Raw genomic sequence first — 57671 nt, 5'->3', positions numbered from 1 at the left:
CACTGTTCGCGTCCGGTTTCCCTGTACTTAGCCGCCGGGCGGCCGCGAGCGCCGAGGCGACCACTCTCAGCTGACACGATTCAAGGAAGCGGCACGCGGAGTGAATGCGGAAACGACATTCACCGGTAATCCCGGCACCCCGCGCCGCTCGAAGGGGCCGCCCCACTCAGGCCCCGAAACGCCGAAAGCAGCGTGCGCGCACCCCTGCGCGGGTGCGCCATGTCGCGCTGCGCCCGGCCTCTCCTTGCACATCGGAAAGTCTGAAATCCCATGAATAATCTGGTCGCCACGTTATTGATCGTGGCGGCGGCCCAGTTGGCCGCCATCGTCACGCTCGCGCGACATCCGCACCCCACAGCGCGGGAACTGCGTTTCCCGACAACAGTTCACGCCCTGTGCTTCGGCACGGCCCTGCTGGTGAGCGTGGCCTTCGGGGGCTCCCTGAAGTGGGGCCTGCTCACCGCGCTCTCCATGATGGCGCTCAGTTTCCTGGCACTCCGGAGGCTGACCGCCTTCCGGCCTGTCGGCAGCCTGTTCGTCGTGACCTGCGTGTTCCTGAGTGTCCTGCCGGTGGTGTGGCTGGTGCCGTTCGCCGCGAAGGCGATCGACTCGGGCGTGAGCACGGTGACCCTCGTGTTCGTCACGATCAGCTCCGTACTGACCATCATCTGCCTCCCCTCCGACCTGCTCGACGAGGTCACGGGCTCCGAAGTGCTCCTGCGCTCCCGGTGGCGCAGGGCCGGCGCGACCGCGCGTCCTCGTCCGTCCGGCTTCGCGCCGATGGTCTCCGTGCAGCTCCCGATCCACGCCGAGCCGCCCGGGGTGGTCATCGAGACGCTCGACGCGCTGAGCCTGCTCGACTACCCCGACTACGAAGTGCTCGTCATCGACAACAACACCACGGACGAAAGCCTTTGGCGGCCCGTGGAGGAGCACTGCGCCCGGCTGGGACCGCGTTTCCGGTTCCTGCACGTGGAGGGGATCACCGGCGCGAAGGCCGGTGCGCTGAACTGGGCGCGGCCCCACATCGATTCTCGCGCGGAAGTGGTGGGCGTGGTCGACGCCGACTACATCGTCGAACCGAACTGGCTGGCGGACACCGTGGGGTACTTCGAGGATCCCGAGACGGGCTTCGTGCAGTGCCCGCACGCCTACCGCGACTACGAGTCGTCGGCGTTCACGAGGATCGCCAACGCCGAGTACGCCCTCTTCTTCGCCGCCCACATGGTCGCGCTCGACGAGAACGGGGCGGGCCTCACCGTCGGCACGATGTCCACCATCCGGCTGGCCGCCCTCGACAAGGCCGGCGGCTGGGCGGAATGGTGCCTGACCGAGGACTCCGAGCTCGCCATCCGCATCCACGCGAGCGGGTACAACTCGGTCTACCTCAAGCGCCCGTACGGCCGGGGGCTCGTCCCGGAGACCTGGAACGGCTACCGGAAGCAGCGGTTCCGCTGGACCTACGGCCCGGTGCAGGAGATCCGCGCCCACGCGCACATGTTCCGCCCCGGTGCCGGGCGTAGCGCCTCGCACCTGAATGTCGTACAGCGGATCCACCACGCCAACCACGGGCTGATCAACGCCCTGCGTGGCGTCAGGTTCGCCGGGGTGGCGGTGCCGCCGGCCATGCTGCTGTCGATGGTCGCGAACGGTGACGTGTGGCCGGTGCCGGTGACCTGGTACGTGCCGTTCCTCTTCGTGATGGCGGGCAGGCGGCTGCTGCAGTGGACGGTGTACCGCAAGGTCATGGGCTTCACCGCGCGTGAGTTCGCCGGAGCCGTCCTGGCCCAGCGCGCTCTCTTCTATGTGATCGGGAAGGCGGCGCTGCTCGCGATGCTGAACCGGCCCGCGATCTGGAACCGGACCGACAAGTTCCGCCGACTGCAGTCAAGGATCCAGGTGTTCAACAGCGCCGGTGAGGAGACCGTGCTCGCCGTGGTCTTCCTCCTCTTCGCCGTCCTGTCGGTCACCGCGCTGCCCTTCGGTGTCGTCTCGGTGGCGATGACGCTCACGCTCCTCTACCAGGCGGTGAGCTTCAGCGCGGCACCGGCGCTGTCGTATCTGGCGGAGCGCGAGATACGCAGGGACCGGGCGTCCGCACACGTCCCCGAGTTGGTGTGATCTGACGCGACGGACGAGCCCCCGGATGCAGGACGGTCCGGGGGCTCGCGCCGTGCCGTGTCAGAGGGCGTCGGTGAGTACGGCGGTGACGAGTTCGGTGCGGGAGCGTTTTCCCGTGCGGGCGAACAGCCGGGACAGGCGCCGGGCGGTCGCGTCCTCGGTGAGTCCCAGGACGGTGGCCGTCTGGCGGGTGGTCAGCCGCTCGGCGAGCAGCGTGGCGAGCAGCTGGTCGTTCTCGGCGGTGGCCTGCTTGCGGCCGGGGACGGTGAGTCCGGCCTCGCGCAGCGCGGTCCTGGTGTGGAAGCGCCACAGGGTGGCGCCGGTCGTGCCGAACAGCTCGTAGGCCTCGTGCAGCAGCGCGCTCGGGACCGCGCCCGTGGTGGCGGCGGCCACCAGGGTGGTCGCCGTCTCGAAAGGCAGCCCGCGGGTGCGAGCGAGATCGACGGCCTCGCTCAGGTTGTGGCGTGCCGTGTCGGGTGCTTCCTGCCGCAGGACGCGGGCCGAGGCGAGCAGATGCCGAAGACGGGACCGGTCGGTGCCCGTCCGTACGGCGATGCCTTCCAGGTGCCGCAGGCAGACCGCCGCCTCGGCGGTGTGCCCGGTCTCGGCCGTCACCTCTGCCAGCAGGGCCCACAGCTCGTCCGTGCCGTGGACCTGGTCGTGCGCCTGTGCCGTGGTCAGCGCGCCGCGCAGGGCCCTTTCGGCGCTGCCCAGGTCGCCGAGGGCCATGAGCACCTCTGCTTCCGAAGCGTGCAGCGCGCACTGCGGCGGGCTCCCTTCGGGACCGCGCACGACCTCGATGAGCTGGAGCGCGCTGGTGATGCGCCCCCGGGCGAGGAGGACGGCCGCCGTCCGTGCGGGAAGCGGTGAGCTGTCGGCCACCGGGATCGACTGGACCTCGTCGTGGGCCAGCAGCCGGCGGGCCGATTCCAGTGCCTGGTCCCACCGGCCCGTGAGGTGATCGAAGAGAAACCGGCCGAGCGGCGGCAGCATGGGCACGGTCAGGCCGGCGGTCTCCAGCAGGGCTTCGGCCGCGTTGAGGTCGTAGCCGGTGAGCAGGGTGTCGAACATGCCGCCGGCCAGCGAGTACACCTTGCCGAGGGGCAGGTCCGGGGCGTCGTGCAGGGCCAGTTCGCGCCGGTAGGGCTCCGGGCGGCCCATGGCCAGCTCGGCCATGGCGCGGAACCGGCCGGGCGCCGCACGCGCGCGTGGGCCGGTGTTCCACACCGACCGGGTCCGGTCGAGCAGTTCCGCTGTCTCCTGCCAGCGCGAGAGGTGACACAGGGCCAGGGCCTGTCCGGTCACCTTGGCGAGGGCGGGTACGGGCAGTCCGTCCCACCAGTGGGCGGTCGCGAGCCGGGACATCGTGGGCCAGTCGCGCTGGTTGGCCGTGACCGCGACGACCAGGCAGGCGGCCTCTTGCAGGTCGAGGTCGCTCAGCGTCGGTCCCGGATCGCGCAGCAGGGATTCGCCGGCGGCCCGTGCGGTGGGGTAGTCGCAGGCCAGGTAGGCGGCTGTGCCGTACCGCTGGAGGAGGAGATCGCGGGCGTCGGCGTGTTCGGTGAGGTCACGGGCGGCCCGCAGCCACCGCAGGACCCGCCCGTCATCCGTGCCGGGCCGTATCCGCTGGGCGGCGGCGGTCAGTTCGGCCACCGCGCGTTCCCGGTCGACCAGGCTGCCCGCGTCCGCGATCCGGTCCGCGCGGTAGGTCAGGGCGTTCGTCTCGCCGGGGAGAACCGGCGCCGGGGGGATCGCCGCTTCCGCGTGCCGCGCGTCCGCGTATCCCCAGAGGACCTCGACCGCGGTGGCGGACAGCCGGCTGCGTTCCACCGGGCTCAGCCGCTCTCGGACGGTGTGCTCGGTCAGGGGCAGGCGGAAGGTCCAGCCTCGCGGTGTGGTCCGGTACGGGCCGGGTGGTTCGTCGATGACGCCCGCCTCGACCAGGCGGTGGGCACCGTCGATGACGGCGTCGGTGGACAGGCCCGTCCAGTCCGCGGTCAGTTGAAGGGCCGGCGGGCCGAGTGGTCCCAGGACGCTCAGTGCGGCGGCCACCGCGCGCGCGGGCTCGCCGAGTCGGTCCAGGGCCAGGACGAACCGGTCGTCGTCGGGCAGCACCGGGGCCGTCGCCCGCGCGGGTATGAAGGCATGGCGGTCGACGATCCGGATCACGCCTCGGCGCGTCCAGCCGGTGAGCAGGGCCTCGACCGCTCCCGGGACACCGCGCGTCAACTCGCCCACCCGGCGCGCCAGATCGGCGTCCGCTTCGGCCCGCAGCCACCGCGCGACCAGAGCGGTGGTGTCCCGCGTTCCGAGCGGGAGCAGGACGACTGCGCGCGACCCCTTGCCGTCGGCCGGCTCTTCGTCCATCCGGGGAACACCCGCACGGCCCGCGCCTTCACGGCCTGCGGACCGGGGCCCTTCGGGCGCAGGGGTGGCTGTTCTCGTACCGCCCGTACCGCCCGTACCGCCCGTACCGCCCATGCTCGGTGCGGTGTGCCGGGCGACCGACACCACCAGCCGGACACCAGGGGCATCGATCCGCCCGAGGGCGGTCAGGGAGTCGGGATCGGCGTGCTGGGCATCGTCGACCAGGACCGTCACCGGTGCGCGGCGGGTGAGAGCGGCGCGCAGCAGTGTCTCCATCGCGGCCCGGTCGTGCCGGTCCGCGGCCGACAGCGCCCGGGCGACCGGCCCTGTGGCCGACCGGGGACCTTCCGGGCCGGACGGGCGCTCCTCCAGTGCCATGACCAGTCGCAGCGCCAGCAGCAGCGGCCGGTCACCGTCGCCGGGGACACAGTCCATGACGTGCACGGCGATTCCCTGTGTCCGCAGCCGTTCGCCGGTGGCGTGCAGGAACGCGGTGCGGCCCACGCCGTGTTCACCTCGCACGAAGACGAGGCGCGGGCCGTCGGGGTCGCCCAGCAGACCGTCGATCCGCCGCGACTCCCGCTCGCGGCCGAGCAGGCGGTCGTCGGTGCGGTCCATGCCGGCGGGCCTGCCCCAGCGGTCCGGTTCGTCGGTTCCCGGCCTCACAGTCACCGTCCAGTTTCCGAGGTGTGCCCTGGCGGGTGATGAACACGGCCGAGGCCGGCCGCGTACCCGTGTCCAGAAAGGCGTCAGTGCACTGACCATATGGGCCGCGCCGTCATGCCCCGCACCGCCGTCGGTCGCGGAGAACGAACGAGGTGGCACCGTGCGGGAACAGCGTGGAGCGGTCGTCGGCAGAGCCGACGACGTCCACGCACTGGCCGACGCCCTGCGCGCCACCGGTGAGAGGGCGCGCGTCCTGCTGGTCAGCGCGGGGGCGGGGATGGGCAAGACGACCGTCCTGGAGCGGGCGCGGCGTGCGGCGACCCAGGACGGCACCGCGGTGCTGCGGCTCGGCTGGGAGGGCGAAACCGACGACCCCCGGGACAGAGTCGGCACGGCCGACCCCCGAGACACGGTCGACCCGGCCGACCCGGTCCACCCCCGACGCACGGTCGACACGGCCCACGCGGTCCACCCCCAACGCACGGCCGACACGGTCCACCCCCGACGAACGGTCGACCCGGCCGACCCCCGACGCACGGTCGACCCGGCCAACGCGGTCCTCGCCCAACGCACGGCCGACCCGGCCAACGCGGTCCTCGCCCAACGCACGGCCCACACGGCCGACGCGGTCGCCGTCTCCGCCGGGTCCGGCCTGGTTCTCACCGACCCCGGCAACTGCCTGGCGGCGCTGCCCGGTGCCGAGAGGTCGCGGCTACGGAGGGCGGCGCGGGCCGGCGGGGCGGAGGGGCTGGCCGCGTTCTCCGAGGCGCTGGCGGCGGGGGCCCGCAGGATGTCGCTCGCCCTGGTCGTCGACGGTATCGACCGTATGCCGCGACCGGCCGCCGACACGTTGGGGCTGCTGTTACGGGTCTTCCGCCCGCGCGGTGTACCCGTGGTGATGGCCGGCCGCCCCGGACCCGCCGGGGATCACTCTCGCGCCCAGTTGGCGGCCGCCGCCGACGACGTCCTCGAACTGCCCCCTCTGCACCCGGCCGACGTCGCCAAGCTCGTCGACCTCCACCTCACCCGGCGGTTCGGCCACCCGGCCGACCCCGCGGTGGCGGCCACGGTGTCACGGGCCCTGGGCACGCTGGCGGGCAACCCGCGCGCCGTGCTGGCGCTCCTCGACGCCCTGGACGGACGGGACCTGCTGGAACTCGACGACCGGATGTGCCTCACCCGTGCGGAGAACCAGCTGAGGCTGAGCACCGAGGAAGCCTTCCTCCTCGGGTTCGGCCGGCCCCACACGCCCCCGTACCCCGGGATCGTCGAGACGGCGATCGTCACCGCCCGCGTTCTCGACCATGCCGATGTGCACGTCGACGACGCGTTCAGGATGGCGCCGTCCGCCGGCGCCCGAGCCCTCGAACGCGCGCTGGACCGTCTGATCACGGACGGGGTCCTGACCGCTGACCCGCGAGGCCGACTGTCGTTCGCCGTCCCGGCGCTCGCGGCGACGCTGCGGGCCCTGCCCAGCCGGCGCGACGTCCAGGGCAACTCCGCGCGGTACGTCACGAAGCTGACGGAGAAGCTCGGTGCCGAGGCCACCGGCCGCGGCTACCCGAGGCTGGCCGACCGCGTCGCGGCCTCCGGCCCGCGTCTGGCCGACTCCCTCGCGGTGCCGCTGCTGCTGGCGGCGGCCCGCGAGGAGGCCAGGAGCAACTGGCCCCGCTCGGCCCGCGCCTACGCGGCCGCGCTCCACCGGCTCGCACCCCAGGACCGGCGCACGCGTGGTGTGCTGCACGAGGCGAGCAGCCTGAGTCTGCGATACGGCGACCACGGCGGCCTCCTGGCACTGGGCAAGCCACTGCTCGCTCTGCTGGAGACACCGCACACCGAGCACACGGACCCCACCAGTCACACCGAACGTGCTGAACCCACTGAACGCCCCGAACGCCCCGCCGACGTCGGGGAACCAGCCGGCCTGTCGGACGTTGCCGCCGCGTGGGCGTGGGCGGCGCTGCACGAACACCGCGCCCCTTGCGCCGATGACCTGCGCCCCCGCTGCGCCGAGACGGCTGACCGGTTTCCCGCCGCGGCCGGGCTGGCGGCACTCGGCGGCCTGTACGGCATCGGCCCGCTCACACCCCCGGCGGCATCGACGGCCCGCCACACCCCGCACACTGGTCCCGGGCACCGCCGCACGCCCTTGCCCTCACCCGCCGAACAGCGTCTGGTGGCCGCCGCGACGGGCAGCCACCCGGAACTGAGCCGAGCACGGCGCGACCTGCCCCCCGACGCCCTCGACGACCGGGCCATGGACCGGCTGCGCCACGCCGCCGCCCACGCGGACCTGGCCGGCGCGTTCGCCGCCGTCCTCGGCGACCGGTACGTGGCGGCTCCCGACGGCATCGCCGTCCAGTACCGGGGCATGGTCCGCGACTACCTGGCGGGGAACTGGGACGCCGCGCTGACAGCCGCCCGCGGCATCGAAGTACGCGGCCGGACCCATCCTGCGGCAGGCGTCCCGCACCTGCCGCGGGCGCTGGCCGCGGAGATCCACTGCACCCGCGGAGACGTCGCACACGCCCGCGCATGGCTCGACCTGGTCCCCGACACCGTCACCCATCCCCTGGCGGCACGTGCCCGCCTGGCCGTCCGGTACTGGTCCGGCCGGCAGGAGGAGGCGCTGGAGGAAGCCTGGTGCGACGCGCGGCAGGCACGCAAGAACGGCCAACTCGCGGGCGTCGAACGGCTACTGCTGCGCATCCTGTCCCTCGCCGCCCTGCACGGCCTGGCGCAGAGGGTCCGACCGGCCCTGGAGGAACTGGAAACCCTGCACGAGGAAGCGGCCACGGCCATGACCCACGAGGCCCTGCTCATCGCGCGGGGCATCGCCCATCACGACGCGGACAGCGCGCTGACCGCCCACCGCTCGATCGGACGCCGGGGCGACGTCCACCTGAGCGTCATCGCCGGCATGTGTCTGACGTCCATCGCCGACGACCCCCGGCACTGGCTGACCGAGGCCATACGCGAGGCCCGCCCCCTCGGCCTGGGCCGCCCCTTCCGCACCGCCGTCACCCGTGCCGCACAACAGCGCGGCATCCCCGTACCGAGACTCCGCCAAGCACAACACCAGCTCACCGAGCCCGACATCACGCTCGTACGCATGGTCAGCGACGGCGCGACCAACCAGCAGATCGCCGCGGAACTCAACTGCAGCACCAAAACGGTGGAACAACGCCTGACCCGCCTGTTCCAGCGCACCGGCACCCGCTCCCGCGCGGAACTCACCGCCACCTGGCTGAACGGAAGCCTCACCGGGTAGGGGCCGACGGCCGCCACTCCCGCCTGAGCAGGCCGAACACCCATGAGTCGGACACCTCGCCGTTCACGACGCAGTCCTCCCGCAGGGTCCCCTCGCGCACGAAACCGACCTTCTCCAGCACCCGGGCGGATGCCAGGTTGCGCGTATCGGTCTCGGCCTGGACCCGGTTCAGGTCCAGTGTGTCGAAGGCCCACGTCAGCACGGCGTGCGCGGTTTCCGTCGCGTAGCCCTGGCCCCACGCCGCTTCCGCGAAGCAGTAACCCATCGACGCGCTGCGGAAGTCCGGGTTCCATCCGGTCAACCCGCACCAGCCGACGAAGGCCCCGTCGGAGACCCGGTCGATGGCCACCCGTACGCCGGTGCCCTCGTCCTCCATCTTCCGGCACGCCTCGAGGAAGCGGTCGGCCCGAGCCCGTTCGGTCCACGGCGCGGAGTCCCAGTAGCGCAGCACGTGGGCGCTGCTGTGCAGGGCGAAGAGGGGATCCGCGTCGGCGTCGGTGAAGGGGCGCAGCCGCAGGCGCGCGGTGTGCAGTACGGGGGTGGCCAGTGTCATGCGCACCATCCTGCGTCCCGAGGTCGCGGGCGGGACACCGATTAATCGGTCCCGGCTCCACCTGACCCTTGCCCCACATATCGACTTTCGATAGATTCCCATCGCGATTCGATGGAAGGGTGGGTCATGGGACAGCTGACCGTGCGTGCGCTGCGCGCCGTGCTCGTGGTGGTGCTCGCCGGCACCGTGTTCGTACAGGCAGGGATGGTGTGGGTGCTGGTCAGCGGGAACGACCCGGAGGACGGGTCGCTGCCGCTGACCGCGCTGCGCGTCATCACGATCCTGGGCATGGTGGCGGCCCAGGTCGCCCTGGTCTGCGTATGGCGGCTGGTGACGATGGTGCGACGCGAAACCGTGTTCTCCCACGCCGCCTTCCGGTACGTGGACGGCGTGATCGGAGCGATCGTGGCGGCCGCCCTCCTCTGGTTCACGGTCACGGCCGTCAACGCGCCGGGGCAACGGGACGACCCGGGAGTCACCGTCATCATGGCCGGGGTCGGTCTGGCCATCCTGGGGGTCGCGCTCATCGTGCTCGTGCTGCGGATGCTGCTCGCCCAGGCCGTCGCGCGCGATGTCGAAGCGTCCCGGATGCAGGCCGAGTTGGACGAGGTGATCTGATGCCGATCGCCGTCGACATCGACGTGATGCTGGCCAGGCGGAAGATGTCCGTGGGCGAGCTCGCGGACCGTGTGGGGATCACTCCGGCCAACCTGGCGGTACTCAAGAACGGCCGCGCCAGGGCGGTGCGCTTCGCGACGCTCGCCGCGCTCTGCGAGGTGCTCGAGTGCCAGCCGGGCGACCTGCTGCGCTGGGAGGCCGAGACGCCGGCAGAGGCGAATGACGTACCCGTCCAGGAGCGTGGAGTTCTCGACGCCCAGTGATCCGGTCAGGATCTCCGGTGCGTGAGACCGGGTGTCATACTGGCGCCCTGGCGCCTGGCAGGCGACACGGGGACTGGGTACGCGCGGAAGGGATCTCGGGTGGACGGGGCTGCTGGGCGTACGAACACCCGGAGCATCGCCCGGGCCGCCGTACGCGCGGAACTGGCCCAGGTGGCCTTCGACCTGTTCCTCCGTGACGGGTTCGAGAAGGTCACCTTGGACGACCTGGCCTCCGCGGCCGGGGTCTCCCGCAGCACGTTCCTGCGGTACTTCGGCAGCAAGGAGGACGCGGCCCTCAGCGTCTTCGAGTCGCACGGCGAGCAGGTGGCCGACGCCGTACGTGCCCGCCCCTCCGACGAGGACGACTGGACGGCACTGCGGCGCGGGCTGGACGCCGCGATAGAGCACTACCGCCGGGATCCGGTCAGGGCCCTGCGGACGACCCGGTTCGTCCTCGAGACCCCCGCGCTGTGCGCCCGGCAACTGGAGAAGCAGCGCGGGTGGTGGCCCACCCTGACCCAGGCCCTCGCCGAGCGCACCGATCCCCCGCAGCCCGTGACGCTGGCCGTCTCCGTGAAGGCCGCGGCAGCGCTGGACTGCCTCAACATCGCGCTCGACCATTGGACCGCTTCCGACGGTCACCTGGACCTCGTCGACCTGCTGGACGAGGCCTTCAGCGCGCTGACGCCTCGCTGAGCGCGGGCCGACCGCTCCCCGCCCGAAGGCATTCCTGTTACGCCTGCAGATGCCTGCGCAGGAACGTCACCGTGCGCTCAGCGATCGGTTCGATGTCGATACCGAGGAAGCAGTGGTCGGCCCGGGAGACCACCTGCAGCTCCGCGAACGCTCCCGCAGCGGCGTAGGCCGCGGCCATCGTTTCGCTGTGCTCGATGGACACGAGCGAGTCGGCGGTGCCGTGCACGAGCAACACGGGCGGCGAGTCCGGGTGTACCCAGGTCACCGGACTTGCCGCCCGTGCCAGGTCGGGCAGCTCCTCGACCCGGCCACCGAGCAGGCGCGTTTCGGGCAGCGCGGCCGCCGATTGCGGATCCAGGTCCGGCGGACGACGGAAGAGCGAAAGGTCGGTCGGCGGGTACCAGGCCGCGACGGCGGCGAGATCGGACGGCACACCGGTCACACCGACGTGTCCTTCCAACTCCGCCGGTGTCCGCTGCGCCGCCAGCAGGGCGAGATGCGCGCCCGCGGAATCCCCGAAGGCGCCGATCCGGCCGGGATCCAGGCCGAGTTGGCCGCCGTGGGCGCGGAGCCAGCGAACGGCGGCCTTGACGTCGTGCAGACAGGTGGGGAACGGTGCCTCCGAGGCGAGGCGGTAACTGACGCTTGCCACCGCCATCCCGGCGCGATTGAGCTGGTGCCAGATCGTCGGGAAGTCCACGAAGTCGTGGTGCAGCGGTTTGCGGGATCCGCCGAGCCATGCGCCTCCGTGTATGTAGAGCACGACGGGGACGGCCCGCTCGGCGTCGGGAACGTAGAGGTCGAGCCGGAGCGGGCGGAAGCCCTCCACATGGCCGTACATGATGTCCGGATAGATCGTCCGGTCCGGTCCCCGGTGTGGTGCGACAGCCTCGGGAGGCTCATAGGCGACCGGGACGAAGGGCTGCGGAAACGGTTGGACGGCCTCGGCGAGACCACTCATGGCTGTGTCCGTTCGTTGGCGTCGGCGAGGCGGATCCGGGCGGTGAGATGGATGCGCTCGGTCAGGCTGTGCACCCAGCGCAGGCGGACACGGTCGACGAGTTCGTAGTCCTGCGACGCGAGTTGAAGTGCCTCGAGACCGCGCCACTGCGCCATCGCCTCGTACGCGAGCAGCTCGGCCTCCTTCATGTCCACGCCCTCCGCGGCGATCGCGTCGGTGAGCGGCTGGATCCAGAGGCGCTTGGTCGCCTCGAGGAACGAGGCGTAACGCTCGCGGTCGTACGCCGCGATGCCGAGTACGCCGAAGAACAGCCGCATGTAGTCGTGCCGGGCCGGCTCCGCGAGCAGCTGCCACAGCTGCTCCAGGCGGGCTGTCAGGGGCGTCGTGCGGTCGGCGAGCAGCTCGGTGGGGTCGGTCGGCGTCGGGAAGCGGTTCCAGGACTCGTCCAGTGCCGTCGTCAGGAGCTGTTCGAACCCGCCGAAGTAGTAGATGAGCATCCGGTTGTTGGAGCCCACGGCCTGCGCGAGTCCGCGCAGCGTGAGGTTGGCGACCCCGCGCTCCAGGACGTGATCGATAATGCGGTCGAGCAGTTCACGGCGTCGCTCCTCACCCGCGGCGTTGCGTCGCGCGGGGGCCTTCTCACTCATTGCGGCCTTTCGTAGGTGATGCCGGGCACCCACTGCTCGGGTGCCCGGCATCAATGATCATCCCGTGGCTTCGGTCAGCGGACCGAGGTCGAGCAGGCCCGGGACATCGGCCTTGTCGGGCAGGCCCTTGACGCCCGCGGCGACCTGTCCCTCGTACATGGGTCCGCCGAGTGTCGCAGAGTCGATCCAGAGCAGGCCGTGCTTCTGGGTGTCGGCGCTCTTGAGGTACGGCACCTGCAGCTGCGCGGTGCGTTGCTGCTGTGCGAGGTCGAGGCCGAGGTCGGCGCCGTACTTGTCGACGGTGACCTTCGCGGCCGCGGCCGGGTCGTCGAGGTAGTCGGCCCAGCCCTTCGACGTGGCGCGGAGGAACTTGACGACAGCCGCGTGGTTGCCGTCCACGAAGGACTTCTGGGCGAACAGCAGGTCGGCGTACTGCTCGACCCCGAGCTTGGAGAACGGAGTGACCACGTAGTCCGACGCCTTGAGCTTGAACTGGGTCTCCAGTGTGACCGGTTGGTTGCTGGCGAAGCCGTTGTAGGCGTCGCACTGGCCCTTGACCAGCGGGGCGATGTCGTAGCCGACGCTGACCGCCTTGTAGTCGGGCTTCTTGCCGTCCTTGGTGAACAGGGAGTCGATGAGCGGCTGTACGCCGTCCTGCAGACAGATCCGCTTGCCCGCGAGATCGGTGACCGACTTGACGGGGTCCTTCGCCAGCGAGATGAGCGCGGCCGGGGAGTCCTGGAAGGCCGCACCCAGCATGACGATCTTGTCGCCGTGGCCCGCCGACGTCAGCACTTCGGTGAGTGTGGAGGAGATTCCGACATCGGCGGTCTTTCCCGCCACGGCGGCGGTCGGGAGCGGAGCGTTGGGACCACCGGGCTGGAACTCGACATCGAGGCACTGGTCGGCGTAGTAGCCGGCGTGGTCGGCCATCCAGTAGCCGCCGAACTCGACGCTCGGGATCCAGCCGAGCGCCACTCTGATCTTGGTGGACTTCGTGCATCCGGTCGGCTTCGCGGCCGAGGCGCCGGCGTCGTCGGCACCGCAGGCGGCGAGCGCCGACATCGCGACGACCGTGGCGACGGCCGCACCGAGCGCTCGCCGCGCTCGTCCGGGCAAGGGGGTAGTGATCAAGGAGGGTTCCTTCGGTCGGCCCGGGCTCCGCCGGGAGTTCATCCGCCCGGGCTGCTGCCGGGAGTTCATCCGCCCGGGCTGCTGCCGGGAGATCCGTGGTCCGGGCGTTCGCCCGGCGGTCAGTGGAAGCGCGCCAGCACGGCGTGCTCGACTCGTCGGGACACCGCGAACGCGGCGACGGCGAGTGCCGTCCCGAGGAGCGCCGTACCCCAGGTCTGCTCGACCTGGTTGTAGCTGCGGAGGTCGACGAAGAGCCGGCCCAGCCCATGCGTTCCCACGAGCATCTCGGCCAGCAGCGCGCCCCCGACGGCGATGGGCGTGCTCAGCCGCAGGGCGACGGCCACGCTGGGCAGGGCGGACGGGAGGTCGAGAAGCCGCAGCCTGGTCAGGCGGCCGGCGCCGAGGACGCTCAGCACGTCGCGTTGCGGGACGGGGACGGAACCGAGGCCGCTGAGCGTGAACGCGAACGCCGGGAAGAAACAGACGATGACCGTCGCGATGGTGGCGGCGCCGTTGCCGTAGCCGACGACGGCGGCGACGATCGGGATCAGGGCCGTCAGCGGCACCGACCGCAGCAGCAGTGCGACGGGCGTGACCAGGCCTGCCGTGGAGCGCCACAGGTGCACGAGGAAGGCCGCGGCCAGACCGGCGAGGATGCCCCCGGCAAGCCCCACGACCGCGTCGAGGGCCGTCCACAGCAGGGGTGCCGCGTAGGTCGTCGGGGTGTCGGCGAAGGTGGCGAGCACCGCCCAGGGGCGAGGCGCGACCGTCACGGTGAAGCCGTTCAGCACCACCCACAGATCCCAGCCGACGAGCAGGGCGATGAACGGCCAGTTGGCGAGGAGCAGCCGCAGCACACGGTTCAGCGTTCTCATCGGTACCGCCTCACAGCGACACCGCGCAGTGCGCTCGGGATGGCGTAGGCGACCAGCGAGAGGAGGGTGATCGCCAGAGCGGCGGCCCACAACAGGGTCGTCTGGACGTTCTGGAGCGAGCTGATCACCACGACACCGAGGCCGCGGGACGCCCCGAACCACTCGCCGATGGTTGCCCCGAGGACGGCGGCAGGACCACCGAGCGCCAGGCCGTCGAGGAGCCACGGGACCGCGGTCGGGAGCTCGAGCAGCCGCAGTCGCGTGGCGCGGGTGCCGCCCAGGGCGGTGAAGACGTCCTGCTGCGTCCTCGACACGGAGGAGAGTCCGCTGGTGACGGCGACGAACATGCCGAATCCGGCGCCCAGCGCGGCGATGACCACCGGTGTGTTCTGCGCGCCGAAGCTCGCGATGAACAGCGGGCCGAGGGCCGGCAGCGGGAGCGAGGCGACCAGGACCGACAGTCGGTCGAGTCCGGTGCTGAGCTGCGCGATCAGGTGGCCGAGGGCTGCGAGCAGCAGACCGGCGGCGCTGCCGATCAGCAGTCCCTCTAGGGAAGAGCCGAGCGTGGCGTCCACGGCGCGGCCCAGCAGCATGCGCGTCATGGGTTGTGACGCGTCACCGACGACTTCGCTCAATGGCGGGAAGGAAGACCCGGCAAGTCCCAGCCGCCCAGCGGATTCCATGACTGCCAGGAGCACGGCGACACCGGTCAGCGCCGAAAGCACACGCCCGTTCATCTGTGCACCGTCTCGGCGGTGCTGTGCACGGTCTCGGCGGTGCTGTGCACGGTCTCGGCGGTGCTGTGCACGGTCTCGGCGGTGTCGGAGTGATCGAGAAGCCGCGTGAGCCTGTCGACGGTCTCGTGGAACTGCGGGCTGCGGACCGTGTGCTGGTCACGGGGCCGGTCGAAGCGGATCCGCTCCTCGTGGATGATCCGCCCGGGCCGGCCGGACATCACCACCACCCGGTCCGAGAGCAGCACTGCCTCCTCCACGTCATGCGTGACCAGGATCGTCGTGATCTGTTCCGCGGCCCAGATCCGTGCCAGCTCTCCGTTGAGCCGCCGCCGGGTGACCGCGTCCAGTGCGCCGAACGGCTCGTCCAGCAACAGCAGGTCCGGGCGCAGCACCAGGGCCCGGGCGATGGACACACGCTGGCGCATGCCGCCGGAGAGCTGGCGCGGCCGGGCATCGGCGAAGTCGCGGAGCCCGACCAGAGTGAGAAGCTCGTCCACCCGCGCCCGGTCGACAGGACGGCGTGCCACCTTGAACGGCAGGGACACGTTGTCCCGGGCGGACAGCCACGGGAGCAGAGCGTGCTCCTGGAAGGCGACACCCAGGCGGTGGCCGCGACTCATCGCCTGCGGCCGTTGACCCGCGACCACTGTGGTCCCGGCCGTCGGCTGCTCGAGGCCGGCGACGATCCGCAGGATCGTCGACTTCCCGCAGCCGGACGGCCCGAGGAGGGACACGAACTCGCCTTCCCGCACAGCGAGATCGATGCCGTCCAATGCCCGTACGACGTTCCGGCGGTTCAGCCGGAACTCCTGAACGACGCCGTCGAGCGCCACCAAATCTGTCATGCGGGTTAGTGAACCAAATGATTCATAAAATGGGTATGTCTCGTTGGTTACATTTCGTCGCGCAGGCGGGACGCGAACCAGTCGCAGGTGTCGTCCACCAAGCGGGTCGCGAGGGGGCCGCCCCCGTCCCCCTCGTCGAGGCCGAAGATGTGGCCGCCCGCGCGCAACAGGACCGCGGAGGCGTCACCACTGGACGACGCGAGGACGAGCCGCTTCCCCGCCTCGGGGTCGACCAGCTCGTCGTCAGCGCAGTTGACGGTCAGGATCGGGCCCTCGTAGGCGCCGATCTCGGCCTCCGGCCGCACGGAGGCCGTCTCGGCGAACCATTGGGCGGACAGCTCAAACGTGCCGCCCCAGGGCGCCCGCAGCCACGCGGTGCCCGCCGCCTCGGCCTCCGCGTGAAGCTCCTTGTAGAAAGCCAGTTCAGTCATGTCGAACGCGCCGGAGTTCCAGGTGACCAGCCCTTTTACGCGCGAGTCGCGGGCAGCGAGCAGCGCCGCGATGCGACCTCCCTGGGAGAAGCCGAGCACTCCCACGGCGCAGTCGGAGAAGGCGGGGTCACGGGTCACGTGATCGACCGCGGCACGCGCGTCCGACACCTGCGTCTCGACCGTCAGCTCGGGCTGGGGCCGTACGGAGTCACCGCACCCTCGGAAGTCGATGCGAAGGGAACCGATCCCGCGCCGCGCCAACGCGGCGGCGAGACGCCGGTAGACGCCGGCCACCTCGTTCTTCTGCGACATCGTCCCGTGAAGCAGGATGACGACGGCAGAGGGCCGCGCAGGCACCGTCATGATCGCCGGGACGACCACGTCGCCGTTCATGACGTCGACTGCGACTTCTGTTATCGCGGACATGCGCACCCTCTACCCTCACGAGATCTTGAACCATTTGGTTCATTGATGCTAAGCGCGGCTTGCCGATCAGTCATCAGCCCGGTCCGGTGAGACCGGCCACGCACGCACCAGTCGGCAATGCGGTGACCTCCAGTTGCTACTATGACACTCAGTTCCAGTTATAAAACCGTGTTTCAACCCTCGTCATGAGTCTGTCTGGAGTTGCCATGTCCACGCTTCTGAGCGGCAAGACCGCGTTGATCACCGGATCCACCAGCGGTATCGGCCGCGCCGTCGCCGACCTCCTCGCCGAGCGCGGCGCCCATGTCATCGTGTCCGGACGCAACGCCGAGCGCGGCGCACAGGCCGTCGGCGACATCCGGGAAGCGGGCGGCAAGGCGGACTTCGTACAGGCCGACCTGACCTCGGCGGACAGCGCCCGGACCCTGGCCGACCAGGCCCGGTCGGTCACCGGGCGGATCGACATCCTCGTGAACAACGCGGCCGTGTTCCCCGAGGGCAGCACCACCGGCACCACGGAGGAGGTCTTCGACACGGTCTACGCCACCAACGTCAAGGTGCCGTTCTTCCTGGTCGGCGAACTCGTCCCGGCCATGGCCGAGCGGGGCGCCGGAGCGGTCGTCAACGTCAGCTCGTTCGTCGCCGACAAGGCGGCACCGGACAGGGCCGCCTACTCATCCAGCAAGGCCGCGCTGAACAACCTCACCAAGGCGTGGGCGAAGGAGTACGGCCCGTCCGGCGTACGCGTGAATTCGGTCGCTCCCGGCCCTGTCCTGCCCGAGGAGATCCAGGCCGCTGTCGCCGCCGATCCCCGGGCCGCCGCCGTCACGCAGGCGCTGCCCGCCCGCCGGTTCGGCCTGCCGCGGGAGATAGCCGAAGCGGTCGCATACCTCGCCTCCGACGAGGCCGCCTTCGCCCACGGGGCGTTCCTGAGCGTGGACGGCGGGGCAGGGCTGGCGTGAGGGGCGCCGGGCGCGCATGGCCGGCGGCACGTCGGTGCGCGAGGACCGGCCGAGCAGCTCTGGACAGCGGCGACCCCGGCGACCCCGTACCCACTCAGGTCGGCGACGGTGACGTGGAGGGTGACGGTGACGTGGAAGGCGACGGTGACGGGTGAGCTCGACGTCGACCGGAGCGGCGTTGGCCGCCACGCGGTCCACGCGGTCCACGCGGTCCACGCGGTCGCCGTTCCCGGAGACGCCAACAGGGCGCGGCGGGAGTGCGGCGAGGACCTCCCAGCCCGGGCCGTCCTCGCGCGGTCGGGCCCGGATGCGGCCGCCGAGCGCGGTGACTCTCTCGGTGAGGCCGACGAGCGCAGCGCCGCCGGCCTCAACGTATCGACCGTACGGCCGGGGAACCGCGTCCGGCCTGACTAAAACCCTGGCCGGTCGGCCGAGGCGGGAGTCGTCACGATATGACGTCCACCAGGACCTTGCCGACCGCACCGCTCTCCACCGCTCGATGCGCGTCGGCGGTGCGGTCGAGGGGAAAGCGGACCAGCGGCAGGCCGTGCTTCTCGCCGACCGGCAGGGCACCGTCGCGGACAGCGGCGGTGACGTCCTCGACGGCGGCCGTGCGTGCCTCCGGGCCGGCCGTGTAGAGCACCAGGAACTGGAAGCGTGCGTTCAGTACCATGCTCTGCCTCATGTCCAGTTCGACCGGCTTGCCGCCGTCGTTGGCGTAGGTCGCGATCGTGCCGCGGGTCCGCAGCACGGCCAGGTCCAGCGCGAGGTTCGCGCCCAGCGCCACCTCGGCGACGATGTCGACGCCGTCCGGGGCAATCCTGCGGATCTCGGCGGCCGGGTCGCCCTCGCGATAGTTGACGACGTGATGGGCTCCGGCGGCGGTGGCCAGCCGCGCTTTCTCCGGGCCGCTGATCGTACTGATCACGGTGGCCCCGGCCCATCGGGCGAGCTGGATCACCGCGTGCCCGACCGCTCCGGCACCGCCCGCGGCGAGCACCACTCTGCCGTCGAGCGCCCCGGGCCGCAGCCGGCGTGGGCCGTCCTCGGCGACGGTGAGCGCGCGGTGCGCGGTGAGCGCGGGGACGCCGAGTGAGGCGCCGACGTCGAAGCCGGCCTCGTCGGGCAGCGGTACGGCTCGATCGGCGGGCACCACGGTGAACTCGGCGGCCGTACCGGTGGGCCGTCCGGCGGCGGCCATGAGGACCCAGACCCGCTGACCGACCCGGCTCCGGTCGATCCCCTCACCGACGGCGTCGATCGTGCCGGCGCCGTCCAGGTGCGGGGTGACCTCGGAGAACTGCTTGGCGTGGCCGCCGGAACGGGCCTGCCAGTCGGTCGGGTTGACCCCGGACACGGCGACCCGGACGCGAACCTCGCCGGGGCCGGGCGCGGGCAGGTCACGGTCGACGAGTTGAAGAACGTCCGGGGTGCCGCTGTCGCGGTAGATGATGGCTTTCATGATCTGTCCTTGAGCTGGTCTTGAGCTGGTGAAGAGGCGTTTCTCCGCGCCGGCCCGGCGCCCCGTCGGAGTGTCCGGGTCCGGGTCCGGTGTGCGGCGTGCGCGTGCGCGTGCGGCGTGTCGCGACCTGGGTCGCCCTGATTCCGGTCAGCCGATGGGGACCTGGTTGGAACGGGACTCGATGCCGTCGAGGGTCGCGAGGGTCTCGGCGTCGAAGGTGATCTCGCCGACCGCCGTGTTGGCCTCCAGGTGGGCGGCGTCGGCGGTGCCGGGGATGAGCAGCACGTTCGGGGCGTGGTGCAGCAGCCAGGCGAGGCCGACCTGAGCGGGCGTCACGCCCAGGGACTCGGCGGCGGCCCGAACGGCCGGTTCGTCGGTGACCTTCGGCAGGCCCGGAAAGGACCCGCCGAGCGGGAAGAACGGCACCCATGCGATGCCCTCGGCCGCGCACAGTTCGAGGATGTCCTCGTCGTCGCGGGAGGCGAGGCTGTACGCGTTCTGCACGCAGACGATGCCGGCCGGCAGGGCGCGGCGCAGGCCGTCGAGGGTGACGCTGCTCAGGCCGATCGCGCCGATCTTGCCCTCGTCGCGCAGGGCGGTCATCGTCGCGAGCTGGTCGTCGAGGTCGACGACCTGATCGCCCTCGGGACGCAGCCCGGGGCCGGTGTCCAGGCGGCGGAGGTTGACGACCGCGAGCTGGTCGACGCCGAGGCCACGCAGATTGTCCTCGACACTGGCACGCAACTGCTCGGGCCGCTGTGCCAGACGCAGCGGCAGCTGCCCGCCAGGGTTGGGGTCGGCGCCGACCTTGGTGACGACCAGGACATCGTCCTCGGGGCGCAGTGCCTCGCGGATCACGTCGTTGGCGAAACCGAAGCCGTAGAACTCGGCGGTGTCCACGTGGTCGACGCCCAGTCCGACCGCGCGGCGCAGCAGCGCGACGGCCTCGTCACGGCGGTGGTGCAGGCGCTCGAGTTGCAACGCGCCGTAGCCGACCCTGCTCACGGCGCGGCCTGCTAACGCAGCGGTCGGGTTGGTCATGACTCGGTCTCCTCGGTCGGTGATCGCAGGGCGGTGTACAGGAGTTCGGCCTGGTAGAGCGCCATGACCCGGTGGGCGATCGGGGTGGCACGCTCCTCGGCCTCGGCCGGCTCGTGGTGCTCGACCTTGACGAGCCAGGCCGTGACGCAGTCGTGCAGCATGGCGCGCATCCGGTCGGTCATGTCGACGACGATGTCGCGGATGGCCGGGTCGATGGTCGCCTCACCCCAGGTCTGCACGCCGACCCGGGCCTCGGCGGGCTCGATCGCGGAGATCAGACGGGAGAGCAGTTCGTCGGGACCGGGCGGGGCGTCAGCTGCGGCGTACTCGCCAAGAACGTCGGCACGCTTGGCGAGCACCTCGCGGGCGGCGGCCCGGACCAGGTCGGCCTTGTTGCGGTAGTGCGCATAGATCGAGCCGGCCGAGAGCCCGGACTCGGCGGTGATGTCGGCGATCGAGGTCCGCTCCAGACCGTTACGCCCGAAGCAGCGCACGGCGGCCTCGGCGATCTGGGTACGCCGGAGTTCTTTGCGCGCGTCGGTGAGCCGCGGCACCACACCCCCCAAAAAGAATGCCTGTTCTGCTTGTGTTCCGAGCACACTAACAGAATTGCCGTTCTCTTTACGGGGAGGGCTCTGGAGGCGAGGGGCACTTGGCGGGTCGCGCACCGTTGGACTGGGCCCCTCGGCCGAAAGACGGATGGGGCATCCACTGTCCGTCACCGCTGGTCGCAGGTCAGGGAGTTCGACCTCGACCGCTCGGGGGGCCTCGCGGAAGCGGCCGCTGCCGAGACCGCAGCACGTCTCACCTGGGCACGGAGCCCGCGGCAGCCTCGTCGGCCCAGGCGCTTACTCCAGCGCTGTCAGCCCCGGAGTTGACGCTTCGGCATACCCCGGGCTGACAAGGCCGGGCCCGGCCATCACCCCCAGGGAGTCGGTATTTCGGCTGATCCGCGGGGGCTGCTGCGACCCCGACGATGGAGGAGTGACCGGCCGGGCACGGAGCTGGACCACCGCCCGGCGCTGCCCGCGCCTTCGATCGGAGCAAGACCAGTCCTTCCACCCCAGGTTCCGTACGAGCTGAGCCCTCCCCCACCTCACCCTCCCCCACCCCACCTCACCTCACCTCACCTCACCTCACCAGGACCACACCACCATGTTCCGCACAGCCCTGCGCAACGTCCTCGCGCACAAGGCCAGACTGCTGATGACCGTGCTCGCCGTCATGCTCGGCGTCGCGTTCGTCTCCGGCACCCTGATCTTCACCGACACCTACCAGAACGCCTCCGACAGCCAGACGGCCAAGAGCTACGCCCACGTGGACGTCCAGGTCGACGAGAACACCGACTACTCCGGTGACTCCCCCGGCATCAGCCGGAAGACGCTCGACGAGGTCGCACGAGTCGACGGGGTCGCCGACGCCGCCGGACGGGTCGACGGGAGTGCCTACGTCGCCGACAGGCAGGGCGGGCTCATCGCCAACGGCCTGTTCAACTCGGCCGCCAACTTCGCCCCGGGCAAGGACGGCAAGGACCCGCTGTACGTGTTCTCCGACGGCAGCGGGCCGACCGGACCTGGACAGATCGCTCTCGACAAGGACACCGCAGACAAAGGTGGTTACCACGTCGGCGACACCGTGCCTGTCGCCCTCAAGGGTCCGGCAAAGACGTACAGACTCTCCGGCACCTTCACCACCGAGGACGAATCGGTGGCCGCAGGCGGCAGCCTGGTGCTGTTCGACACCACGACCGCTCAGCGGCTGCTCCTCCAGCCGGGCTTCTTCGAGCATGTCACCGTCACCGCCGCCCCCGGCGTTTCGAGCACCGAACTCGCCGCCGCCGTCGGAAAGGTGCTTCCGCACTCCGCGAAGGCCAGGACCGGCCGGCAACTCGCCGAAGAGGAGGCCAAGTTGGTGGCAGGAGACGCGACGACACTCAATGGAATCCTGTTCGCCTTCGCCGGCGTCGCCCTCTTCGTCAGTGTCTTCCTGATCGCCAACACCTTCACCATGCTGGCCGCCCAGCGCAATAGGGAACTCGCGCTGCTGCGCGCGGTCGGCGCCTCCCGCAGGCAGGTCACCCGGTCCGTGCTGATCGAGGCGCTGATCGTCGGCGCCGTCGGCGCGGCCGCCGGGCTCGGGCTCGGTGCGGCCATGGCCGCCGTAGCGAGCGCCACGGTCGAGTTCGAGGGCGGGACACCGGACGGGCCGCTGATCGTCACGTCGACGACCGTCCTGGTCGCGGCTGTCGTCGGTGTCCTGGTCACCATGGTGGCCGCCTGGTTGCCGGCCAGGCGCGCCTCGCGGATCCCGCCGGTCGCGGCCATCGGCAGCGCGCAGCTGCCGGCCACTACGAAGTCCCTGGTCCTGCGGAACGTGCTCGGCGGCATCCTCACGCTGCTCGGCGCGGCGGTCGTCGTCGCGGGTGCAGGTACAGGTTCAGGCGCAGGTGCAGGTGCAGGCGCAGGCGCAGGCAGCTCCAGGGGTGGAGCGATCGTCGGGTTCGGGGCCTTCCTCGCGGTGACGGGTGTGCTCGTACTGATCCCTTTGCTGTCCCGGCCGCTGATCGCGGTCGTACAGCCGCTGCTGAGGCGCGGCTTCGGAGTCTCCGGCACGCTCGCGGGCCGCAACGCGGTACGCAGCCCGCGCCGTACGGGCGCCACCGCCTCCGCGCTGGCCATCGGGCTCACCCTGGTCAGCGCCCTGACCGTGCTCGGAGTCACCATCGGCCAGTCCATGAACGCGATGACCACGGACATCGTCAAGGCCGACTACATGGTGACGGCCGGTGGAGCGCGCCTGGACGCCTCGGCGGTCACCGCCCTGCGCGAGGTCCCCGGTGTGCGGGCGGTGTCACAGGAGCAGCAGGGGTGGATGCAACTCGGCGGCAGCCAGCAGGATGTCACCGCCGTCATCCCGGCGGACTTCGACAAGGTCCTTCATCTTCCGGTGGTCTCCGGCTCGCAGGACGCGCTCGCGAAGGGGCAGGTCGCCGTCGACGAGAAAATCGCGCGGTCGCACGGCTGGAAGGTCGGGGACAGCCTGCCCGCGGTGTATGAGGACTCCGGCAAGGGCCGCAGGCTGACCGTCGGGGCCGTCTTCGCGTACAACGAGGTCGTCCTGCCGGTCGTCGTCTCCGCAGACGTGATCGACGCGAACGCCACCGCGGCGTCCTTCTCGAAGATCTACGTCACGACGGACGGCAGTACGAGCGAGCAGGCACTCGCCGACGCCCTCCCCGGCCGTCCCGGGATCAGGATCGACGACCGGCAGGAGATACGCAGCGAGCTCGGTGGAGCCTACGACACCCTGCTGAACGTGCTGTACGGGCTGCTCGCGATCTCCCTGATCATCGCGGTCCTGGGAGTGGTGAACACCCTCGCGATGTCGGTCTTCGAACGGCAGCGGGAGGTCGGCATGCTGCGAGCGGTCGGGCTCGACCGGCCGGGCGTGACTCGGATGATCCAGCTGGAGGCCGTGGTCATCTCCCTCTTCGGCGCGGTGATCGGCATCGGGCTCGGTTCCTTCCTGGGCTGGGCCATCTGCGAGATCACGAAGGCGGACATACCCGGCTACGCGCTGGTGCTGCCGTGGGGCCGGTTCGCCCTCTTCCTGCTGCTGGCGGCGCTGGTGGGTCTCCTGGCCGCCCTGTGGCCCGCCCGCAGCGCGGCCCGGCTGAACCTGCTCACCGCCGTCAGGACCGAGTAGCCGGTGCCGGACGATCTTTGCTTCCGCTTGGTGCCACGCATACCTGCCGCATAAAACGCGCTCCCTAGTGTCGATGAGGTGCACGCGGTAGTGCCACGACGTAGGTCTACGGGGGCTGGTCATATGTCGGATCTGGCGAAGGAAGCCACATCGATGCACAAGGCTGCGTCGGGGCTCCGGACAGTGGGACAGCACACGGCAAAGCCTTTGCAGGAGTTCACGGCGGCCTCGTACGCCCTGGACGCGTTGGGGGCGCTCGGGTCTCTGTTGGGTGCGAAGGCCGAGATCGAGAAGGGCATGACCACCCTGTCCCAGTTGACCAGGCAGTTGGAGGAGGAGTGGGAGGCGGAGGCGAAGCTGATCGGTGACGTGTCCGACGCCTTCGATCTGCTGGATCTGCTGCTGGCGGCTCAGGCCCGGGCGAAGAAGGGCTGAGCGGCCGGCTCATGGTGGACCTCAACCCGCTGCACTACATCAACAAGTTCAACCACATGTTCGGCGACTCGGTCGCCAGTGGGCTGGAGTTCCTGGGGATCTCGGATCCGGCGGTGGATCCGGACGGGGTACGGGAGATCGCGAAGAAGTGGCGGCACCTGGCCACCGGCCTGGAGGACGCGTCGGCCTCCGCCGACCGGGCGTTGGCGGACGTGGTGTGGGAGGGAAAGGCGGCCAAGGCCTTCCACAAGCGGTCCAAGGCGGCCGGTAAGAGCGCGACGGAGATGGCGCACTCGCTGCGGGAGGGCGCGAAGGCGCTGGACGACTTCGCGGACAAAGCCCATGAGCTGCTGTCCGAGATCGGTGTGGTCCTCGCGGAGATCGTCGAGTTCGAGATCGCCGGTCTGGCGCTGTCCGTGCTGACCGCGGGCGCGTCGGAGGTGGCCTCGACGCTGGTCGCGGGCGAGCGGGCACTGAAGGTGATCGCGCTGATCGGCCGGATCGAGGAGGAGGGCACAGCTCTCGGCTCTGTCGTGCGCGGGGTGATGGAGGTCATCCGGAACGTCGAGCGGACGCTGAAGGCGCTCAAGGAGATCCGGGGCGTGGCGGCGGCCGGGAAGATGGCGATGGACGGGGCGAAGTTCTCCGCGTTCGAGACGCTGCTCAAGGACCCGGCGGCGTTCAAGGACCCGGAGAAACTGGCGGGAATCCTGACCGAGGGCGCACTGGCCGGCATCGGATTCGGTGTCCTCGGCAAGACCCTCGGGAAGGGCCTGAAGGCCCTCAAGCCCAGTGAACTCGCCAAGCTGGCCAAGGCGTTGAAGCTCGGCGGAAACGATCTGTCGGGGCTCAGACTGCGGCCCGGTGAAGCCGAGGAACTCGAAGCCGCCATCCAGGCGGCGGAGAAGGAGTGCAAGCTCGACCCCATCGACGTGGCCACCGGCGACATGCTGCTGCCCCAGACCGACGTCGAACTGCCCGGCGTCCTCCCGCTGGTGCTGCGGCGCACCCATGTCTCCTCCTACCGGTGGGGCGGCTGGTTCGGCCCGTCCTGGGCGTCCACGCTCGACCAGCGTCTGCAGGCGGACGACGACTCCATCACCTATGCGGCACCGGACGGCTCCCGCCTCGTGTATCCGCTCCTGGACGCCGATGCCGATGCCGATACGCCCGTCTACCCGGCCGCCGGTCCCCGGATGCCGCTGTCCTGGGACATGGAGGTCGACGGCGCCCTGCGCCTGCTCGACCCCGGCACCGGCGTCTCGTACGTCTTCCACACGCCGGGGCCCGCCGACGACGGCAACGCGATAGAACTGCCGCTCCAGTTCATCGTGGACCGCAACGGGCAGCGCATCACGATCCAGTACGACCGCACGGGCACGCCCGTGGGCATCACGCACTCCGGCGGCTACCGCATCGCGATCGACCGGCACCGCGAACTGCCCCGCGTCACAGCCCTGCGCCTCCTGAACCCCGGCAGCCCCGACAATCCCGATAACGCCGAGAGCGCGGACAGCCACGGCACCACCCTGCTGACGTACGGCTACAACGAGGCCGGCCGGCTCACCGAGGTCACCAACTCCTCCGGTCTGCCCCTGCGGTTCACCTACGACGCCGAGGGGCGGATCACCTCCTGGACCGACCGCAACGACACGTCGTACACCTATACGTACGACGAGCGGGGCCGCGTCGTCCGCGCCGAGGGCAGCGGCGGCTATCTGTCCGGCACGCTCGACTACGACGACACCACCCGCACCACGACCACCACTGACGCGCTGGGCAACGTCACCCGCTACGAGCACAACGAGGCGTTCCGCCTCATCCGGACCACGGACCCGCTCGGGCACGTCACCCGCCAGGAGTGGGACGCGAACCACCGGCTGGTGGCCGTCACCGACCCCCTGGGACAGACAACCCGCCCGGTCCACGACGACCTCGGACGCCTGTGCGGCGTCATCCGTCCTGACGGCAGCCGGATCCACACGGAGTACGACGATCTCCAGCTGCCCACGGCCGTGACGGAACCCGATGGCACCGTCTGGCGCCATGAACACGACGAACGAGGCAACCGCACCGCCGTCATCGACCCCACCGGCGAGGCAACCCGCTACACCTTCGGGCGCAACGGCGCGATCAGGACTGTCACGAACCCGCTCGGTGAGCGCGTCGAGATCACCTCCAACGCGGCCGGGCTCCCCGTGGCGGTCTCCGACTCCTCCCGGGTGCTCAAGCGGTACACGTACGACGCCTTCGGCCGACCGGTGCGGGTCACAGGTCCCGGCGGTGGGACCACCCGCCTGACCTGGTCCGTGGAGGGCCGGCTCACCTCCCGTACGGGCCCGGACGGTTCGGTGGAGAGGTGGGTGTACGACGGCGAGGGGAACTGCACGGGCCACACGGATCCGCTCGGCGCGACGGTTCGCTGGGAGTACGACGTCTTCGACCTGCTGACGGCCCGGGTGGATCCCGACGGGACGCGTCACACGTTCTCCTACGACAGCGCACGACGCCTGACGACGGTGACCGACCCCCAGGGGCTCACCTGGGCCTACCGCTACGACCCTGCCGGACGGCTCGTCGAGGAGACCGACTTCAACGGTCACACCATGACCTACGAGTACAACGCGGGAGGGCTTCTGGTGCGGCGGACCAACTCCGCCGGTCAGAGCGTCACCTACGGCTACGACTCCACGGGGCAGCTCGTCGAGAAGGACGCCGACGGCCGCGCCACCCGCTTCGAGAACGACCCGGCCGGCCGCCTGCTGCGTGCCGTCGGCCCCGACTCGACACTGGAGTACCGGTACGACGCGGTGGGACGCGTCGTGGCGGAGACCGTCGACGGCCGTGTCCTCGCCACCTCCTGCGACGCCGCGGGACGCCGCACCCGGCGCACCACCCCTACCGGCGTCACGACGACGTACTCCTACCACCCCGGCGGAAACTACGAGGCCCTCACCCTGTCGGGCCGCACGTTCTCCTTCACGCACGACGCGGCGGGCCGTGAGATCCAGCGCACTCTGGACGACCGGTTCACCCTCGCCTTCGCCTGGAACGATCAGGGCCGCTTCACCGGCCAGACCCTCACCCTCCCCGGCACCGACCAGGCGCGCATCGACCGGACGTACGCCTACCGCGCCGACGGACATCTCACCTCCGTCACCGACGAGCACACCGGCAGCCGCACCTTCACCCTTGACCGGGCCGGCCGCGTCACCGCCGTTCGCGCCGCGGACTGGGAGGAGTCCTACGCCTACGACGACGCGGGCAACCAGATCCACGCCTCGTGGCCGGACCACCATCCGGGCGGTGAGGCACGCGGCCCGCGAAGCTACACGGGCACCCGGCTGACCAGCACCGGCGGCACCCGCTACGAGTACGACGCGGCGGGCCGCACGATCCTGCGCCAGAAGACGCGCCTGTCACGCAGACCCGACACCTGGCGCTACACCTGGGACGCCGAGGACCGCCTCACTTCGGTCACCACACCCGACGGCACCGTCTGGAACTACGTCTACGACCCGCTCGGCCGCCGCATCGCCAAGCAGCGTCTGACCGCGGACGGGGCCGTGGCCGAGGAGACCCGTTTCACCTGGGACGGCAGCACCCTCACGGAACAGACCACCCGCGTCACCGGGGCGGCGGAACTCGTCACGCTGACCTGGGACCATGACGGGCTCGCGCCACTCGCGCAGACGGAGACCAGGTCAGCGGCCTCGGCCCCGCAGGAGATCATCGACCGGCGGTTCTTCGCCATCGTCACGGACCAGATCGGCACTCCGACCGAACTCGTCGACGAGAACGGCGACATCGCCTGGCGTACCCGCTCCACTCTCTGGGGCACGACGACGTGGAACCGTGATGCCACCGCCTACACCCCGCTGCGCTTCCCGGGCCAGTACCACGACCCCGAAACCGGTCTGCACCACAACTACTTCCGCCACTACGACCCGGAAACCGGCCGCTACCTCACCCTGGACCCACTCGGCCTCGACCCGGCGCCGAACCCCGTCGCCTACGTCGACAACCCGCACACCCTGTGCGACCCGCTCGGGCTCACGCCCTGCGACGAGGCCGATGTCACCTGGGGCGGCCGCGTCCGCTACGGCGCGCCCGGCCCGGGCGGACGCGCCACCGGCATGGAGGCCACCATCGAGGCCGACATGACGGGCGGAAAGACCAACCCGCAGGTCAACGTGCCGGGCTATCAGAAGTACATGAAGCTCAACAAGACCCACCTGCTCGGCGCCCAGATAGGCGGCTCGAACAAGGACGTACGCAATTTCGTCACCATGCACCGGTTCGCCAACTCACCGGTCATGCGGAAGGTCGAGGACCAGATCAGAGCGGCGGTCGACCGGGGCGAGACCATCGAGTACTCCGTCACCCCCGTCTACCGGTCCGAGGATCCCAGCGACGTCGTACCGCTGGGGCTCACCGTGAACGTCCGGGGCAACAACGGCTTCGCCTTCACCCCCTACGAAGGCGGCAGCGCGACGAACTCCGTCACTATTCTGAACGTCCCCAAGCACTAGCCACCCCACCAACCCTGTTGCAGAAGGGATCCGGCCGCCATGCACCCCGCGGTGGAACGCCTGACCGAGATCATCCCGCCCGGCGCTCCGCGCCGCCCGCGCGACTGGGCGACCGCCGAGCAACAGCTCGGCACGCCTCTGCCGGAGGACTACAAGGAACTCGTCGAGACCTACGGAGGCGGCGTCTTCGACGAGACCATCTGGCTGCTGGACCCGGAATGCCCCGACGAGGACTACAACCTCCTCGAACAGGCCACGGCACGCGCCGAGATCCTCGCCGATCTGTGGGAGACCGAAGCCAGGCCGACAGAGCTTGAGCGCGATGCCGAGGCCCAGGTCCTCCCCTGGGCCTATGTCGAGGGGAGCGGCGCGTTCCTGTACTGGCTGCGGCGGCCGGCGCAGAAGCCGGGCGAGTGGACGGTCATGCTCAACGAAGGCCGCGGCCCCGAATGGGAGCACCACGCCGACCAGTGCGCCGCCTTCCTCCTGTCCGTCCTTACCGGCGAGGCGGACACCGAGTACTTCTCCGAACTTCCTGCCGAGAGCCACCAGTTCGACTCCAACGACAACATCCTCACCTGACAGGCTCCTCAGCTGAATCGCTCGCCTACGAGGTGGATCCGGCCGAGTCCTCCGGCGACGGCTCCAGGCGCGTGTAGGCGTGCACGCGGCTTTCCAATCCGTCCGGGTTCGGCGCGTAGACGGCGACCATGCGGGCGTATTCCGGCGCCCAGTAGCGGCCGATGCTTCCGGCCGGTACCCGGACGACGTCGCCCGTGACCGCCTCGACGGTTACTCCGTCGCAGGCGACGAACAGGTGGCCCTCAAGGACGTAGTTGAACTCGTCGTGTGGGTGCTCGTCCGTCCATGACTCGCCCCGCAGTTCCCACTCCATGAGGGCGACCCCCGGGCGTCGGCCCTCCCCCGGCGGCACGAAGGCGTGACCGCTCGGCCGCCCTTCCCGGTGCACGAGTGGACCGGCCGGGTATCTCTGCGGTGCCATCGTTCGCCCCTTCAGTCCGTTTCAGTCCGCTTCAGTCCTTCGCGAGTTCCAGCAGGGCGAGCGTCGCGCTGTTCGCCTTCTCGGCCAGCGGTGCGAGCGATCGTCGCCTGCCGTCCCACATGGCCCAGCGGTTCGCGCCTTCGAGGACCGTCATCACGAGCTTGACCTGCTGGACGGACGGCCCGAAGCCCATGTCCTCGGCCGCGGCCCGGTAGAGCGCCTCGTACAGGTCGACCCAGGCATCGACTTCGTCGCGGAGCGCCGACGGCAGGAAGCGCACCACCTGGTCGGTCGCCACCAGCAGGTCCCACAGGTTGCTCTCGGGAAGCTCGATCTGTCGTGTCAGGTGCACCTGCACCATCCGGCGCCAGCCCTCCCTGGGGTCCGGGACGCCTCGCACCTCGTCGAGCAGCGCGATGCCGAACTTGTAGAAGTGCCAGCGGAGGGACTCGGCCACGATCTCGTCGCGGCCGTCCGGGAAGTGGTTGTACAGGCTCGGGGCCTTGATCGACATCTCCTTGGCGATCATCCGCATGGTGACCGAGTTGAACCCGTTCTCGGTGGCGAGCCGGAGGAACGCCTCCAGGATCGCTCTGCGCGAGGCGCTCTGGCGACTCCAGTCGAGCTCGCTGAGGTGCTTGTCGAACTCCTCGACGGCGAGGGGCCACCGGTCCTCGGTCACCGACTCCTCCTTGGCCTGTGTGCGACGCGGGGAACTACCTTACGTTAGTCAGTATGCGAAGACGCTCCCGTAGACGTTCCAGTAGCGAAACTACCGTACGTTAGTTAGCCTGAAGTATGCCCGCTCAAACACACCTCGCCGCCGCTCTTGGCGCCGCCGGAGTCGAGTTCGACGACTCGCCGCTGGCCCGAGCGCTGTACTCGTCGGACGCGAGCCTGTACCGCGTCGTCCCGTCCGCTGTCGTGAAGGCGCGCGGCGAGGACGACGTGATCGCGGCCCATGAGGTGGCGCGTGAGCTGCGGATTCCCCTGACCATGCGCGGCGCGGGCACCAGCATCGCCGGCAACGCCGTCGGAAGCGGCATCGTCGTCGACACCCGCCGGTTCAACCGGGTGCTCGGCATCGACCCGGACGCGCGCACGGCGCGGGTGGAACCGGGGGTGGTGCACGCGGATCTGCAACGCGAGGCGGCCCTCTACGGGCTGCGCTTCGGGCCGGACCCGTCCTCGCACAGTCGCTGCACGGTCGGCGGGATGATCGGCAACAACGCCTGCGGGTCGCGGGCCCTGGGTTACGGCCGGACGGTGGACAACGTCGAGTCGCTGCGCGTGCTGTACGGAAACGGCGAGCTCGCCCTGGAGCAGGGCGGGCGGCCGGGTGGCGACACCGCGACGCGGCTGGCGGGCGTCGGCGACGCCAACCTCGCCCATCTGCGTACCGAGTTCGGCCGCTTCGGCCGCCAGGTCAGCGGCTACGGCCTGGAGCACCTGCTGCCCGAGCGGCGCCGCGTCGATCGGTTCCTGGTCGGCAGCGAAGGATCACTGGCCACGGTCCTGGAGGCGACCGTCCGCCTGGTCGACGACCGGGTCGAGCGCAGGCTGCTGGTGCTCGGATACCCGACGATGGCCGACGCGGCCGATGCCGTACCGGCGCTGCTCGCCGCGGCGACCGGCGCTCTCGTCGCGTGCGAGGGCATGGACTCGCGCATCGTGGACCTGGTGCGCGCGAAGGGCTCCGCGGTGCCCGGACTGCCCCGGGGAAACGGCTGGTTGTTCGCCGAGGTGGCGGGCGAGGAGGCGGCGGACGCGGTACGGCGGCTGGTGGACGCCGGCGCCGCGCTGGACACCCGTCTCGTCGACGATCCCCGTGAGGCGGCCGCGCTGTGGCGCATCCGTGAGGACGGCGCCGGGCTCGCGGGCCGGTCGCTGCCGACGCCGGCGTACGGCGGGTGGGAGGACGCCGCCGTTCCGCCGGAGCACCTCGGCGCGTGGCTGCGCGACTTCGAGGAACTGCTGCGGGCGCACGGCCTTCAGGGCATCCCGTACGGGCACTTCGGGGACGGCTGTGTCCACTGCCGCATCGACTTCCCGTTCCGGCCCGGCGACCCGGCCTCGGCGGGAGTCTTCCGCGACTTCATGACCGCCTGTGCGACACGGCTGCGCGACTACCGCGGCACCCTGTCGGGAGAGCACGGTGACGGCCGGGTCCGCGGTGAGCTGTTGCCGCTGATGTACGACGAGACGTCCCTCGCCCTGTTCCGGCAGGTGAAGGCCGTCTGCGACCCCGACGGCATCCTGAACCCCGGCATCATCGCCGAACCGGTCGCGATCACCGACGACCTGCGGCCGGTACGGCCCCAGGCGCCGGTGCGCCCCGGATTGCGGCTGGTGCACGACGCCGGGGACCTCGGTGCCGCCGTGCACCGCTGCACCGGGGTCGGGAAGTGCGTGGCGCCGAGGACCACGGGGGTGATGTGCCCTTCGTATCTCGCCACGAGCGACGAACGGGACTCGACCCGCGGCCGCGCCCGGGTGCTGCAGGAGGCGCTCGACGGTGGGCTTCTGCGAGGCGGTCTGAACGACCCGGCCGTGGCCGACGCCCTCGACCTGTGCCTCGCGTGCAAGGGGTGTTCGAGCGACTGCCCCAGCGGCGTCGACATGGCCACCTACAAGAGCGAGGTGCTGCACCAGCGGCACGACGTCGCCGGGCTGCGCCGGCCGCGGTCGCACCTGTTCCTCGGACAGCTCCCGAAATGGGCCCGGCTCACGGCACCGCTGGCGCGGCCTGCCAACCTGCTTCTGCGCGCCAGGCCGCTCGCCGCTCTGGCCAAGTGGGCCGCCGGCATCGACCACCGGCGGTCCGTACCGGCGTTCGCCTCCCCCACCCTGAAGAAGGCGACGGACGTGTCCTACGCGGCGGACGCCTCGCCCGATGTGTGGATCTGGGCCGACTCCTTCACCGACCACTTCTTCCCGGAGTCCGGGCTGGCGGCGATCCGGTTCCTGGAGTCGCACGGCCTCACGGTCCGGGTCATCCGGGAGGACGCCTGCTGCGGCCTGACGTGGATCACGACCGGACAGCTCGACCGGGCGCGGACCATCGTCGACCGGACCGTGCGGACGCTCGCGCCCTACGTCCGCGGCGGGGCCCCTGTCATGGCCCTGGAGCCGTCCTGTCTCGCGTCATTGCGCAGCGACGCGCGCGAGCTGTCCGGCGCCGAGGAAGCGGACGTGGTGGCGGCGGGGCTGCTCAGCTTCGCCGAGCTCGTCGAGCGCCTCGACCTGCCGCTGCCCGACCTGACCGGGGTGGAGGTGGTGGCACAGCCGCACTGCCACCACAGCGCGGTCATCGGCTGGGACACCGACCAGCGGCTGCTGGAGAGGGCGGGCGCGAACGTGACCAAGGTGGCGGGCTGCTGCGGTCTGGCCGGCAACTTCGGTGTGGAGAAGGGGCATTACGAGGTGAGCGTCGCGGTCGCCGAGACGCAGCTGCTGCCGACGGTACGCGCCCACGCGGACGCGGTGTTCCTGGCGGACGGCATGTCCTGCCGCATCCAGCTCGACGACCTGGCCCACGTACCGGTCCAGCACCTGGCCGAGCTGTTCGCGTCCCGCGTCTGAAGCCTCGACTCCCCCACTCCTGTCCTGGCAACACGTCTGCGGAGCCGGCCCGAGGGCTCGGCTCCGCAGACGTACGACGCGGGGGGAGGGATCAGTGGATCTCGTTGCGCAGGGTCCCGATCTTCTCCAGACGGACCTCGACCTTGTCGCCGGGGCGGAGCCACAGGGGCGGGTTGCGCTTGGCGCCGATGCCCTCGGGGGTGCCGGTGGCTATCACGTCGCCGGGGCTCAGGGTGAGGAACTGGCTGATGTACGCGATGATCCTGGCGACCGGGAAGATCATGTTCTTGGTGTTGGAGCCCTGGACCCGGGTGCCGTTGACGAAGGTCTCGATGTCCAGGGTCTGGGGGTCACCGATCTCGTCCAGGGTGACGAGCGCCGGCCCGAACGGCGTCGCCCGGTCCACGGCCTTGCCCGCGAGCCACTGGGTGCCGCGGTACTGGAGGTCGCGGGCGGTGATGTCGTTGAGGACGGACAGACCGGCCACGTACGACAGGGCGTCGCTCTCGTCCACGCGGGCGCACTCCCGGCCGATGACGACGGCGAGTTCGCCCTCGAAGTCGAGGTTGTCGGTGACGTCGGACCGGTCGATGGCGTCGTAGGGGCCGAGCAGGCTGCTGGCGAACTTGGCGAAGAGGTCGGGGTGGGCCGGCAGGGCACGGCCGGTCTCACCGACGTGGTCCGCGTAGTTCAGGCCCACGCACAGGACCTTGAGCGGGTCGGTGACCGGTGGCCCGAGCAGCACGGAGTCGAGGCTTCCCACGGGGTCGAGGGCTCCGCCGTCGAGGACCGGGCCGACGGCCGCGGCGATCTGGTCCAAGTGGCCGCCGTGTGTCTGGAGGAAGGCGCGGACGGAGGGAAGGTCCGGGGAGGTCCGGCGACCGGCGGCCCAGAGCGCGGAGTTGAGGTCGAACACCTGGTCGCTGTGGAGAAGGCCGGGCTTCCAGCCGGTCCGGGATTCGTAGGTAACGAGCTTCACGTCATGTCCTTCGGGGGTGGGTCGTAGGGCGAGGGCGGTGGGTGTCGTTCACGCAGGGGGTGAGTCGTCGGGCCGCGTGTGCCGTTCACGGCTGCGCCCTGCCCGCCGGGGAGGGTTGCGGGCAGGGCGCCGTACGAGGGACGGGAAGCCGTCAGGAGAGGCGGATCATCTTCTTGTTGGCGAACTCGTCCAGGCCGAGGCGGCCGAGCTCGCGGCCGATCCCGGACGCCTTGACGCCGCCGAACGGCAGGTCGGGCTGGCTGCGAATAAGGGTGTTGAGGCCGACCATGCCGACCTCCAGGCGCTCGGCGATGTCCGCGGCGAGGTCCTCGTCGCGGGTGAACACGGCTGACCCGAGGCCGAACCGGGAGTCGTTCGCGAGTTCGACGGCCTCCTCCACGGAGTCGGCCTTGTACAGGACGGCGACGGGTCCGAAGAGTTCCTCGCTGTGGGCGCGCATGTCCGGGGTGACCCCGGTGATGACGGTGGCCGGGTAGAACGCGCCGGGGCCTTCGGGGACCGCACCGCCCAGGTGCAGCTCCGCGCCCTTGGCCACGGCGTCCTCGACCTGCTCGGCGATCTCCTGCCGGCCCGACTCGGACGCCATCGGGCCGATGCGGGTCTCGGGGTCGAGCGGATCGCCGGTGTTCCACTGCTTCGCCCGGTCGAGGAACCCTTCCAGGAACCGGTCGTAGACGTCGCTGTGGACGATCAGGCGCTTGGAGGAGGTGCAGGACTGGCCCGCGTTGCTGAACCGGCCGGTGGCGGCCAGGTCGAGCGCCAGGTCGAGGTCGGCGTCCGGCAGGACGATGAAGGGGTCCGAGCCGCCGAGTTCCAGGACGCACTTCTTGAGGTGCCGGCCGGCCTGTTCGGCCACGATCCGGCCCGCTTCCTCGGAGCCGGTCAGCGAGACACCCTGCAGGCGGACGTCCGCGATGAGAGCGCCGATCTGCGAGGACGACACGATGAGGTTCTCGTAGACGCCCTTGGGGGCGTGCGCGTCGGCGACCGCGGCATCGATGAGGAGCGCCGTGCGGGTGCAGGAGCGGGCGTGCTTGAGGAGGACCGTGTTGCCCAGCAGCAGGTTGGGGGCGACGAACCGCGCGACCTGGTAGAGCGGGAAGTTCCACGGCATGATCCCGAGCACGGGGCCCGTGGGAGCCGTCCGGACGACGGCCCGTCCCCCGGCCCCGACCTCGATCACCTCGTCGGCCAGCAGCCGGGCGCCCGCGGTGGCGTAGTACTCGTAGATCGACGCGGCGAGGTTGACCTCGCCCTCGGCCTGGGCGAGGGGCTTGCCCATCTCGGTCGCCATCGCCTCGGCGAGTTCGGCGCCGCGCTCGCGGTGCAGTGCGGCGACACGGGCCAGCACGGCGGCCCGCTCCTCGACGCCGGTCCGGGCCCAGTCGCGGTAGGCGTCGGTGGCACGGGTGAGTGCCTCGGCCACCTCGGCGTCGGTCATCATCGTGTACTCGGCGAGCACCTCACCGGTGAGCGGCGAGATCGTCTGGTACGTGGACATGGCTTGCTTCTCCAACCGCTTGCGGGGGGGGTGTGGGTCAGACCGCGGACGGGACGCGGACCTCGTAGCTGGGGTATCCCTGGGCCGCCTCGGCCTCGGAGATCGCGATGAACCGGTCGAGACCGCCGACGTAGAAGTTGGCCGTCCGGGCCTTGCGCTTGCCGGGGATGTTGTTGCCGAAGATCCACGACCCGGTCTCCAGGAACAGCGAGCCCTTGAGCGCGTCGAGGCAGGCCTGGAGCCAGTTCTCCTCGGCCTCCTCGCGCAGCCGGATGGAGGCGCCGGGAGTGTCCTTGACGCTGCTGACGGCCTGGGCGATCCACTTGGCCTGGACGCCGATGGCGGAGGGGTTGTTGACGAACGGGCCGTTGGGGCCGAGGACCATGAACAGGTTCGGGAAGCCGGCCACGGTCATGCCCATGTGGCTGCGGGGGGCGTCGGCCCAGTGTTCCTTGAGGGTCCTGCCGCCGGTGCCGCGGATGTCCATGTTCCGGTAGCTGCCCTCGACGGCGTCGAAGCCGGTGGCCAGCACCAGGACGTCGAGTTCGTGGAGGGTGCCGTCCCGTGTGACGACGCCGGCGGGCACGAACTCCTCGATGGGGTTCTCCCGGGTGCTGACCAGGGTGACGTGGGGCTGGTTGAAGATCTCGAAGTAGCCGGAGTCGCAGATGGGGCGGCGGGCGAACAGCTCGGTCGGGGTGAGCTTGCGGGCCGTCTCCGGGTCCTTGACGATCTCCTTGATCTTCCGCTTGATGAAGTCGGCGGCGAGCTCGTTGGCGGCGCGGTCGCTGGTGACGTCGCAGAAGGTCTCGTTGGCGAAGGTGTAGTTGCCGCCCTTGCGCCAGGCCCACTCGAAGACGGCCTCGCGCTCCTCCGCCGAGACGCTCCAGATGCTGCGGGTGGTCTCGTCGACGCCGAAGCCGATCTTGGAGGTGCGGAACTCCTCCCAGCGGTCCTCGCAGGTGGCCCTGAACTGCTCCAGCTCGGCCTCGGACCACTCGCGGTTGCCGGCCGGGACGGTGTACTGCGCGGTGCGCTGGAAGGAGGTGAGGTGGGCGACGGTCCTGGCGGCCTCGGTCATGAACTGGATGCCGGTGGAGCCGTTGCCGATGACGCCGATGCGCAGGCCCGTCATGTCGAGGTCCTCGGGCCAGTCGGCGGTGTGGACGACACGGCCCTGGAACCGGTCGATGCCGGGGAAGTCGGGGACGTTGATCCGGGAGAGCAGGCCGGCGGCGGTGACGAGGAAGCGGGCGCGGAACTCGCCCCTGTCGGTGACGACGTGCCAGTGTGCGCTCTCCTCGTCGAAGGCCGCGCCGACCAGGGTGGTCTCCAGCTGGATCCGGGATCGCAGGTCCCAGAAGTCGACGGCGTCCTCGACGTACTGGCGGATCTCGGGGCCGGGGACGTAGCGGGTGCGCCAGTCGGTGCGCTGGAACAGCTCGCGGTCGTAGGGCAGTTGGTACATGAAGCTCTGGGTGTCGGAAAGCGCGCCGGGGTAGCGGTTCCAGTACCAGGTGCCGCCGACCTTCGGTGCCCTGTCGATGGCGATCGCGTCGAGACCGGCGTCGGCGGTGAGGGTGCGCAGTGCCATGACGCCGCCCATGCCGGTTCCCACGACGAGTGCGTCGATCTCACGAGCGGTTTCTTCGCTGCCCATTCATTGCTCCTTTGCGGGATCTCACGCACAGAAAAGCGACTTTGTTTCAGCGAGATTGCCGGAAGGGAGTCGCGTGCGATTTCGACAAAGCGACGTTACGTCCGGGAAATGTTGATCGCCAGACATCATTGATGCGAAGGCGCCGGGCGATTGTTTCCGTAACTGAAATGATCAATGCGGCCGCACGGGCTTTCAGGCGACGGCGGCCGGGCGGCCCTGAGGCAGAGAACGGCGCAGGTGTCCGAGCGCGGCCTCGACGGGTCGGTCCGCACACCCTGACCGCCACGCCGCCCGCAGATGGACATCGGGCACGAGTTCGCATTCGCGTCGGGCCAGCGGGATGAAGACGACGTTGGGATTGGCCGTCGAACGGGACACGGAGCGCAGGGCGAGATGGCAGCCGACCTCGGCTCCGACCAGGGCCAGGCAGGAGGAGGTGTCGGGGGCGAACTGGACGTTGTTGACGCCGCCGGCGCCGTGCGCGTAGCCGAGCCGCCACAGCCGGTCGGTGGTGACCGATCCGGTGGCGTAGGGCAGGGAGACGAACGGCTCGGCGGCCACGTCCTGGAAGGAGACGACCTGGGCGCCGGCGAGCCGGTGGGTCCGGGGCATCGCGACCACGAGGGAGTCGGTGATCAGGACCTCGCTGTCGAGGCCGGGCGGCAGGTTGTCGAAGCGGCCGAGACCGACGTCCACCTCGTCGTCCAGCAGGCGGCGGACCGTCGGCCTGGAGACGGCCTGCGAGGTCAGATCGAGCCGGATGCCGGGGTGGTCGGCGCGCATGCCTCGGGAGAGGGCGGCCACCAGGGGGTGCGCCGCGACCCCGCAGAACTCGACCCGGACGGTGCCGGACTCGCCGGAGAGCGCCGCGCCGACGGCGGCCTCGGCGACCGCGACGGCGGCCAGCACCTCACGGGCCGGTCCGATGAGCGCCTTGCCGGCAGGCGTGAGGGAGACCGAGCGGGTGTTGCGCTCGAACAGTCGGCTGCCGAGCTCGCCCTCCAGCGCCTGGATGGTGCGGCTCAACGGGGCCTGGGCCATGAAGAGCTGTTCCGCGGCACGGCCGAAGTGCAGGTGTTCGGCGACCGCGAGGAAGGCCTGAAGTTGTCGCACGTTCACGGTCGTACACCTCCGCTTGTGACGCTCGACACCCACCATAGGCTAACGTCCGTTAGTTAGCTAGAGTCTCGGGACAACGAGATTAATCCGGTTCCGACAACACACCGTTTCCGGTTCGGACGTATTCCGATTCCACTGCGCCGGACCCGTTGACGAGCTGTTCGTCGGTCCTTACGTTTCATTTCACTTTCCCCCGCGAACAGTTTTAGGCGGCTGTTGAAATGTCTCTTGCAAGCAGCACCGAAATCCCGGCCGACACCGCCGGTCATGCCGGAGGTCTGCTCCTTGTCGGGCCTCAGCAATACCCGAGCCTGGAACGGGAGCGGGCACTGGCCGAGGAGTTCGGGCTGGACTTCGTGATGGCGCCGGACAAGAAGGCGTTCCGCGCGGCGATCCCCGAAGCGACCGTGGTGCTGGTGACCCCGTACGCGCCCGTCGAGGCCCAGGACTTCGCCGCGATGAAGAAGTGCGTCGCGGTGGTGCGGTACGGCATCGGCTACGACAACATCGACGTGACGGCCGCCCGGACGAACGGTGTGCCGGTGGCGATCGTGCCGGGTGCGGCGACCGAGGAGGTCGCTTCGCACGCGCTCACCATGGGACTGCTGCTGGCGCGGCGCATCCCGGCGGGACAGTCGGCCATCGAGGCCGGCCAGTGGGCCGGCAGCGTCGGGATGGACACACCACGGTTCTCCCAGCTGGACGTCGCCGTCGTGGGCATGGGCCGGATCGGCCGCCAGGTCGCCCGCTGGTACGCGGCCCTGGGCACCAACGTCCGCGCCTACGACCCGTACGCGACCTTCGACTCGGTGCCGGCCGCGCCTCTGATGGAACTGCTCCTGCGGTCCGACGTGGTGTCGCTGCACCTCCCGCTGTCCGCCACGACCAGAAACCTGGTGTCCGCCGAGGTCATCCGCCGTATGCGGCCTCGCTCGGTCCTCGTCAACGTCTCGCGGGGCGGGCTCGTCGACGAGGCCGCGCTGGCGGACGCGCTGCGCTCCGGCCATCTGGCGGGTGCGGGTCTGGACACCTTCACGACCGAGCCGCTGCCCGCGGATCACGTCCTGCGCGGCGTGCCGAACCTGGTGATGACCCCGCACGTCGCGTGGCGGTCCGACCTGGCGATGGACGCACTCCAGGAGGCCGTCGTACTGCGCGCCCGCCAGGCCCTGACGGGGCTGCCGCTGTCGGACCTGGTCACCTGACCGGACCGGCGGCGCGCCGCGGCCAACTCCCCCCACACCCGAACGTCTGCGCGGGCACTGAGCCGGCGCAGCGAGCTCCACGCGGTGAGCACGTCCTGAACAGGACGGCATCCCCCGGGAGGCGACACGAACCACAACCGGCCCCGCGGTAGCTCGGGTGGGCCCCACCAGGAAGAGAAACTCATGGCAAGACACGAGCAGGTCCCCACCGTGAGTGGTGAGAGACGAAAGGCGGAAGTCGTGGATCAGCCGCGACGACTGCAGGGCAACATGGGCGTCGGAGAGCTCGCCATGAGCGTGCTCGCGTTCTCCGCGCCGCTGACCACGGTGGCGGGCTTCATCCCCGTGCTGCTGATGTACGGCGGCAAGACCGGGCCCGCGATCTACCTCGTGGCCACGGTCGTCCTCCTGGCCTTCTGCGTCGGCTTCACCCTGATGGGCCGCACCGTGCCCAACCCCGGCGGCTTCTACGCCTTCGTGACCCAGGGACTCGGCCGCTCGGCCGGTCTCGGCGGCGCGTTCCTCGCGACGTTCGGCTACTTCATGATCGGGTTCTTCGCGCCGCCGTTCTTCGCCATCACCGTCCAGAGCTACGTGGAGAAGAACCTCGGCGGTCCCCACATCGCGTGGGGCTGGTACGCGCTGGCGATCGTCGCGGTGACCACCGCGCTGGCCTACCGGCGCATCGACCTCTCGGCCAAGGTGCTGACCACCGTCATGGTGCTCGAAGTCGTGGTCGTCGTCGTCTTCGACATCGCGTCGTTCGCCCACGGGGCCCCGTCGGGCGCCGGAGGTGCCTCACTCGGCCTGCCCTCGGTCACCGACCCCAACATCGGTCTCGCCCTGCTGTTCGTGGTCGGCAACTTCTTCGGCTTCGAGGCCACCGTCATCTTCCGCGAGGAGGTCAAGGACCCCGACCGGACGATCCCCCGGGCCACCTATCTGTCCGTCGCGGGCATCGGTGTCTTCTACGCCCTGGCGGCGTGGGCCTACATCGCCTTCACGGGGGCCGACAAGGCACAGTCGGTCGCCACGGCCAACCTCGGCGGACTGTTCACCGACTCGATGACCGCCCTGGTCGGCAAGACCGTGGTGGACGTCGTCACCGTGCTGCTGATGACCTCGATCCTGGCGTCGATGCTGTCCATCCACAACGTCACGGCACGGTACATGTACTCCCTCGGTGCCGACGGGGTGGTGCCGAAGGCGCTGGGCAAGGTGCATCCCCGGCACGGGTCGCCGTACCTGGCCGCGTCCATCATCGGTGCGCTGTGGGCGATCGGCGTGGTCCTGTTCGTGGCGCTGGGCAGCGACCCGAACGTCCTGTACGCGCGTGCGTCCGGCATCGGTTCCTTCGCGATCCTGCTGCTCCTGTTCGCGGCGAGCCTGGCGGTGTTCTTCTACTTCCGCCGCAATCCGTCCTCCGAGCCCGCGTGGAAGACCGCGGCGGCACCGCTCGTGTCGGCCGCCGGGGTCGGCGTGGTGGCGTACCTCGCGGTGGCGAACTACTCGGACCTGCTCGGCGGATCCGGCTTCGTCACGTCGTTCTTCCTGTTCTTCACCTTCGCCCTGTTCGTCGTCGGGATGGTCCACGCGCGCGTGCTGCGCGGCCGACGCCCCGAGGTCTACCAGCGCATCGGCCGCCAGGAGCTGTGACGGCCTTCCGCTGAAGGGGACCGACCTCGATCGAGTGATCACGTCCCGCGCGAGAACGAGGTCGGCGCCCCCTATGCTAACTACCGTTAGTTAGTTACCGTTCAACGCAACTGTTCAACGCGACTGTGCAACGCAGCTGTTCAACGCATTTGTCGAACGATTCCGCAGCAACCGAGGTAGCCATGAGAACTCCGGCGGAGACAGCGCCGAACCGACCGGCCGCCGCCACCGGCGACGGGTTCCCGTTCCGGGTCGCGGTCGTCGGCGCCGGCCCCAGCGGGTGTTACACGGCCCAGGCTCTGCGCAAGGGACAGCCGGACGTCGAGATTGTCCTCCTCGACTCACTGCCGACGCCGTTCGGGCTGGTCCGGTACGGCATCGCGCCGGACCACCAGGGCGCCAAAGCGGTGTCGCGCCAGTTCGAGCGGGTCTTCGCACAGCCAGGAGTGGAGTTCCTCGGAAACGTGTCCGTCGGGAACGACATCGGCTTCGCGTCGCTTCTCGAGAACTTCCACGCGGTCGTCCTCGCGACCGGGCTGGGGGCGGACCGGCAACTGGCCGTGGACCAGGATCCGGACGCCCGGGTCGTCGGCGCCGGAGACCTGATCCGGCTGCTGAACTCGGACCCGGACGCCCTTCTGCGCCACCGGCCGGGCGGCCTCGAAAGCCTCGGTACCGAGGTCGTCGTCCTCGGCACCGGGAACGTCGCGGTGGACGTCGCACGGCTGCTGTCGAAGTCCGACCTGGACCTCATCGCGTCCGACGTCGACGACGACGCCCTGCGCGCGGTGGCGCCGAGCCCCGTACGGACGATCCACATCCTGGGGCGATGTCCGTCGCAGCTGGCGAAGTGGGACGCGTCGATGGTGAGGGAACTCGCCCAGGTCGTCGGTGTCCAGGTGAACGTGGACGGCACACCTCTCCCCGGCGAGCCGACGAACTCCCCCCGGACGACGGTGAACGTGCGGTTCGAGCAGGTTCCGGCCTCGATCCGGCGGCACGGCGGCCGGATCCGGGTGACGACGCACCGGGCGGGCGACAGCGGGCAGGTCGGCCATGTCGACGCCGACACCGTCATCACGGCGCTCGGGTTCGAGTCCCCGGCGGCGCACCTGGCCCGGTCCGGTGGCCTCGACGCGCCGAACGTCTTCCGGGTGGGCGGCCCGGCCACCGGCCGGCTGGGCAACCTGGCGGAGAACCGGAAGCTGGCGGCGGACACCGCGAAGGACGTCCTCGCGTTCCTCCGCGGCCAGGTCCAGCCGCGCCGTGCGGGCCTGGCCGGCCTCCGCGACCGGCTGCCCGCCTCCGCGGTGGACTTCGACGCGTGGCGGCGCATCGACGACGCGGAGCTCCGGCGCGCCCGACCCGACAGATGCCGGACCAAGTTCACCACCAGGGACGAACTCCTCGCCGCGGCGGCGGGTTCCGCCGCCCCGCCTTCCACACCGTTGGCCACAACCGGGCCGTCGACAACCCAGGAGAAGTGACATGACCGTCGTACACGTCCTGTTCGGGACCGAGTCGGGCAACGCGGAGATGGTCGCCGACGACATCGCCGCCGCGTTCGGTGAGCAGGGATTCGAAGCCGTCACCTCGGAACTGACCGACGTCGAGGTGTCCGACCTGGCGGCCATGGAGCTCGCCGTGTTCGTGAGTTCCACCTACGGGGAGGGCGGACTGCCGGAGACAGCGGCGCCGTTCTACGACGCGCTCGTCACGGAGCGCCCCGACCTCACCGGCGTGCGCTTCGCGGCGTTCGGGCTGGGCGACAGCGTCTACGAAACGTTCAACAACGCCATCGAGACCCTCCGTACGGCCCTCCTGGAGCTCGGCGCCGAGCAGATCGGGACCACGGCCAGGCATGACGCCGCGTCGACGACCCCGGCCACCGACCTCGCCGAGGCCTGGGCCCGTGACCTCCTGCCCCTTGTGGCCGTCTGACCTCGCCTCAGCCCGACCGGATCCGAAGGAGTGACCACCCATGAGCCTGACCATCGAGGACGCCTCGGCGCTGTTCCCGTGGAACGACGAACAGTTCCGGGCCGACCCGTACCCGGCGTACGAGCGGGCGCGGGCGATCGCGCCGGTGCACCGGACGACGGAGAACACCTACGTGGTGCTGAACCACGCGGACACCATGCACAACGCGAAACTTCCGTGCATGCGGATCGCGGAGCCGCCGTCCTTCGCCGTCCCCGGTGCGCCGCCGCACCCGTGGACCGCGTTCGACAACACGGTCCTGTCGAAGGACGCGCCCGAGCACACCAGGATGCGGCGGCTGACGAACCGCTGGCTGACTCCGAAGAAGATCGGCACCTGGGCGCGGCTGACGCACGATTTCACGGTCGAGGCGCTCGACCGGCTCACCCCCGGTGAGGTGGTGGACGCCCATTTCGACCTCGGCGTACTGCCGACCCATCTGACGATGTGCCGCATCCTCGACATGCCCGTGGGTGACGTCGAGGGAATGTTCTGGGCGCTGTGGGACGCGATGCTCATCAACGCGACCGCGCCGGGAGAGGACATCCACGCCAGGTCGCTGGCCGGCATGGACTTCATGTTCGCCGAGACCGAGCGGTACGTGCGGGAGAAGCAGACCGCCGAGGCGCCCGGAAACGGCCTGGTCGACGAACTCCTCGCGGCTCACGGGCGCGGCGACCTCACCTGGCGCGAGGTCCTGGAGACCACGGTGCTGCTCTACATGTCGGGCGGCCCGAACCCCGCCTACCTCATCGGCGCCGGATTCAAGCTGTTCGCCGAACGACCGGACCTGATGGCGGAGTTCGGCCGGCGTCCCGAGATCCGGGACGCCTTCATCAACGAACTGGCGCGGCTGAACCCGGTGGAGCTCATCATCACCCGCTTTCCGAACGAGGACATCGAGATCCAGGGCGTCCACATCCCCGCCGGCTCGTGCGTCAAGTACCCGATCGGCGCGGCGAACCGGGACCCCGCGGTGTTCGAGAACCCCGACGAGTTCGACTACAACCGTCCGCCCGACGCGAGCCGGAACCTGACCTTCGGCCTCGGCACCCACGCCTGCGCCGGGCAACTGCTGGCGCGGGCCGAGACCAGCGCGATCCTCGGCCTCGTCGCTGAGCGGTACGCCTCGGTCGAACTCGCCGGCGATCCCGTCGAGGTCCGCACCGACCGACTGGTCGCCTTCGACAAGCTGCCGGTGCGACTGCACTGAGATCACTGGGGCGTTCGTGTCACGGCCCCTCAACTCTTGCTCCACTCTGGTGGGCCGTCACGAGGCCCGGCCCGGCCGGTGGGAGGCCGGGCCGGGCCGGGCCGCGTGAGCCTGAGGGCACGACGCGATGCCGGCAGGTGGGGGCGTCGGCTCCCTGGCGGCCTCGGCATGAACGGCGGGCTCCTGAAGTGCGCTGGTTCAGCCGCGGGCTCCCCCGCCCGGCGGAATGTCTGCGGGCGGTCGAACCGCTGCCGCCCGTTCTCCCACGTGGTCGCCCGGCCTCCCGCAGGCCATGCGTATCGCAACGCCGCCCATGACCCCGGCCCACCGCCGGCCGACGCAAGTCGGGCGGGGGCCAACCCTCACCCGGACCCGCGCGCAGGGCGATCAGGCACTGCTCCGCCCCCGTACCGATGCCGCGAGCGCCCTGAACTCGTCCCACTGCACCCGCTGTCGTGGCAGGCCGCGCCGTTCCAGGTAGCGGTTGGTGGCGCGCTTCGTCCGGCGCAGCAGCCGTACCGCGTCGCTCGGGCGGCCCGAGCCCATCGGCTCCACCACCTTGGTGGGCACCAGCAGCCAGCCGTCGCCCACCGCCCGCAGCTCGCCTCGGACGAGCGCGTTCTGCATGTGGTTGAGACGCTCGTCGTGCCTGTGGACCAGCAGGGAGGCGGGCCCCGGCGCCGCGGCGCAGTCGGACGGTACGTCAATCGCGAAGCCGTCGTCCGCCGGTACCGGCCGGGTCCGTGCGAGAACGGGCGCCCCGGAGGCGTCGCAGGCGGCCAGAACCGCCGTCGGATACCGGGCGAGCAGCTCGGCTCCCGGCAGCGGGGGCCGCCCGCTCGGGCGGGGCGGCTCGGTCGGGGGAAGCTCCCGCAGCGGTGGTCGTACGATCACTTGGCCGGGGGTCACCTCGATCAGCAGCCGCAGGTAGTACCAGTCCATCAGCCGTCGTAGCGGAGCGGTGACGTACGCGCGGCTGTGCGGCTGTCGTTCGAAGAGCATCCGCCAGTAGTCCTCGGCTCCCTGGGGACCGGTCCTGATCTCGTCGGGGCATTCGGCGCGGCCCCCGACGAAGATCTCCGGGGCCTGGTCCAGGCCGCTGCCGGTGGGGTCGGAGAAGAGCAGGGCGACCCGGCCGTCCCGGCGGATGTTCAGCGCCTTCTGCGCGAACGCGAGGGACGTGGACAGCAGCAGCGTCCCGTCGGGGCGGCGCCACACGGCCGTCGGCCAGACCAGCGGGGTGCCGTCCTTGCCGAGTGTCACGAACTCGCAGGTCCGGTAGGCGTCCAGGACGTCGAGCGGGGCGGAGTCGAGCACGCTCACGCGTCGGGCCCCCCGTCCAGCGGGCCGCGGATCACTTTGCGGGCGGCGGCGTACTGGCGTCTGCCCACCAGCTTCCACAGCAGCCGGCCGAGGAGAGGGGCCTTGCCGAGGAAGTGGGCGCTCTCCTGTGCGGTGGCCTCCTCCAGGAGGGCGCCGAGGGCGATGAAGAGCTGGTTCTTCGGTACCTGCTCCAGTCCACGCGTGCCGACCAGGTCCCACTCCGCGACGGTCAGATGCTCGGCCACGAGCGGAAGGGCCAACCACTCCTCGTCATCGAGGTGTTCGAGCAGGACGGTACGGTGCGCGTCCAGCGCCAGGGCCAGTTCCTCCCCGGCGATACGGTCCGCCGTCCGCTCCCAGGCGGGCGTCCACTGCGCGACCGCCGCGAGGCTCTCGTCTATGCGATGGTGCTGCTGCTCCATGCGGGAGACCAGTTCGTCGTCCTGCGCGGCACGTGCGTGCAGCAACGGCCAGACCAGCTCGTCCTCCAGCGCGTGATGATGGTGCAGACCGCCGACGTACGCGCGCAGGTGCTCGGCGACCTGTTTCGCGCGGGCTGTACCGCCGTCGGGCACCGCGCGCACCAACCGGGGCAGAAGCGCCGACTCGCGCCGGAAGACCCGGTGGACCACGACCATCTCATGGGTGTACGGCCGCTCGGCTGGGGGAAGTTCGTCAGTCTTACCACTGGTGGACACGCTCAGAAGCTCCAACGATCGGATACTGGCAACAGGCTCCCAGGGTCGCCCCCACCGCTTGGACTCGGGTTGGCATCCACTTGGCATCTGCTTGGCCCCGAGAACTTTCGGCTCAGCCGCGTGTGAGGGGCACAGTCCACCGGCCCGGTTCGCCCTCGCGTCCGACCTCGGGAAGTCTGGAGCACGCCAGGACGCCGAGCAGACCGAAGGCCGCCAAGGTGCCGAACAGCGCGGTGTAGCCGCCGATCATCAGCATGACCGGCGCAGCCAGCGGTACGAGCGAGTCCGGCAATGAGTTGGCGACATTGAAAATCCCCAGATCCTTGGCCGAGTCGGCCCTATTGGGCAGAACGCGCACGCATACAGCCAGGTCGACGGAGAGAAACGTACCCATGCTGATGCCCATGACGGCCACTCCGACGTAAATCAATGTCATATTCTGGGCCCAGGCCATCATCACAAGGGCCGCAGCGGCCAGCACACCGGAAAAGGCCAGGAACGGCTTCTGGCGTCGTATCCAGTCGGAGAAATACCCCGCGGCCACGCACGACACAGCGACGCAACTGATCGTGAGAATCCCGAGCAACAGCACTACACGGCTCAATTCCTCTGCGTTCACGCCGAATCGCTCCATGAGGAAGAAAGTGCTGTACGTACTGGAGGCGTAGGCGCAGGTGATCAGAAAGCGGACAAGCCATGCCCAGGCGAACGCCGGGTGGCGACGGGGGTCGAGCCAGAACGACGTGGCGACGGTCCGCAGGTTCAGCGGAAGTCTCGGCGAGTCCGTGCGTGGCTCACGGAGCAGAAAGAACGCGATACAGGTGGACCCTAGCGCGAACAGTGCTGTCGCCAGCCATTGGCCGGCTCTGCCACCCGGGACCACATCGGCGAGGGCCAGTCCCACGAGCGGTCCCGACGCGGCAGCCAGGCCGAGCAGTCCCGTCACGCGTCCCGTGCGTTCCTTGACCACCTGGTCCGCCAACAGGGCACTGCTCGCGGCCCGTTGAAACGTGCAGGCCGTCTGCACACCGCACCACAGCAGCACGATCTGCCAGACCTCGGTCGTGAAAGGGACAGCGACCAAGGCCAGTGCGCCGAAGAAGGAACCGATGAGCATCCACGGGCGGCGACGGCCGAGACGAGTGCGGGTGCGGTCCGAAATCCGGCCGGCGACAGGGCTGGACAGTATCGCGACCAGGGCGCCGAAGCCGGTGACAATACCGAATGCGGTAGCAGCCCCGGAATTCGCGATGGCGTCGAGATGAAGAGCGAGCAACAACTGGACGGGGGTTGCCAGCGCGATGGTGAAGGCGAATTCGGACATCATGAGGGCCGGGGCCAGACGGCGCATAGGAGTGACGCCAGCACGCGGGTCATCGACCGGCGCGACAAGGGAGGGGGTGACCATGGAAGGGCTCTGATCCTCGGGGAAATCGGCTGTGAATGGGCAACGGGGCCCAGCGTGTCGCGCCGGTCTTGGCATTGACTTGGTGCCCTGTGCTTGCCATCCGATGACAAGTCGGCTCCAACCGCAGGCCCGCAGCATCTGGCCTTGCCAGTAGAACGCCGTGGGTTATCGGAGAGGTGCACGTGTCCGCCAAGAGAAAGACCGACAGCAGGCTCCTGGAGAACGCCGACTTGCGGGAACGGCCCTGGCTTCTCGCCCGTGTCACTGCCGTCGGTCGCCTGGCCCGGAGGCTGGTCGGGCGGCGCCGTTACGCGCGACGTGAGGTGGCGCCCTTCCGGGCCTACGGCTCACCCCACAGCTGACGTCGGCCGGCCTCATGGCCGCGCTTCGCCGCCACCCTCCCGAAGCGCGGTCAGGGCGTCGCGGGCGGCGTCCGCCCAGTGCCGGGAGTTCCACTGGTGGGCCACGCGCTCGGCTCGCACGAAGTGCTCCTGGGCCTCGTGCGTGTGGCCGAGCAGCACGGCGAGCTCCCCGAGGGACTGTGCCACGGGCCGCAGAGCGATGCAGAGGCTGGCGGCCCCGGCAACTTCGTCGCGGAAGGGCAGCAGCATCGGATACAGCTCGGCGGCCTCGGCGCTGTCGTTCAGGGCGACGACGGCGACGGCCCTCAGCGTCGCCTGGATGGAGAAGGAGAAATCGCGCCGGAGGGGGACGCGCTCGGCGTACACCTCTCGGGCGCCGTCCGTATCGCCGACGGCGAGCAGGGCGAGGACGGGCAGAGGCTCGTTGGCGGGGCGGATCTGCCGGTACACCGCCAGTACCGCGGGAGCGATCTCGGCGAGTCGGCCCTGCTGTTGCCGCACACAGCCGAGCGTCAGGGCGACCAGGCCCTCCAGGTTCACCATTCCCTGCTCGCGCAGGACGTCCACGGCCTTCAGCAGGGTCTGCTCGGCCTCCTGGAAGCGCCCCTGCGCCGTGGCGAGCATCGGGTGTCGCAGCAGGCCGAGGGCGTTCGTGCCGGCCAGTTCATGGCTTCGCGCCAGTTCGTCGGCCAGGTCGAGATGGCGGTTGAGAGCGGGCAGGTCGTTACGGACCGCGGCCACTCGTGCCGCCGTGTACTCGGCGATCCACGCGTACTCCGGCATGTCGTCGGATTCGGCGAGCAGGGCGAGTTCGCGGTTCAGCGGCAGCACCGCGTCCGGGCCCTGCAGGAAGTCGACGATTCTCAGCAGCGAGGTGATCGTGAGGGCGGCCAGACGCGGTTCACCCAGGCCCCGGGCGAGCGTCACGGCCGCACGCGCCGGCTCCTCGGCACGGGCATCGGCGAGATCGTGGGCGCAGGCGAGCCTGTCCAGCAGCAGGCACCGCTGGCGCGGCTCCAGGTCGGAGCGGTCCAGCAGCCGGGTCAGGTCCGCGACGGCGACCGCGTCGGTGATCCCGTAGCCGCGCGAGTACCACGGGGTGGGCTCGGTCCATGAGCTGTAGGCGGCCACCATCAGGTCGTCGCGCCCCTGGCCGCGCGCCAGCTCCACGGCCCGGCTGAGGACCTGCTGCGCGCCGGCCATCGCGCCGAGCCGGACCCGGATGTGGACGAGACGGCCGAGCAGCGCCACTTCCAGTGCCGGGGCGTCCGTCGCGGCGAAGGCGGCGGGGTGTCGTTCCAGACACTCCAGAGCCGCGTTGAGCAGGTCTTCACCGACGCGCGGCGCGTAGCGCTGGACCGCCTGTTCCGAGGCTCTGCGGGCGTATTCCACCGCGAGCGGCGCGTCAGCGGCCAGCACGTTGCAGGACCGAAGGAAGTGATGAGCGACCGCCGCCACATCGTGGGAGCCGAGCTTCAACAGGCAGTGGCCCAGCCTGGAGTGCATGCGGGCACGGCGCAGTTCGGTGAGGTCGACCTCCAGGGCGTCGCGGACCAGCGCGTGGCAGAACCTGACCTGGCCGGGACCGGGTTCGACGACCAGTCCGGCGGCGACGCCCGCGTCCAGAGCGTCGAGGACCCGCTCCTCGTCCGCGTCGGCGGCGGCGACCAGCAGATCCACCGTCGTCTGGCGTCCGGCCACCGCCATGAGCCGCAGCACCGCGAGATCGGCCGGCTCGAAGCGCGCGAAGCGGCGCCGCAATGTGTCGAGAATGCCTTGCGGAACCCGGTCCAGAGCCTCCCCTGCCTCCTCCTCACCCAGCAGAAGGGCGCTCTCGCGCAGATAGAACGGATTACCGCCGGTGCGCTCCGCGAGAGCGGCGGCCGTCTCCTCGCTCACCGCGACAGGACAGGCCTGCCGCACCAGGAGCCGTGCGGACGCCGCGGGCAGCCCGTTCAGCGCGAGACGACGTGGGGAGCAGCGCGCCAGGCGGCCGAGAGCCTTGGTCATGTCGCCTTCGTCGGCACGGTAGGCGGCGACCAGGAGCAGGGGGACGGTGCGCAGTTGCTCGGCGCACAGCAGGAACAGTTCGAGGCTCTCCTCGTCCGCTCGGTGAAGGTCGTCCAGGAGGAGGGCCAGGGGGCGCTGGGCGGCGATGTCCCGGAGCCAGGAAAGCAGAGCCCGGTGCAGGCGGAAGCGTTGGGCCGGGTTGCCGTCCGTGGCCGCCCACGCGCCGAGGGCGTCCGGGGCGTCGACCGACAGCACCGCGGCGAGGTCACCGGAAGGCGGGGCTACGGCGGCGAGCGTGCCGAAGACGTCGAACCAGGCCCAGCCGGGAGGTGCTCCGTCGGTTTCCGGGCACTGTCCTACGGCGACCAGCCACCCCTGTTCCGGGAGGTGGCTCTGCAGGTGGTCGAGCAGGCTGGACTTGCCGATCCCCGCTTCACCCGACAGCAGGACGAGCTGCCCCCGGCCCTGACGTACCAGGTCCGCCGCGGACGCCAGTTCGGTCAGTTCGGTGTCCCGGCCCAGGAGTTCGGCGGCGGCCAATGGCGCGACGCGAGTCGCGCCCTGTGAGGTCGGTTGCGCGAACGCGATCTCCTGCTGCTGCGGGTGGTCGGTGAGGGCCGGACGCGTGAAGCGATGCAGGATGTCCAGCCGCTGCTGGAGTACGGCCTGTTCCAGTTCGACGAGTTCCGGGCCCGGGTCGACACCCAGTTCGTCGCGCAGACTGTCCCTGGCGCGCCGCAGCGCCGCCAAGGCGTCCCCCTGCCGGCCGTTCGCCCACAGGGCGAGAGCCAGCAGGCGCCAGCCCTCCTCGCGCAGCGGCTGCTCGCGGGTGAGGGTGTCGGCGTCCGCGAGGGCGTCGTGCAGAGCGCCGCTGTTCAGGCGGGCGGCGGCAAGGGTTTCCCGCCCGGCGTGCCGCAGCTCCTCCAGTCGCGCGCTCTCGTCCGCCGCCCACGGTTCGTCGGCGAACTCGGCGTAGGCGGTTCCGGACCAGAGGTTCATCACCGCCCTCAGCCGGTGGGCCACCTCGGCGTCATGGCCCGGTGGCAGCGCGAGGCATGCCGCCAGCTCGCGTTCGAAGTGCCAGGCGTCCACCATGTGCTGGTCCGGTGACAGCCGCAGGGCATAGCCGTACGGCGCACTGGCCAGCAAGCGTGCTGGTGCCCGTGGCGGGCGGTCGGGTTCAAGGACTCGGCGCAGCCTCGCGACATAGCCCTGCAAAGACGCGTGAGCGCTCGGTGGCGGGGTCCCCTGCCACAGTTGCCGCACGAGCCGGTCCACGGGCACGTACGCCCCGCGTGCGATCAGCAACTGGGCGAGGATCGCACGCGTCAGACGGCTGCCGAAGTTCGCCGCCCGCCCCTCGACCTCGACCCGCAGGGGGCCAAGCACGGATATCTCGACCATGGTGTGGCGAACCTAGAACAGGCGAGGGGCGGTGGGCGAACCGGCCCGCCAATGTCTCACCGATTGAATTGTGGGCACGGGCAAGGTGCCAAGGGCTCAGCAAGTCTCGCGGATGTAGCCGCTCGTACCCTTGGACACGACCGACTGGTCGCGGCGGACGATGCTCAGTGTGCTGCTCCACCCGGAGCACACCTCCGACAGGCCCTTCGCCGTGTTCTCGACCACGAGCACGTTGTTGTCGAACGCCTCCGCGAACTGGCCGCACTCATTCCACTCGCCGCACTCCTCCACCACGGCGAAGTCCAGGCCCACGGACGCGCGGTCGGCCACGAGCTCAAGGGTGTTCTTCTGGGCGATGGCCAGGCCCTTTTCGTGAGCGTGCACCGACAGCAGTTTCATGAACGCCTTGGCCTCGTCGCCCGTGAGGTATTTCGGAAAGCGGGTGAAGGAGTCGTAGTTGTCGGGCTCGACGGCCTCGTACCCCTTGGCCGCGCACTCGTCGATCCAGGCGTTCACCTTGGCGGCGATGCGCTGCCGCTTGGCGTCCGTGCGGATGTCCAGGACCGCCTCGCCCCAGTCCTTGTCGTAGACGATGTGGCCGCTGGCGTCGCTCAGCAGCAGGTCGGAGTCCCAGTCGCCCTTCTCGTCCTCCTGCGCCTGGAAGGCGTTGATATTGCAGATGTTGTACGCACCCGGCGCGGGCGCGTCCTCGTGGCTGCGGCTGACCACCCGTACCCCGGCCGGGAGGGGGTACGCGCCGCCGATCTGGTAGTCCCACCGCACGTGCTTCGGCGGAAGCGTCACCTTGGCGGCGGACGCGGGCGCGGGCGCGGGCGCGGGCGCGGCCGCAGACGCGGTGGCCGCGGACGCTGCGGAACTGGGCCCTGCGGACGTGGACGCCGCGGACGGCTGGGAAGCGTTGCTGTGGTGCGACCAGGTCTTCACCGCCGCGACGCCCAGCCCGGCGACGGTCAGGGCTGCGGCGAGGCTGACGAAGATGCGCCGCCTTCGACGACCGTGACCGGCTCGGGCCCTGCCCCTCCTCCTCTCCCCCGCGGTGGTGGCCGGGCCTCCTGGAACGGGGCGCGCAGGGGAAACGTGGAGCCCTGCTTCCGCTGAGCCGGTCACTGCCGGTGTGACCGGCCCGACCGGCCCGACCGACGCGGCGGAATCCGGCAGCGCCATGAGCATGCGGTGCAGTTCGGCGAGTTCGGGCCGGGCGGCCGGGTCCTTGTCCAGGCAGCGTTCGGCGATGCTTCGGAGCGGTTCCGCGACTCCGTCCAGGACCGGTGCCTCGTACATCACCTGATAGCCCGTCAAATATGGGCTTTCGCCGTCGAACGGACGGTTACCGGTGGCCGCGTACACCAGCAGCGAGCCCAATGAGAAAACGTCCGAGGGCGCGGTGACATCCCGCGGCGCGGCGAACTGCTCCGGGGACATGAAAGGCGGGGTGCCGACCAACCGCCCTGTCACGGTGAGGGCCTGGTTGTCGACTGCGCGGGAGATGCCGAAGTCGATGACACGGGGTCCGTCCTCGGCCATCAGGACATTGCTCGGCTTCAGATCCCGGTGCACCAAGCCCGCCCGGTGGATGTCCCGCAGCGCCTCGACCAGTCCCAGCCCCAGCGTGCGCAATTCGCGTCCACGCAGCGGCCCGCCCTTGGCCACGACGTCCGACAGCGTGCGGCCCGGCACAAACAGCGTCGCCATCCACGGCTGTTCGGCGTCCGGATCGGCGTCCACCACCGGCGCGGTGAACGCACCACTGACCCTGCGGGCCGCCGCGACCTCCTGCCGGAAACGGGCCCGGAACTCCTCGTCCAGCGCGTACTGCGCGTGCACGACCTTGACCGCGACCTGCCGTCCCGAGGCCGAGCGGCCCAGATAGACGACGCCCATCCCGCCACTACCGAGCCGGTCTTCCAGTACATAGCCGCCTATGGACTTCGGATCGCCGGGTTTCAGCGAGATCACCGGTCCACCTTTCCCATGCACCGCGCGTCGAAAGCCTGTTCAGGGGCCTCAGACTAGCCCCCGGGGGGACATCCCACGTCCCCCTCCGGCCCAGGCCGAGCCCAGCAGCATGCGGCCCAAGGACCGAGTCGATCGCGCAGCACTGTGAGTATCTCTTGCAGATGTTCCAGTAATGCAAACTTCACGGGTTACGGAGGTACGATATGAAATCGTAGCGCCGCCTGAGGGGGACCCCGCTGTGGAAACGTCAAGTCAGTCCGCCGGCAGGTCGTCGAGGGGCAGGGAGGTCCCTGGAGGGCTGCTCGATGCTGTTGATCAACAGCTCGTCGGACTTCTCATCGCGGACGGGCGAGCGGGGTACGCGGAACTCGGCGCCCGGGTCGAACTGTCGGGCGACGCGGTGCGTGAACGGCTGAAGCGTCTGATCGCCGACGATGTCATTCAGGTGATCGGCAGTGTCTCCCCGACCACGGTGGGCCTGGACAGCTTCGCGTTGGTGGGAATCACGGTGCGGGGGCCGGTACTCCCCGTCGCCCGAGCTCTGGCAGAAGTCCCCGAGGCCGACCTCGTCGTACAGACGACCGGCATGTTCGACATCATCGTCGAACTCGTGTGCCGGGACGACCGGGAACTGCTGCGGGTGCTCGACGAGTCGGTGCGCGGCATTCCGGGAGTACTCACCTGTCTCGCCATGCAGTACCTGTCGGTGGAGAAGTACGCGACAGAAGGCTCCCAGCAACTCCTGTTCGGCGGGGGGCGCCCCGGCACCGCTACGGGCACGGGCGCGGGCGCGAGGGAGGAGTTCGACGATTCCGACCGTGCCCTGATCGCTGTTCTCCAGCGGGACGGCCGGGCCTCGTTCAAGGAACTGGCGGAGCAGTCGGGCGTGCCGTACGCAAGCGCGCGCCGCCGGGTGCTGCGCCTCCTCGAGCGGGACGTGGTCAGGATCGTGACCATCACCAACCAGCTTCTGTACGGCCGGCGGGTCCAGGCGGGGGTGGGCCTGCGGGTGCAGGGGCCGATCCCCGAAGTCGTGGACGCCCTACGGGAGATCGACGAGGTGGAAGTGGTGGCGGCGACCACCGGGCCGTACGACCTGTTGCTGGAGGTCAGCTGCGCGAGTCGGGCGGATCTGTACCACCTGACCGGGACGGTGCTGCGCCAGATCACCGGCATCACCTCGACGGAGACGTTCGGCTACATCGACATACACAAGCTGCCGTACACGTGGACGGCTCTGTGAACTCGACTCCGAGGGAAAACCGATAGGGAAAACCGATCTGGGAGTGCCACCCGTGACGGGCGGCACTCCCGGATCGCGATCTCCTCACCCCCCGGTAATCGCGAGGTACTCATGCGCTGTCCCCGGCAGGCACCGGCGGGGTGGCCGACGGTGTGTCGGCGAGGCGCGCCACCTTGGTGCGGACGTTGAACCACAGGACGAAACCGAGGAGCGCCACGAAAGCCATGGCCAGGAGCACGGCGTAGTTCTCGTACCAGGGCAGCTGGGGCGACCTGGGCCAGACGATGTTGACCAGCTCGAAGACCAGCCAGAGCGCCGCAACGACCGTGACGGGGCAGCCCCATCGCCCCAGAGTGACGCGACCCGGTGTCCACCGTCCGCGCATCCGGTGGACGAGTACCGCCACGACGGGCATCGCGAAGGCGACGAAGAAGCCGCCGGTCGAGAAACTCACGAGGGTGTTGTAGAACTTCGCCGAGAAGCCCGCGCAGAGCACGATCATGGACAGCGCGCCGGCCGTGACCACCGCGGCCAGGGGGTACTGGTGGCGCCCGGCGAGCCGGGAGAGGCGGCCCGAAGCAGGCAGCACGTTGTCGCGTGCGAAGGACCAGATGATGCGGGACGCGCTGGTCTGCGCGGCCGTCATGCTCGCGAGGAACCCGATCACGATCAGGACGAACAGCGGCTTGGTGACGCTGTTGCCCAGCGCCGCCTGAGCCGTCTCGGCGGTGGGGTCGAGCACCGCACCCGAGACGACGGCCTGCATGTCCGGAATGGCCAGGACGAGGGCGAGCCCCGAGAACAGCACGACGGCACCGATCGCCAGCAGCGACGCCACCATGGCCTTCGGGACGTTCCGCTCGGCGTCGACCACTTCCTCCGCGATGGCGCCGGCGCTCTCGAAGCCCACGAACGCCCAGCCGACGAAGCCCACCGCCGCGAACAGACCCGTCCAGAGCCAGTCTCCGCCGCCCGTTCCGGCGGTGTCGAAGACGACGCTCAACGGCTGGTGGCGGTGCCCGATCAGCAGGATGATGCCGAGCACGATGCTGCCGACCACCTCGGCCGTCAGGCTGAGTACGGCGAAGACCTTGACGGCCTTCGGCCCTGCCGCGTTGAGGGCGGTCACCACCATCGTCACGGCGATCGCGACCAGGACCTTCGTCGTGCTCCCGAAGGGCTCGGTGCCGAGAATGATCGGCAGGAAGCCGGCCACGTAGTAGGCACCACCGGCGACGGCGACCATCAGCGACCACATGTACGCCCAGCCCGCGAACCAGCCGTAGTGCTCCCCCGCCAGACGGCGTGACCACTGGTACACGCTGCCCTCGAACGGCCACTTCGAGGCGAGTTGCGCGAAGACACCGGCCACCAGAAGCTGCCCGACGAGAACGATCAGGAAGGCCCACCAGCCGGCGGGCCCGGCGGAGGCCACGACCAGGGCGAAGACTCCGTAGACCGCCACGATCGGGGAGAGGAAGACAAAGGCGATCATGAAGGCGCTGCGAAGGGTGAACTCCTTCTTGAGTCCGCCCGGGACCGCCTCCGGCGGGTTCAGCTGCTCAGTCGTCCGCTCGGTCGTCATGGCGTCCCCCAAGGGGACGAAGCGCTGCCTGTTCTACACATCATGTACCTCCAGCGGGGGTTGTCGGGGATCCGCAGGTTGCCCGAGGGGCTGAGGGGGGCGAGGGGGGGCTGAGGGGGGGGCTTACTGACGGGCTTCCAGAGCCTCGTGGAGGATGTCGAGGCCCTCGTTGAGGAGGTCCTCGCCGATGACGAGCGGGGGCAGGAAGCGGATGACGTTGCCGTAGGTGCCGGTCACCAGGACCAGGGCACCCCGCTGGTGGCAAGCGGTCGCCAGAGCTGCCGCCGCCTCCGGGTCCGGCTCCTTGGTCGTACGGTCCTTGACCAGCTCGACGGCGATCATGGCGCCGCGACCCCGGACGTCACCGATGACGTCGAACCTCTCCGCCATGGCGGAGAGGCGGGGTTTCATGATCGCCTCGATGTTCTTCGCCCGGGCGTTGAGGTCCATCTCCTTCATCGTCTCGATGGCACCCAGCGCGGCCGCGCAGGCGATCGGGTTGCCGCCGTACGTGCCGCCCAGGCCGCCCGCGTGCGCGGCGTCCATGATCTCGGCGCGACCGGTGACGGCGGCGAGCGGCAGACCGCCCGCGATGCCCTTCGCCGTGGTGATCAGGTCCGGGACGATGCCCTCGTCCTCGCACGCGAACCACTGACCGGTGCGGCAGAAGCCCGACTGGATCTCGTCGGCGACGAAGACGATGCCGTTGTCGGCGGCGAACTCGCGGATCGCCGGAAGGAATCCCTTCGCCGGCTCGATCACGCCGCCCTCACCGAGCACCGGCTCGATGACGATCGCGGCGACGTTCCGGGGGCCGACCTGCTTGGTGATCTGGTCGATGGCCTGCGCGGCGGCCTCGGGACCGGCGTTCGAAGGACCGGTCGGCCAGCGGTACCCGTACGCCAGGGGCACCCGGTAGACCTCGGGTGCGAACGGGCCGAAGCCGTGCTTGAACGGCATGTTCTTCGCCGTCAGCGCCATCGTCAGGTTGGTC

44 protein-coding genes (1 of these 44 cut by a window edge) are annotated in these 57671 nt (G+C 70.3%); 19 read left to right on the top strand and 25 right to left on the bottom strand.

Features of this window, described 5'->3' with window-relative positions; genetic code table 11:
- Window positions 1–270: 270 nt before the first annotated feature.
- Window positions 271–2121, top strand: coding sequence for a glycosyltransferase (locus ABZ855_RS04180; RefSeq protein WP_360800563.1), 1851 nt, complete (start codon window positions 271–273; stop codon window positions 2119–2121).
- 60 nt (window positions 2122–2181) lie between these two features.
- Here ABZ855_RS04180 and ABZ855_RS04175 read toward each other — a convergent pair whose 3' ends face one another.
- Complete coding sequence (locus ABZ855_RS04175; protein ID WP_360800560.1) at window positions 2182–5106, bottom strand: ATP-binding protein; 2925 nt, start codon at window positions 5104–5106, stop codon at window positions 2182–2184.
- 208 nt (window positions 5107–5314) lie between these two features.
- On the opposite strand from ABZ855_RS04175, the gene ABZ855_RS04170 reads away from it, so the two are divergent.
- A complete protein-coding gene (locus tag ABZ855_RS04170; protein ID WP_360800556.1) occupies window positions 5315–8425 on the top strand; it encodes a LuxR C-terminal-related transcriptional regulator in 3111 nt (1036 codons plus the stop codon).
- Here the strand turns inward: ABZ855_RS04170 and ABZ855_RS04165 are convergent.
- Window positions 8415–8978, bottom strand: a complete 564-nt coding sequence (locus ABZ855_RS04165) for a GNAT family protein (protein ID WP_360800553.1) — start codon at window positions 8976–8978, stop codon at window positions 8415–8417. The genes ABZ855_RS04170 and ABZ855_RS04165 overlap by 11 nt on opposite strands.
- A 126-nt stretch (window positions 8979–9104) precedes the next feature.
- On the opposite strand from ABZ855_RS04165, the gene ABZ855_RS04160 reads away from it, so the two are divergent.
- The 3 genes from ABZ855_RS04160 to ABZ855_RS04150 all read left to right on the top strand — a co-directional run bounded on the left by ABZ855_RS04160 (window position 9105) and on the right by ABZ855_RS04150 (window position 10555).
- Entirely contained in the window at window positions 9105–9596 is a 492-nt protein-coding gene (locus tag ABZ855_RS04160; protein ID WP_360800550.1) for a DUF2975 domain-containing protein, read from the top strand.
- On the top strand, window positions 9596–9859 hold the full coding sequence (locus ABZ855_RS04155; protein ID WP_360800547.1) for a helix-turn-helix transcriptional regulator: 264 nt from the start codon (window positions 9596–9598) through the stop codon (window positions 9857–9859). Before ABZ855_RS04160 ends, ABZ855_RS04155 begins: the two co-directional genes overlap by 1 nt.
- A 99-nt stretch (window positions 9860–9958) precedes the next feature.
- Window positions 9959–10555: a TetR/AcrR family transcriptional regulator gene (locus ABZ855_RS04150; protein ID WP_360800544.1), complete on the top strand. Its 597-nt coding sequence runs from the start codon at window positions 9959–9961 to the stop codon at window positions 10553–10555.
- Between the two features lie 37 nt (window positions 10556–10592).
- On the opposite strand, the gene ABZ855_RS04145 is transcribed toward ABZ855_RS04150, so the two are convergent.
- From ABZ855_RS04145 to ABZ855_RS04115, 7 genes are all read right to left on the bottom strand, one after another.
- Entirely contained in the window at window positions 10593–11516 is a 924-nt protein-coding gene (locus ABZ855_RS04145) for an alpha/beta hydrolase (RefSeq protein WP_360800541.1), read from the bottom strand.
- Complete coding sequence (locus ABZ855_RS04140) at window positions 11513–12163, bottom strand: TetR/AcrR family transcriptional regulator (RefSeq protein WP_360800538.1); 651 nt, start codon at window positions 12161–12163, stop codon at window positions 11513–11515. Before ABZ855_RS04140 ends, ABZ855_RS04145 begins: the two co-directional genes overlap by 4 nt.
- 57 nt (window positions 12164–12220) lie before the next feature.
- Window positions 12221–13297, bottom strand: coding sequence for an ABC transporter substrate-binding protein (locus ABZ855_RS04135; RefSeq protein WP_360800535.1), 1077 nt, complete (start codon window positions 13295–13297; stop codon window positions 12221–12223).
- Window positions 13298–13416: 119 nt separating this feature from the next.
- Entirely contained in the window at window positions 13417–14172 is a 756-nt protein-coding gene (locus ABZ855_RS04130; protein WP_360800532.1) for an ABC transporter permease subunit, read from the bottom strand.
- Window positions 14169–14909 carry an ABC transporter permease subunit gene (locus tag ABZ855_RS04125; protein ID WP_360800529.1) on the bottom strand — a complete coding sequence of 247 codons (741 nt, stop codon included), beginning with the start codon at window positions 14907–14909 and terminating at the stop codon, window positions 14169–14171. Before ABZ855_RS04125 ends, ABZ855_RS04130 begins: the two co-directional genes overlap by 4 nt.
- A complete protein-coding gene (locus tag ABZ855_RS04120) occupies window positions 14906–15754 on the bottom strand; it encodes an ABC transporter ATP-binding protein (protein WP_360800526.1) in 849 nt (282 codons plus the stop codon). The genes ABZ855_RS04125 and ABZ855_RS04120 overlap by 4 nt, the downstream gene beginning before the upstream one ends.
- Before the next feature lie 47 nt (window positions 15755–15801).
- Window positions 15802–16611, bottom strand: coding sequence for an alpha/beta fold hydrolase (locus ABZ855_RS04115; RefSeq protein ID WP_360800522.1), 810 nt, complete (start codon window positions 16609–16611; stop codon window positions 15802–15804).
- A 206-nt stretch (window positions 16612–16817) separates the two neighbouring features.
- On the opposite strand from ABZ855_RS04115, the gene ABZ855_RS04110 reads away from it, so the two are divergent.
- Together ABZ855_RS04110 and ABZ855_RS04105 are read left to right on the top strand one after the other, a co-directional pair.
- Complete coding sequence (locus ABZ855_RS04110; protein WP_360800519.1) at window positions 16818–17573, top strand: SDR family oxidoreductase; 756 nt, start codon at window positions 16818–16820, stop codon at window positions 17571–17573.
- A 126-nt stretch (window positions 17574–17699) separates the two neighbouring features.
- Window positions 17700–17987, top strand: coding sequence for a hypothetical protein (locus ABZ855_RS04105; RefSeq protein ID WP_360800516.1), 288 nt, complete (start codon window positions 17700–17702; stop codon window positions 17985–17987).
- Window positions 17988–18018: 31 nt separating this feature from the next.
- On the opposite strand, the gene ABZ855_RS04100 is transcribed toward ABZ855_RS04105, so the two are convergent.
- The 3 genes from ABZ855_RS04100 to ABZ855_RS04090 form a co-directional block, all read right to left on the bottom strand.
- Window positions 18019–19035, bottom strand: a complete 1017-nt coding sequence (locus ABZ855_RS04100; protein WP_360800513.1) for an NADPH:quinone reductase — start codon at window positions 19033–19035, stop codon at window positions 18019–18021.
- Between the two features lie 147 nt (window positions 19036–19182).
- A complete protein-coding gene (locus ABZ855_RS04095; protein ID WP_360800510.1) occupies window positions 19183–20076 on the bottom strand; it encodes an aldo/keto reductase in 894 nt (297 codons plus the stop codon).
- Window positions 20073–20675 carry a TetR/AcrR family transcriptional regulator gene (locus ABZ855_RS04090; protein WP_360800507.1) on the bottom strand — a complete coding sequence of 201 codons (603 nt, stop codon included), beginning with the start codon at window positions 20673–20675 and terminating at the stop codon, window positions 20073–20075. Before ABZ855_RS04090 ends, ABZ855_RS04095 begins: the two co-directional genes overlap by 4 nt.
- A gap of 556 nt (window positions 20676–21231) precedes the next feature.
- On the opposite strand from ABZ855_RS04090, the gene ABZ855_RS04085 reads away from it, so the two are divergent.
- The 4 genes from ABZ855_RS04085 (at window position 21232) to ABZ855_RS04070 (ending at window position 29330) form a co-directional block, all read left to right on the top strand.
- Entirely contained in the window at window positions 21232–23781 is a 2550-nt protein-coding gene (locus ABZ855_RS04085; RefSeq protein WP_360800504.1) for an FtsX-like permease family protein, read from the top strand.
- Between the two features lie 153 nt (window positions 23782–23934).
- A complete protein-coding gene (locus ABZ855_RS04080) occupies window positions 23935–24216 on the top strand; it encodes a hypothetical protein (RefSeq protein WP_360800501.1) in 282 nt (93 codons plus the stop codon).
- An 11-nt stretch (window positions 24217–24227) separates the two neighbouring features.
- The gene (locus ABZ855_RS04075; protein WP_360800498.1) at window positions 24228–28748 is read left to right on the top strand and encodes a DUF6531 domain-containing protein; all 4521 of its coding nucleotides are present in this window, start codon (window positions 24228–24230) and stop codon (window positions 28746–28748) included.
- 39 nt (window positions 28749–28787) lie between these two features.
- Window positions 28788–29330, top strand: a complete 543-nt coding sequence (locus tag ABZ855_RS04070; RefSeq protein ID WP_360800495.1) for an SMI1/KNR4 family protein — start codon at window positions 28788–28790, stop codon at window positions 29328–29330.
- A 25-nt stretch (window positions 29331–29355) separates the two neighbouring features.
- Here ABZ855_RS04070 and ABZ855_RS04065 read toward each other — a convergent pair whose 3' ends face one another.
- Window positions 29356–29751, bottom strand: a complete 396-nt coding sequence (locus ABZ855_RS04065; protein ID WP_360800492.1) for a cupin domain-containing protein — start codon at window positions 29749–29751, stop codon at window positions 29356–29358.
- Window positions 29752–29782: 31 nt separating this feature from the next.
- Entirely contained in the window at window positions 29783–30433 is a 651-nt protein-coding gene (locus ABZ855_RS04060; protein ID WP_360800489.1) for a TetR/AcrR family transcriptional regulator, read from the bottom strand.
- 116 nt (window positions 30434–30549) lie between these two features.
- On the opposite strand from ABZ855_RS04060, the gene ABZ855_RS04055 reads away from it, so the two are divergent.
- A complete protein-coding gene (locus tag ABZ855_RS04055; RefSeq protein ID WP_360800486.1) occupies window positions 30550–33333 on the top strand; it encodes an FAD-binding and (Fe-S)-binding domain-containing protein in 2784 nt (927 codons plus the stop codon).
- 91 nt (window positions 33334–33424) lie between these two features.
- On the opposite strand, the gene ABZ855_RS04050 is transcribed toward ABZ855_RS04055, so the two are convergent.
- The 4 genes from ABZ855_RS04050 to ABZ855_RS04035 all read right to left on the bottom strand — a co-directional run bounded on the left by ABZ855_RS04050 (window position 33425) and on the right by ABZ855_RS04035 (window position 38613).
- The gene (locus tag ABZ855_RS04050; protein WP_360800483.1) at window positions 33425–34312 is read right to left on the bottom strand and encodes a fumarylacetoacetate hydrolase family protein; all 888 of its coding nucleotides are present in this window, start codon (window positions 34310–34312) and stop codon (window positions 33425–33427) included.
- A gap of 151 nt (window positions 34313–34463) precedes the next feature.
- Window positions 34464–35834, bottom strand: a complete 1371-nt coding sequence (locus ABZ855_RS04045; protein WP_360800480.1) for an NAD-dependent succinate-semialdehyde dehydrogenase — start codon at window positions 35832–35834, stop codon at window positions 34464–34466.
- Window positions 35835–35871: 37 nt separating this feature from the next.
- Window positions 35872–37494: an NAD(P)/FAD-dependent oxidoreductase gene (locus ABZ855_RS04040; RefSeq protein ID WP_360800476.1), complete on the bottom strand. Its 1623-nt coding sequence runs from the start codon at window positions 37492–37494 to the stop codon at window positions 35872–35874.
- A 192-nt stretch (window positions 37495–37686) separates the two neighbouring features.
- On the bottom strand, window positions 37687–38613 hold the full coding sequence (locus ABZ855_RS04035) for a LysR family transcriptional regulator (protein WP_360800473.1): 927 nt from the start codon (window positions 38611–38613) through the stop codon (window positions 37687–37689).
- Window positions 38614–38834: 221 nt separating this feature from the next.
- Here ABZ855_RS04035 and ABZ855_RS04030 point away from each other — a divergent pair, with 221 nt between their 5' ends.
- The 5 genes from ABZ855_RS04030 (at window position 38835) to ABZ855_RS04010 (ending at window position 44667) form a co-directional block, all read left to right on the top strand.
- Window positions 38835–39818: a C-terminal binding protein gene (locus ABZ855_RS04030; protein ID WP_360800470.1), complete on the top strand. Its 984-nt coding sequence runs from the start codon at window positions 38835–38837 to the stop codon at window positions 39816–39818.
- A gap of 240 nt (window positions 39819–40058) precedes the next feature.
- Window positions 40059–41474: an APC family permease gene (locus ABZ855_RS04025; RefSeq protein WP_360800467.1), complete on the top strand. Its 1416-nt coding sequence runs from the start codon at window positions 40059–40061 to the stop codon at window positions 41472–41474.
- A gap of 182 nt (window positions 41475–41656) precedes the next feature.
- The gene (locus ABZ855_RS04020; RefSeq protein ID WP_360800464.1) at window positions 41657–42961 is read left to right on the top strand and encodes an FAD-dependent oxidoreductase; all 1305 of its coding nucleotides are present in this window, start codon (window positions 41657–41659) and stop codon (window positions 42959–42961) included.
- A gap of 1 nt (window position 42962) precedes the next feature.
- On the top strand, window positions 42963–43415 hold the full coding sequence (locus ABZ855_RS04015; protein ID WP_360800461.1) for a flavodoxin domain-containing protein: 453 nt from the start codon (window positions 42963–42965) through the stop codon (window positions 43413–43415).
- 40 nt (window positions 43416–43455) lie between these two features.
- On the top strand, window positions 43456–44667 hold the full coding sequence (locus tag ABZ855_RS04010) for a cytochrome P450 (RefSeq protein WP_360800458.1): 1212 nt from the start codon (window positions 43456–43458) through the stop codon (window positions 44665–44667).
- Between the two features lie 387 nt (window positions 44668–45054).
- Here ABZ855_RS04010 and ABZ855_RS04005 read toward each other — a convergent pair whose 3' ends face one another.
- From ABZ855_RS04005 to ABZ855_RS03995, 3 genes are all read right to left on the bottom strand, one after another.
- A complete protein-coding gene (locus ABZ855_RS04005) occupies window positions 45055–45990 on the bottom strand; it encodes a pyridoxamine 5'-phosphate oxidase family protein (protein WP_360800455.1) in 936 nt (311 codons plus the stop codon).
- Window positions 45987–46688, bottom strand: coding sequence for a hemerythrin domain-containing protein (locus ABZ855_RS04000; protein ID WP_360800452.1), 702 nt, complete (start codon window positions 46686–46688; stop codon window positions 45987–45989). Before ABZ855_RS04000 ends, ABZ855_RS04005 begins: the two co-directional genes overlap by 4 nt.
- A gap of 112 nt (window positions 46689–46800) precedes the next feature.
- Window positions 46801–48096, bottom strand: coding sequence for an MFS transporter (locus tag ABZ855_RS03995; protein WP_360800449.1), 1296 nt, complete (start codon window positions 48094–48096; stop codon window positions 46801–46803).
- 182 nt (window positions 48097–48278) lie between these two features.
- Between ABZ855_RS03995 and ABZ855_RS03990 the strand changes: the two genes are divergently transcribed.
- Window positions 48279–48458 (top strand): hypothetical protein, encoded by a 180-nt coding sequence (locus tag ABZ855_RS03990; RefSeq protein ID WP_360800446.1) that lies wholly within the window; start codon window positions 48279–48281, stop codon window positions 48456–48458.
- A gap of 12 nt (window positions 48459–48470) precedes the next feature.
- Here the strand turns inward: ABZ855_RS03990 and ABZ855_RS03985 are convergent, their stop codons facing one another.
- Both ABZ855_RS03985 and ABZ855_RS03980 read right to left on the bottom strand, forming a co-directional pair.
- Window positions 48471–51872 (bottom strand): BTAD domain-containing putative transcriptional regulator, encoded by a 3402-nt coding sequence (locus tag ABZ855_RS03985; RefSeq protein ID WP_360800443.1) that lies wholly within the window; start codon window positions 51870–51872, stop codon window positions 48471–48473.
- Window positions 51873–51968: 96 nt separating this feature from the next.
- Window positions 51969–53846, bottom strand: a complete 1878-nt coding sequence (locus ABZ855_RS03980) for an endo alpha-1,4 polygalactosaminidase (protein ID WP_360801127.1) — start codon at window positions 53844–53846, stop codon at window positions 51969–51971.
- Window positions 53847–54087: 241 nt separating this feature from the next.
- Here ABZ855_RS03980 and ABZ855_RS03975 point away from each other — a divergent pair, with 241 nt between their 5' ends.
- Complete coding sequence (locus ABZ855_RS03975) at window positions 54088–55092, top strand: Lrp/AsnC family transcriptional regulator (protein ID WP_360800440.1); 1005 nt, start codon at window positions 54088–54090, stop codon at window positions 55090–55092.
- A 109-nt stretch (window positions 55093–55201) separates the two neighbouring features.
- Here the strand turns inward: ABZ855_RS03975 and ABZ855_RS03970 are convergent, their stop codons facing one another.
- Together ABZ855_RS03970 and gabT are read right to left on the bottom strand one after the other, a co-directional pair.
- Window positions 55202–56677: an amino acid permease gene (locus ABZ855_RS03970; RefSeq protein WP_360800437.1), complete on the bottom strand. Its 1476-nt coding sequence runs from the start codon at window positions 56675–56677 to the stop codon at window positions 55202–55204.
- A 123-nt stretch (window positions 56678–56800) separates the two neighbouring features.
- On the bottom strand, window positions 56801–57671 hold the 3' portion of the coding sequence (gabT, locus tag ABZ855_RS03965; RefSeq protein ID WP_360800434.1) for a 4-aminobutyrate--2-oxoglutarate transaminase. Its footprint extends 485 nt past the window's final position; only the last 871 of its 1356 coding nucleotides appear in the window; its start codon lies beyond the right edge, outside the window; it ends in the stop codon at window positions 56801–56803.

Source organism: Streptomyces sp. NPDC047042, assembly GCF_040644035.1.
In the GTDB taxonomy this organism is placed as follows: Bacteria; Actinomycetota; Actinomycetes; order Streptomycetales; family Streptomycetaceae; genus Streptomyces.
This window is presented reverse-complemented; position numbering and strand designations above follow the sequence as displayed.

Coding starts and splice junctions, on each gene's coding strand:
- ABZ855_RS04095 (WP_360800510.1), bottom strand. CDS start 20,076: ATGACCAACCCGACCGCTGCGTTAGCAGGCCGCGCCGTGAGCAGGGTC.
- ABZ855_RS03970 (WP_360800437.1), bottom strand. CDS start 56,677: ATGACGACCGAGCGGACGACTGAGCAGCTGAACCCGCCGGAGGCGGTC.
- ABZ855_RS04180 (WP_360800563.1), top strand. CDS start 271: ATGAATAATCTGGTCGCCACGTTATTGATCGTGGCGGCGGCCCAGTTG.
- ABZ855_RS04080 (WP_360800501.1), top strand. CDS start 23,935: ATGCACAAGGCTGCGTCGGGGCTCCGGACAGTGGGACAGCACACGGCA.
- ABZ855_RS04075 (WP_360800498.1), top strand. CDS start 24,228: ATGGTGGACCTCAACCCGCTGCACTACATCAACAAGTTCAACCACATG.
- ABZ855_RS04020 (WP_360800464.1), top strand. CDS start 41,657: ATGAGAACTCCGGCGGAGACAGCGCCGAACCGACCGGCCGCCGCCACC.
- ABZ855_RS04040 (WP_360800476.1), bottom strand. CDS start 37,494: ATGGGCAGCGAAGAAACCGCTCGTGAGATCGACGCACTCGTCGTGGGA.
- ABZ855_RS04165 (WP_360800553.1), bottom strand. CDS start 8,978: ATGACACTGGCCACCCCCGTACTGCACACCGCGCGCCTGCGGCTGCGC.
- ABZ855_RS04010 (WP_360800458.1), top strand. CDS start 43,456: ATGAGCCTGACCATCGAGGACGCCTCGGCGCTGTTCCCGTGGAACGAC.
- ABZ855_RS04160 (WP_360800550.1), top strand. CDS start 9,105: ATGGGACAGCTGACCGTGCGTGCGCTGCGCGCCGTGCTCGTGGTGGTG.
- ABZ855_RS04175 (WP_360800560.1), bottom strand. CDS start 5,106: ATGGACCGCACCGACGACCGCCTGCTCGGCCGCGAGCGGGAGTCGCGG.
- ABZ855_RS04125 (WP_360800529.1), bottom strand. CDS start 14,909: ATGAACGGGCGTGTGCTTTCGGCGCTGACCGGTGTCGCCGTGCTCCTG.
- ABZ855_RS04120 (WP_360800526.1), bottom strand. CDS start 15,754: ATGACAGATTTGGTGGCGCTCGACGGCGTCGTTCAGGAGTTCCGGCTG.
- ABZ855_RS04110 (WP_360800519.1), top strand. CDS start 16,818: ATGTCCACGCTTCTGAGCGGCAAGACCGCGTTGATCACCGGATCCACC.
- ABZ855_RS04130 (WP_360800532.1), bottom strand. CDS start 14,172: ATGAGAACGCTGAACCGTGTGCTGCGGCTGCTCCTCGCCAACTGGCCG.
- ABZ855_RS04065 (WP_360800492.1), bottom strand. CDS start 29,751: ATGGCACCGCAGAGATACCCGGCCGGTCCACTCGTGCACCGGGAAGGG.
- ABZ855_RS04085 (WP_360800504.1), top strand. CDS start 21,232: ATGTTCCGCACAGCCCTGCGCAACGTCCTCGCGCACAAGGCCAGACTG.
- ABZ855_RS03995 (WP_360800449.1), bottom strand. CDS start 48,096: ATGGTCACCCCCTCCCTTGTCGCGCCGGTCGATGACCCGCGTGCTGGC.
- ABZ855_RS04155 (WP_360800547.1), top strand. CDS start 9,596: ATGCCGATCGCCGTCGACATCGACGTGATGCTGGCCAGGCGGAAGATG.
- ABZ855_RS04145 (WP_360800541.1), bottom strand. CDS start 11,516: ATGAGTGGTCTCGCCGAGGCCGTCCAACCGTTTCCGCAGCCCTTCGTC.
- ABZ855_RS04015 (WP_360800461.1), top strand. CDS start 42,963: ATGACCGTCGTACACGTCCTGTTCGGGACCGAGTCGGGCAACGCGGAG.
- ABZ855_RS04030 (WP_360800470.1), top strand. CDS start 38,835: ATGTCTCTTGCAAGCAGCACCGAAATCCCGGCCGACACCGCCGGTCAT.
- ABZ855_RS04100 (WP_360800513.1), bottom strand. CDS start 19,035: ATGAAAGCCATCATCTACCGCGACAGCGGCACCCCGGACGTTCTTCAA.
- ABZ855_RS04055 (WP_360800486.1), top strand. CDS start 30,550: ATGCCCGCTCAAACACACCTCGCCGCCGCTCTTGGCGCCGCCGGAGTC.
- ABZ855_RS04140 (WP_360800538.1), bottom strand. CDS start 12,163: ATGAGTGAGAAGGCCCCCGCGCGACGCAACGCCGCGGGTGAGGAGCGA.
- ABZ855_RS03985 (WP_360800443.1), bottom strand. CDS start 51,872: ATGGTCGAGATATCCGTGCTTGGCCCCCTGCGGGTCGAGGTCGAGGGG.
- ABZ855_RS04070 (WP_360800495.1), top strand. CDS start 28,788: ATGCACCCCGCGGTGGAACGCCTGACCGAGATCATCCCGCCCGGCGCT.
- ABZ855_RS04115 (WP_360800522.1), bottom strand. CDS start 16,611: ATGTCCGCGATAACAGAAGTCGCAGTCGACGTCATGAACGGCGACGTG.
- ABZ855_RS04045 (WP_360800480.1), bottom strand. CDS start 35,834: ATGTCCACGTACCAGACGATCTCGCCGCTCACCGGTGAGGTGCTCGCC.